This window comes from Pigmentiphaga sp. YJ18 (assembly GCF_038066655.1).
Classification (GTDB): Bacteria; Pseudomonadota; Gammaproteobacteria; order Burkholderiales; family Burkholderiaceae_B; genus Pigmentiphaga.
The window spans coordinates 1,228,931-1,280,624 of sequence record NZ_JBBUKU010000002.1 but is presented as its reverse complement, the minus strand read 5'-3'; the positions used below and the strand labels follow the sequence as shown (position 1 = coordinate 1,280,624).

Below are 51,694 nucleotides of genomic sequence, written 5' to 3'. Positions count from 1 at the left end.
AATCCGGGCGGCAACCCGACGACGATCAGCAACGTGGCGGCGGGCGAGCTGTCGGCCACGAGCACGGACGCGGTCAATGGATCGCAGTTGTACGAGACGAACCAGAATGTGACGCAGCTGGGCAATACGTTCAACAACATCGCGGGTGACACGAGCCAGGCGAACACCGATGCGAACGGCCTGGGCATTCGCTATGCACGGACGAACGAAGCAGGGCTGACGCCCAGCGACTCGTCGGCACAAGGTCAAGGCAGCACGGCGGTGGGTTACAACGCCACGGCGACCGCCGACAGCGCGCTGGCGCTGGGCCGTGAAGCGCAAGCAAGCCACGCAAGCAGCGTGGCCTTGGGCGCGAACTCGGTCGCTGACGGTAGCACGCTGGGCATGGCGGCGTACAACCCGGGCACGGGCACGATTGCCGGAACGGTGCCCGTGGGCGAGGTCAGTGTGGGCAGCGCTGGCAACGAGCGCCGGGTCACGAACGTGGCAGCGGGTGCGCAGGCGAGCGATGCGGTGAACGTGAGCCAGTTGCAGTCGGTGGCCACGAACGTGAACAACCTGGGTGATCGTGCCGTGCAGTACGACGGCAATGTGGGCGATGCGAAGGATACGATCACGCTGGCGGGCACGCCATCGACCGACGGCGGCGTCACGGGCGGTACGCGGATCACCAACGTGTCTCAGGGCGAGCTGTCGGCGACCAGCACGGATGCGGTCAACGGTGCGCAACTGAATCAGACGAATGAAAACGTGGCCCGGAACACGTCCGATATCGCGGGAATCGGCGACACGATCACCACGATCGCGGGTGATACCAGCCAGGCGAACAGGGATGCGAATGGCCTGGGCATCCGTTACGTGCGCACGAACGAAGCTGGGCTGGCGCCCAGCGATTCGTCGGCGCAAGGGCAGGGCAGCACGGCGGTGGGCTACAACGCGACGGCCACGGCCGACAGCGCGCTGGCGCTGGGCCGCGAAGCCCGCGCCAGTCACGCGGGCAGCGTGGCGCTGGGTGCGAATTCGGTCGCTGATGGCAGCACGCTGAGTACGGGTGCGTACAACCCGGGCACGGGCACGATCGCCGGGACGGCGCCGGTGGGCGAGGTCAGTGTGGGCAGCGCCGGCACCGAACGCCGGGTCACGAACGTGGCAGCGGGTGCGGTAGCGACCGATGCGGTGAACGTGAGCCAGTTGCAGTCGGTGGCCACGAACGTGAACAACCTGGGTGACCGTGCCGTGCAGTACGACGGCAACGTGGGCGATGCGAAGGACACGATCACCCTGGCGGGTACGCCATCGACAGACGGTGGGGCCACGGGCGGTACGCGGATCACGAACATGTCGCAAGGCGAGTTGTCCGCGACGAGTACGGATGCGGTAAACGGCTCGCAGCTGTACGAGACGAACCAGAACGTGACGCAACTGGGCGACACGCTGACCAACATTACCGGTGATACGAGCCAGTCGAACACGGATGCGAATGGCCTGGGCATTCGCTATGTACGGACGAACGAAGCAGGGCTGACGCCCAGCGATTCGTCGGCACAAGGTCAAGGCAGCACGGCGGTGGGCTACAACGCGACGGCGACGGCCGACAGCGCGCTGGCGCTGGGCCGCGAAGCGCAGGCAAGCCACGCGGGCAGCGTGGCCTTGGGCGCGAACTCGGTCGCCGACGGTAGCACGCTGGGCATGGCGGCGTACAACCCAAGCGCGGGCACGATTGCTGGCGCAACGCCCGTGGGCGAGGTCAGTGTGGGTAGCACCGGCAACGAGCGCCGGGTCACGAACGTGGCAGCGGGTGCGGTAGCGACCGATGCGGTGAACGTGAGCCAGTTGCAATCTGTGGCCACGAACGTGGACAACCTGGGTGATCGGGCGGTGCAGTACGACGGCAACGTGGGCGATGCGAAGGACACGATCACGCTGGCAGGCACGCCGTCGACCGATGGCGGCGCCACGGGGGGGACGCGGATCACGAACGTGTCGCAAGGCGAGTTGTCGCCCACGAGCACGGATGCGGTCAATGGTGCGCAACTGAATCAGACGAACGAGAACGTGGCGCGGAACACGTCCGACATCGCCGGGATCGGCGATACGATCACCACGATCGCGGGTGATACGAGTCAGGCGAATACCGATGCGAACGGCCTGGGTATCCGCTATGTGCGCACGAACGAGGCGGGCTTGACGCCCAGCGACGCGTCGGCACAAGGCCAGGGCAGCACGGCGGTGGGCTACAACGCGACGGCGACGGCCGACAGCGCGCTGGCGCTGGGCCGTGAAGCGCAGGCAAGCCACGCGGGCAGCGTGGCCTTGGGCGCGAACTCGGTCGCTGACGGCAGCACGTTGGGCGTGGCCGCCTACAACCCGGGTACGGGAACCCTTGCTGGCACGGCCCCCGTGGGCGAGGTCAGCGTGGGCAGTACTGGCAACGAACGCCGGGTCACGAACGTGGCTGCGGGCGCGGCGGCGAGCGATGCGGTGAACGTGAGCCAGTTGCAGTCGGTGGCCACGAACGTGAATAACCTGGGTGACCGTGCGGTGCAGTACGACGGCAACGTGGGCGATGCGAAGGACACGATCACCCTGGCGGGCACACCGTCTACCGATGGTGGCGCCACGGGTGGCACGCGGATCACCAACGTGTCACAAGGGGAGTTGTCGGCCACGAGCACGGACGCGGTCAATGGCGCGCAACTGAATCAGACGAATGAGAACGTGGCCCGGAACACGTCCGATATCGCGGGGATAGGCGACACGATCACCACGATCGCGGGTGATACCAGCCAGGCGAACACGGATGCGAATGGCCTGGGTATCCGTTACGCGCGGACGAACGAAGCAGGGCTGACGCCCAGCGACTCGTCGGCGCAGGGCCAGGGCAGCACGGCGGTGGGCTACAACGCGACGGCGACTGCCGAGAGTGCACTGGCACTGGGTCGTGAAGCCCAGGCGAGCCACGCAGGCAGCGTGGCCTTGGGTGCGAACTCGATCGCTGACGGTAGCACGCTGGGCATGGCAGCGTACAACCCGGGCACGGGCACGATTGCTGGAACGGTGCCCGTGGGCGAGGTCAGTGTCGGCAGTGCCGGAACCGAACGCCGGGTGACGAACGTGGCCGCGGGTGCGCAAGCGAGCGATGCGGTGAACGTCAGCCAGTTGCAGTCGGTGGCCACGAACGTGAACAACCTGGGTGATCGTGCGGTGCAGTACGACGGCAACGTAGGCGATGCGAAGGACACGATCACGTTGGCGGGCACACCGTCGACCGACGGTGGGGCCACGGGCGGTACGCGGATCACCAACGTGTCGCAGGGGGAGTTGTCGGCGACCAGCACGGACGCGGTCAATGGTGCGCAACTGAATCAGACGAACGAGAACGTGACGGCGCTGGATGGCCGGGTGACCACGGTCGAAGGCAATGTGACGCAATTGGGCGACACCCTGACCACGATCGCGGGTGATACGAGCCAGGCGAATACCGACGCCAATGGCCTGGGCATCCGCTATGTGCGCACGAACGAAGCCGGGCTGACGCCCAGCGATTCGTCGGCGCAGGGCCAGGGCAGCACGGCGGTGGGCTACAACGCGACGGCGACTGCCGAGAGTGCACTGGCACTGGGTCGTGAAGCCCAGGCGAGCCACGCAGGCAGCGTGGCCTTGGGTGCGAACTCGGTCGCTGACGGCAGCACGTTGGGCATGGCCGCCTACAACCCAGGCACGGGCGCCCTGGCTGGCACGGCCCCTGTGGGTGAAGTCAGTGTGGGCAGCACGGGCAACGAGCGCCGTATCACCAACGTGGCGGCGGGCGCGACGGACACCGATGCGGTGAACGTGAGCCAGCTCAAGTCCGTTGAGGCCGGTGTCGGCAACGTCAGCGACCGTGCCGTGAAGTACGACGGTAACGTGGGCGATGCGAAAGACACGATCACGTTGGCGGGCACACCGTCGACCGACGGTGGGGCCACGGGCGGTACGCGGATTACCAACGTGTCGCAGGGGGAGTTGTCGGCGACGAGTACGGACGCGGTCAATGGTGCGCAGTTGCATCAGACGAACGAAAACGTGACGGCGCTGGATGGCCGGGTGACCACGGTCGAAGGCAACGTGACGCAGTTGGGCGACACCCTGACCACGATCGCGGGTGATACGAGCCAGGCGAATACCGACGCCAATGGCCTGGGTGTCCGCTATGTGCGCACGAACGACGCCGGGCTGGCGCCCAGCGATTCGTCGGCGCAAGGTCAGGGCAGCACGGCGGTGGGCTACAACGCGACGGCGACGGCCGACAGCGCGCTGGCGCTGGGCCGCGAAGCCCGCGCCAGTCACGCGGGCAGCGTGGCGCTGGGCGCGAACTCGGTCGCTGACGGCAGCACGTTGGGCATGGCCGCCTACAACCCGGGTACGGGAAGGATTGCCGGCACGGCACCTGTGGGTGAAGTGAGCGTGGGCAGCGCGGGCAACGAGCGCCGTATCACCAACGTGGCGGCGGGCGCGACGGACACCGATGCGGTGAACGTGAGCCAGCTCAAGGCGGTCGAGACCAGCGTCGGCAACGTCAGTGACCGTGCCGTGAAGTACGACGGTAACGTGGGCGATGCGAAAGACACGATCACGCTGGCGGGTGCGCCGTCGACCGATGGTGGCGCCACCGGCGGCACGCGGATCACGAACGTGTCGCAGGGCGAGCTGTCGGCCACGAGCACGGACGCGGTCAATGGGGCGCAACTGTACGAGACCAACCGGAACGTGGCGCAGAACGCGTCCGACATCGCGGGGATCGGCGACACGATCACCACGATCGCGGGCGATACGAGCCAGGCGAACACCGATGTGAACGGCCAGGGCATCCGTTACGTGCGTACGAACGAAGCCGGGCTGGCGCCCAGCGATTCGTCGGCGCAGGGCCAGGGCAGTACGGCGGTGGGTTATGACGCAACGGCCACGGGCGACAGTGCCTTGGCGGTCGGGCGCCAGGCGCAGGCCGGCAAGGAGGGAAGCGTGGCGGTGGGCGCCAATGCCGTGGCCGATGGCGTCCGGTCGGTGGCCGTGGGCAATGCGAACACGGTGACGGGAGACGGTGCCCTGGCGATCGGCAATGGCAATACGGTTGCCGCCGCCAACGCCTTCGTGCTGGGGAACAATGTTTCGTTGACGAACACGAACCTGAACGGAGCCGTGGTCCTGGGGAACGGTTCGACCGCGTCGGCCGCCGCGCCGTCCTCCACGGTGACGATCAATGGTGTCACCTATGTGTATGCGGGAGGGGCGCCGGCCGCGGGCGATGTGGTCAGCGTGGGTAGCGGGGAGGCGCCCCGCCAGATCCAGAACGTCGCCGCGGGTCGTGTCACCGCGGACAGCCTGGACGCGATCAATGGTTCGCAACTGTTTGCCACCAACCTCGCGCTCAGCAGCCTGGGCGATACGGTCAACCGGATCACCACGGGTGGATTCGAGAGCAAGTACTACCAGGCCAATGGCGGAGCCAACTCGGAAATGCCGGCGGCGCGGGCCACCGGCACTGGAAGCGCGGCGATGGGGCCGGCGGCCACGGCCACGGGCACCAATTCCGTCGCGGCCGGCAATGGCGCCGAAGCCAGGAAGGACGGGGACGTGGCCTTGGGCGCCGGAGCGGTCGCGGATCGCGGCGCCGAGAGCTACACCGGTCAGTACTCCGGTGCGCAGAACCGGACGGCCGGGACGGTTTCCGTCGGGGCGGCCGGTGCCGAGCGCACCATCAGCAATGTGGCCGATGGGCGTAACGCGACCGATGCGGTCAACCTGCGGCAGCTCGAGGGCGCGGTCAAGGAGGCCAATGCCTATACGGACCAGCGTATTGATGAAGTGGCAGGGACCGTGGTGGAAGTTGGCGAGACGGTCGACCGCTTGGGTGATCGTGTGACCACGGTGGAGGGCGACGTCACCAAGATCAGGCAGGGCGCCGACGGCATGTTCCAGGTCAATCAGGGCAGCACGCCGCCCACGCCGCCGCAGGCTAGTGGCGGTAATTCCGTGGCGGGCGGCAGCGGCGCGGTGGCGTCCGGCCAGAACGCGACGGCTGTCGGCAACAACGCCCGGGCCAGCGGGGAAAACTCGACCGCCGTCGGCAATGGCGCCAACGCTTCCGGCAACAACTCGGTCGCGGTCGGGGCGAATTCCACCACCACGCGCGATGACACGGTCTCCGTGGGAGCGGTAGGCCAGGAGCGCCAGGTCATCAACGTCGCGGCGGGCCGGGAGGGTACCGATGCGGTCAACGTCAATCAGCTGCGCGAGGCCGAAAGAGGAATAAACCAGCAGATGTCCGGCATGCGGCGCGACTTGCAGTATGTCGACGCTCGCCTGAGCGCGGGGGTCGCGGCGGCGATGGCGATGTCTGCGCTGCCTCAGGCTTATAGCCCGGGCAAGAGCATGGTCAGCCTGGGCGGTGCGACCTGGCGCGGCCAGAGCGGCATCGCCATGGGCATCTCCACGGTGTCCGACAACGGCAAGTGGGTGATCAAGGGCCTGGCCAGCAGCACATCGCGCGGCGACTACGGTGCGGCGGTCGGGGTGGGCTTTCAATGGTAGGCCGGCGTGGCATGAAATCAGGGAATCGTGGAGGCTATCGATCGATGAGCAGCAGGATATCGGTGTGTGGGGCGGGATCCGTGGGGGCACTGGGAGCGCTGCTTCTGTCCGCGGTACTGGCCGGATGCGGAAATCTCAGCCAGGTATCGCCGGAGGGGACGACGGAGCAGGCGGTGTTCCCTGAACCGGGGCCGTCCGCGGATACCCGGGGAACCTGGCCCAATATGGACAACTTGCGCATCGTCCGGGCGGGGATGAGCAAATCGCAAATCAATGACTTGCTTGGACCGCCTCATTTCAATGAAGGGATTCTTGGGGTGCGGGAGTGGGATTACCTCTTCCACATGCAGGCGGACGGCGGAGCCATGCAATGCCAATACAAGATTCTTTATGACAAGGATGCCTTGGCGCGCACCTTTCTGTGGAAGCCACAGGAGTGCGCGGACCTTCTGAACAATTCCCCACGTCCGTGAGAGCCGTCCTTTGGAAAGGTCGATGAAAACCGTGATGCGTTCGGGTATCTTGCTGCTATCGGCCGCGATGTTGGCAGCGTGCCAGCAGCCGATGAAAAATCCGCAGGCGGAGGCTGGGCCGCCTGCGTCATCGCCTGGACAACCGCCGGCGGCGAATCCAGCGATGGCCGCCCGGCCCGCGCCGGCACAACCGGGAGCGCAGACGCCGCCTTCGACCCAGGCTGGTCGTCCTGTATCCCAGATCGCTGCGCCCGCGGTGGATTTTCGCCTTGCCCAGGCGCAGCCTGGTACGGGCCTGCAACAATTCAACTTGCAGGGCCGCCTTTTCTATTACCTGCCCGCGCCGGTCCTGACTCGGGCCGATCTGGCCGATGCGATACCGATGAGGTCCGGCCAGGGGCAGCCGTTCCTCAGCCTCCGCTTCACCCCGGCGGGGGCCCAGAAGCTGGCGGAAATCTCGGGCCGAAACGTGGGCAAGTGGTTGATTTTCACAATCAACAATCAATTGGTTGGCGTTCCGCAAATCGTCAACCGTATTGCCGACGGCGTGCTGGATCTCGCGATGAATTCCGAACAGCAGGCGATCAACGTGGCCAATGCCATTGCGGGCAGGCCGCCGGAAGCACCTGCCCCGGCCTCCGCACCGGCACCAGCACCGGCACCCGCGCCGGCGCCAAGACCGCCGGCGCGATGATTGCCGCCGCGTTTGCGGCGCGCGCCGCAGGTTGGCGCAGGCGGGTTGAGAGTCGAGCTTAGTGTTTCCCCTTCAGCAGCAAGGGGACTTCCTTCTTGAGCACCTCCAGGACGGCTCGAATCCTGGGGGCGGTGGGGCGGTGGGCGTGCACGAGGGCGTGGGCGTCGAACGGGGGAACGACGTATTGCGGCAGCAGCTGTATCAGCCTGCCCTGTTTCAAGGCCTGCACGCATGCTGGCTGCTGGACGACGCCGATGCCGCTGCCGGCTTGTATCAGTTCATACATCGGACGCCAATGGCTGGTCGTGCAGGCGGTGTTGATCGTTATCTGCTGAAGTCCTTCCGTGGGGTGCTTCAGCGCAAGCCTGTTGTTGCTGAAGATTCCCTTGACGCGGATGAAGGGATGGTGAGCGAGATGGGCCGGAGTGTCGATGGGGCCATGCGCTTCGATGAAGGACGGCGCGGCGACCAGGACTCGGTTGACTTGCCCGAGCGGGTGGGCCACGAAGCCGCCTTCTCCCAGGGAGCCGAGGCGTATCGAGATGTCGACTCCTTCCGTGACGGGGTCGACGACGGCGTCGTTCAGGACCAGGTCGAGTTGGAGTTGGGGGTGTTTTTGGCGAGCGTGCAGCAGTGCCCGAGGCAGGACGATTTCGCCGAAACATTGGGCCGAGGCAATGCGGACCCTGCCGCGGATGTTGCCGGGTTCCTGGTTCAGGATGGAGGTAATCGTCGCATCAGCAGTAACCAGCAATCGTTTGCTGTGATCGTAGAAGGTGCGGCCTTCTTCCGTACAGACCAGCGTACGGGCGCTGCGCAAGAGCAGCTTGGCGCCGAGGTATTTTTCCAGTTTGTCGATGCGTTCGCTGACCGCAGGTTGCCCCATTTCGAATTCGCGTGCGGCGGCGGAGATGCTTCCGAGTTCTACTACCCGGGTATAGATGCGTGCTGAGGCGAGAAGATCCATCTGTTAGCGAACCTTTTCGAGCCGGCAGGCGCGAACGGTCGCAGGGATTCCAGCCGATCGGAGGCGCTCGTGCGCCGGCACGAGAAAATGCCGCGTGAGGCGGCAGCCATGCGCGGTTCTTGTTCTTATTGAGCCATGGGAAGGGGGTCGGTAGACTCGATTCTTATCATCTGGCTGGGTGAAACGAATGGTACTGGACGAGTTTTCCTCGCATCTACGGTGAAAAACCGATAATTACTATCGGTTTTCCTTGCCGCCGGCTGCACGTGAACTTCCCCCAGCAGCCCGTAGGTGTCCCAAAGAGCCCGCCGGGCATAGGGCTTGCGGCGGCCCAGCCGACCCCCCGGGGAGCCGACGATGACCACGCACGCCCAAGCCGCCTTGTCCGAGGTACTGGTGGTGCCCGACCAGCATCCCTCCACGCTGGACGCCTGCCGGCGCTGCCGGCTGTGGCACGACGCCACGCAGGGCGTGGGCGGGGAAGGTCCGAAGCGGGCGCGCATCATGATGGTGGGCGAGCAGCCCGGCGACAAGGAAGACTTGGCGGGTCGCCCTTTCGTCGGCCCCGCGGGCGCGATGCTGGACGCGGCCTTGGCCGAGGCCGGGGTGGATCGAGACGACGTGTTCGTGACCAATGCGGTCAAGCACTTCAAGTGGTCGCAGCGCGGCAAGCGGCGTATGCACAAGACGCCCGGGCAGCGCGAGATCGAGGCTTGCCGCTACTGGCTCGAGAAGGAATACGAGGCGGTGGATCCACGCGTCGTGGTGGCGCTGGGCGCGACCGCGCTGAAGTCGGTGCTGCACGATTATCGAGCTGGCCTGCGGGACCGGCTGGGTGAGGTACTGACGTGCGCCGGCCGGCTGGTCGTGCCCACCTATCATCCCTCGTATGCGTTGCGGGCGCCCGACCCGGACGCCCGCAAGCAGGCCTACGACACCATCGTGGCCGCGCTCAGGCAGGCGGGCCGGTTGATGCGCGAGGGCCGGGGCCGGTAGCCACCGGCGCGCCGGGTTCAGGACCGCCGGGCATGGGCGACGCCCAGCGCCGCGCCCACCAGCACCACGGCGCAGGCGGCCAGCATGGGCGCGCGGCCCCGCGTCGCCATGTGCGTATAGGCGCTGTGGCGCCGGCCTCGCTGCGGGTAGGCCGGCGTGTCCTCCCGGCCCGGGGACTCCAGCGCATCCTCGCGCGAGCGGGAGGGGATGCCGGTGCGCTGGTGCTTGATCAGCCAGTTCGCCATCCGGTCGGCCAGGCTGGGCATGCGCTGCCCGAACTGTCCGAGCGCCTTGGCGGCGCTGCCCACGTAAAGGTCGCGGCGCGGGTGTTCGGCGGCGTAAAGGATGGCGTGGGCCGCGACCTCGGGCGCGTAGACCGGCGGCGGCAGGCGTGGTTCGACGTCCATGTAGTTGCGCGCATGGGCGGTGAAGCCCGACGCGATGGAGGCGGGCTTGATCAGCGTGACCGAGACGGGCGCGCCTTCGCTTTCCAGTTCCATGCGCAGTGCATCGGTGAAGCCCTTGACCGCATGCTTGGAGGCGGAATAGGCGCCTTGCAGCGGCACCGCCCGATCCGATACCTCGCTGCCCACGTTGATCAGGGCCCCGCCATGTTCGCGCAGGTGGCCGACGGCCACGATGGAGCCGTAGACCACGCCCCAGTAGTTCGTGTCGAAGAGCTTGCGCTGGTCTTCGACCGGTACGTCCTCGATGCGGCCGAAGATCGAGACCCCGGCGTTGTTGATCCAGGTATCCACCGTGCCATGGGCGTCCAGCGCCGCCTGCAGCAGCCGTTCATGGTCTTCGCGCCTGCCCACGTCCATCTGCACGGCAATGGCCTGGCCGCCGTCCGCGCGTAGTTCCTCGGCCAGGGTGTCTAGGCGTTCCTGGTCGCGGCAGGCCAGCACCACGCGGGCGCCGCGCCGGGCGGCTTCGCGGGCCGTGGCCAGGCCTATCCCGCTGCTGGCACCGGTGATGACGATGACCTGGTCGGACAGTTTCTTCAGGCGATATTTCATGGGGACGCTCCTTGCTTGCTCGTCGCTCGGCTTGCGCACGAAGCGTGCCTGCCAGGAGGCGGATATGATGCCTCGCATGCGGCGCGGGCCGCCACGGACAGGAGCATCGTTTCATGGACACACCCCGGCACTTCGGCTTCATCGGACTCGGCAACATGGGCCTGCCCATGGCGCGCCGGCTGCTCGCGGCGGGCCATGCGCTGACGGTGTGGAACCGCAACGCCGGCAGGGCGGCCGAGCTGGTCGCCGCCGGCGCGCGTCTGGCGGGCACGCCCGCCCTGGTGCTGGGGGCGGCGGACGTGGTGGGGATCTGCGTCAAGGACGGGGCGGCGGTCGAGTCGGTGGTATTCGGTCCGGACGGCCTGGCCAGCGCGGGCCCGCAGGGCTCGCGCAAGGTGGTGATCGATTTTTCCACCATCGAGCCCGAGCAGGCGCGCGATCTCGGCCGGCGCCTGCGCGAGCGGACCGGCGCCTCGTGGCTGGACGCACCCGTGTCGGGCGGCGTGCCGGGGGCCGAGGGCGGCACGCTGATCTGTTTCGTTGGCGGCGAGGCCGCGGACCTCGAGGCGGCGGGGCCTTTCCTGGCGCCGCTGACCTCGCGCGTGACCCACATGGGGCCGGCCGGCGCGGGCCAGACCACCAAGATCTGCAACCAGATGATCGTCGCGGTGAATGTGCTGACCATCGCCGAAACCTATGGTCTCGCACGGCGCGCCGGGGTGGACGTGGAACGGCTGGCGCCGGCGCTGGCGGGCGGTTTCGCGGACTCGCAGCCCTTGCAGATATTCGGGCCGGCCATGGCCGCCGGCCGTTTCCAGCCCACGCGCACCGCGGTCGAGCTGATGGCCAAGGACATCGGCATTTCGCAGCGCATGGCGGCCGAGTTCGATGCCCGCACGCCGGTGTCGGCCTTTTGCTCCGGCCTGTACGAACAGGTGCGCGAGCACGAGCCCGAGGTGTTCGCGGGCGACGTGGCGGGACTGGTGCGGCGCTACGAGTGAAGCTGCCGCTGTCATCGAGCCTTCATTGATGTAACGGTGCTAAAGAGCCGTCCGGTCCGGGCCGATAAACGGAATGACGCGCAACGGCGGGGTTCTCGGGAACCCCGCCGTTGCCGTTTATGGCCTAGGGTTTTCATCAGGACGTCATGAAGATACGCAGCAAATTGTTCGCCTTGGGGATCGCCGGCATCGTGGCGATCGCGGTCGTGGCCGGTTGTGCGGTGGCCGGGCTGTTGCGCCTGAGCGCCGCCGTCGACGACTACGCGCAGCGGCGGGTGCCGGCGCTGGTGGCGCTGGGCGCGCTGCGGGAAGGGCAGGTGCAGGTCGCCCGCCACAGCCTGGAACCGCTCCAGTGGGCCGATGAATACTCCATCGAGGCCCGCAACGAATGGGAGCGCATGCTGCAGTCGAAGGGGCGCACCTGGACCGCGATGGAAGCCGCCCGGGCGGCCTTGGCGGACGCGCCCGCCACCGACGGCGAGGCCGAGGCGCTGCGGACCTTCGATACGGCCTTCCATGCTTGGGCAGAAAAGGAAAAACCGCTTACCGATCTGCTCAAGCAACTGGTGGAGGTGGACGGTGAAGAGCGCCAACGCTTCCTGCTGCTGAAATACCTGGCCGCCTATTCCGCGCAGGAGTCCTACTACGTGCAGGCGCAGCAGGCCATGCAGGCGCTGGCCGAGGCCGGCGCGCAGGCCGCGGCCGAGCGGGCGGCCGAGTTGCGGCAGGCAAGCCGCGGCCTGGCGGGCCTGATCGCGGGCGTGGGGCTGGCGGCGATCCTGCTGATGCTGGCGGGCGCCTGGCGCACGGGGCGCGCCATCGTGGGCGCGATCGATGGCATGCGGTCGCGCCTGTCGTCCATCGCCGACGACCTGGACTTCCGCCCCCGCGCGGACGTGGGCGGCAAGGACGAGGTGGCCGACATGGCGCGCGCGCTGGACCGGCTGGTGGCGCGCATGCGCACGTCGCTGGCGACGATGCAGGGCCTGTCGGCCACCATGAACGCCGCTGGCGACGAGGTGTCGGCCGGCGCGGCCGACGTGGCCGGGGGCGCGGCCCGCCAGAACGAGGCCGCCGGCCGCATGGCCACGTCCATGCAGGCGGTGGCCGCCAGCATGGCGCAGGTCGCGCAGTCGGTGGACGAGGCGATCGGCCTGTCGCGCGACGCCTGCGGCCTGGCCCAGCGCGGCGGCGAGCTGATCGGGACGGCGGGTGGGCAGATGGACGCGATCGCCGGCCGGATGGCGGCGGCGTCACGGGCGCTGGAGGCGCTGGGGCGCCATGGCGAATCGATCCGCCACGTGGCCCGGCTGATTTCGGACATCGCCGGGCAGACCAAGCTCTTGTCCCTGAACGCGGCGATCGAGGCGGCCCGGGCGGGCGAGGGGGGCCGAGGGTTCGCCGTCGTGGCCGAGCAGGTCAGGACGCTGGCCGAGAAGAGCGCGGCATCCAGCTTGCAGATCGGCCAGACCGTGGAACGCATCGCCGATGAAACGATGGCTGCCGCCGAACTGATGCGGGAAGTGGTGCAGGCCGTGACGGTGGGGCAGGCCAGCGCCGGCGAAGCGGGCCGTTTCATGGGTGAACTGCATGCGGGGTCCGAGCAGGCGGCGCGGGTGGTGGCCGCCATCGGCCAGGCGCTGCGCGAGCAGGCGTCGCTGAACGACGGCGTGGCCCGCCACGTGGGCGACGTGGCCGGCATGGCCGGGCATTACCGCGAGGCGGCGGGCGCCATGGCGGCCCAGGCCGCCAGCCTGCGTGAAACCGTTCGTACGGTCGACGAAACCGTCAGTTCGTTCAGGGTGTCGTAAGCCTTGCCGCACGCGGTTTTCCCCGGGAGGCAAGGGTGGGGAGGCGTTTCGGTTGACTCAGGGTTTGCGCTATACTTTCGGCCGGACGCGCGTGGGTATGAAACATGCATGTCCGACAGTTACCGCAGTAGCCGGTAAGACAGTTTTGGTTTTGCGCCGACAGTTTTGTGTCGACACGCGCTGGCTTCACAACGCAGCGGTCCGCGCAAAAACATACATCCTTGCATGTAAACACACGCAGGTGGTCTAGAATGGCGCCGGCCCCGGACGGGGCGGCAACGGGCGGCATTCCGGCTTGTCCGCCGCAAGGAAGTCTGGTCCGCATCCTGCCGATTTTGCAAATGACGCCTCGGGCACATTTCATGTCCGTGGCGTGACTCGAACAGGTTACCTGATGAATATCGAGAGTTACCTTCCTGTCCTGCTGTTCATCATCGTGGGCAGCGTCATCGGTTTCGCGCTGATGTTCCTGGGCTCCGTGATCGGCCCGAACCGGCCGGACAGCGAAAAGCTCTCTCCGTACGAATGCGGCTTCGAGGCTTTCGAGGACGCGCGCATCAAGTTCGACGTGCGGTACTACCTCGTCGCCATCCTGTTCATCCTGTTCGATCTCGAGATCGCGTTTCTGTTTCCGTGGGCCATGGCCAACGAGCAGGTAGGCCTGCTGGGCTTCGGGACCGTGGCGGTATTTCTGGCCGTTCTCGTGGTCGGCTTCATCTACGAATGGAAAAAGGGCGCGCTCGACTGGGAGTGATCCCAGCAGCACGCCGAAGGACATCGGGTTTCATTCATGGCTATCGACGGAATTCTCAACGAAGGCTTCATCACCACGACCGCGGACAAGGTCATCAACTGGGCGAAGACGGGGTCGCTGTGGCCCATGACCTTCGGCCTGGCCTGTTGCGCGGTCGAAATGATGCACGCGGGCGCGGCCCGCTACGACCTCGACCGCTTCGGCATCATCTTCCGGCCCAGCCCGCGCCAGTCCGATCTGATGATCGTGGCCGGCACGCTGTGCAACAAGATGGCGCCGGCCCTGCGCAAGGTCTACGACCAGATGCCGGAACCGCGCTGGGTGGTTTCCATGGGCTCGTGCGCCAACGGCGGCGGGTACTATCACTATTCCTATTCGGTGGTGCGCGGCTGCGATCGCATCGTGCCGGTCGACGTCTACGTCCCGGGCTGCCCCCCCACCGCCGAAGCGCTGGTGTACGGCTTGCTGCAATTGCAGAACAAGATCCGTCGCACCAACACCATCGCGCGTTGACGTCGATGCCGGTGCGCGCGCTTTCCACTCCCATCCTTCCGCCCGGACCGGCCCAGGCCCGTCCGGCGTCGTCTTTTGATCCGAGCGCTCATGACCAAGCTTGAAACCCTGCGCCAGAATCTGCTTAGCGCCTTGGGCGAAGATATCCGCCTGACTCTCGCCCTGGGCGAGCTGACGCTCGAGGTGCCGGTGGACCGGTACGTGGAAGTGTGCCGGACGCTGCGCGACGATGCCGGGCTGAGCTTCGAGAGCTGCATCGACCTGTGCGGCGTCGACTACTCCACCTACGGCAACGAGGTGCGCGAGACCGGGCGCTTCGCCGTGGTGCTGCACCTGATCTCGATCGCCCACAACTGGCGCCTGCGCGTGCGCACCTACGCCGCCGACGACGACATGCCGGTCGTGCCGTCCCTGGTGGACGTCTGGTCCGGCGTCAACTGGTACGAGCGCGAGGCCTTCGATTTCTACGGCGTGCTGTTCGAGGGACACCCCGACCTGCGCCGCATCCTGACCGACTACGGCTTCATCGGCCATCCCTTCCGCAAGGACTTCCCGCTGTCGGGCACCGTCGAAATGCGTTTCGACCCCGAGCAGAAGCGGGTCATCTACCAGCCCGTCACCATCGAGCCGCGCGAAGTCACGCCGCGGGTCATCCGCGAAGACGGTTACGGAGCAGGGCGCTAATCATGGCAGAGATCAAGAACTACACCCTCAACTTCGGTCCCCAGCACCCGGCCGCGCACGGCGTGCTGCGCCTGGTGCTGGAACTGGACGGCGAAGTCATCCAGCGCGCCGACCCCCACATCGGGCTGCTGCACCGGGCCACCGAAAAGCTGGCCGAGCACAAGACCTTCCTGCAGGCCTTGCCCTACATGGACCGTCTCGACTACGTGTCCATGATGTGCAACGAGCACGCCTACGTCATGGCGATCGAAAAGCTGCTGGGCGTGGAGGTGCCGCTGCGGGCGCAGTACATCCGGGTGATGTTCGACGAGATCACCCGCGTGCTGAACCACCTGATGTCGCTGGGCTCGCACGCGCTGGACGTGGGCGCGATGGCGGTGTTCCTGTACGCCTTCCGCGAGCGCGAGGACCTGATGGACTGCTACGAGGCGGTCTCGGGCGCCCGCATGCACGCGGCCTACTACCGCCCGGGCGGCGTCTACCGCGACCTGCCCGAGCGCATGCCGCAGTACCGCCCCAGCAAACTGCGCAGCGACAAGGAAATGAAGGCCCTGAACGATGACCGCTCGGGCTCGCTGCTCGACTTCATCGAGTCCTTCACCAATCGCTTCCCCGGCTACATCGACGAATACGAGACCTTGCTGACCGACAACCGGATCTGGAAACAGCGCCTGGTCGACGTCGGCATCGTCAGCCCCGAGCGCGCCAAGGCGCTGGGCTTCACCGGCCCGATGCTGCGCGGTTCGGGCATCGCGTGGGACCTGCGCAAGATGCAGCCCTACGAGGTTTACGACCTGGTCGACTTCGACGTGCCGGTGGGCACGAACGGCGACTGCTACGACCGCTACCTCGTCCGCATCGAGGAAATGCGCCAGAGCAACCGCATCATCAAGCAGTGCGTGGAATGGCTGCGCAACAATCCCGGCCCCGTCATGACGAGCAACCACAAGGTCGCTCCGCCCAGCCGCGCCGAGATGAAGACCAGCATGGAAGAGCTGATCCACCATTTCAAGCTCTTCACCGAAGGTTTCCACGTGCCCCCGGGCGAGGCCTATGCCGCGGTCGAGCACCCCAAGGGCGAATTCGGCATCTACCTGGTGTCGGACGGCGCGAACAAGCCGTACCGCCTGAAGATCCGCGCCCCGGGCTTTGCCCACTTGCAATCGCTGGACGAGATGGCGCGCGGCCACATGATCGCCGACGCCGTCACGATTATCGGCACGCAGGACATCGTGTTCGGCGAGATCGACCGCTGAACCCATGACCGCGTCCCAACCGGATACCACCATGCTGCTTTCCGAACAGGCCCTCAAGAAGATCGACCGCGAAGTCTCCAAGTACCCGGCCGAACAGAAACAGTCCGCCGTGATGGCGGCGCTGGCCATCGCGCAGGACGAGAAGGGCTGGCTGTCGCAAGAGGTGATGGAAGAAGTCGCGAACGTCCTCGGCATGCCTCCCATCGCCGTGCAGGAAGTCGCGACCTTCTACAACATGTACAACCTCAAGCCCATGGGGCGGTACAAGATCTCGGTCTGCACCAACCTGCCCTGTGCCCTGCGCGACGGCGAGAAGGCCGGGCACCACCTGAAGCAGAAGCTGGGTATCGATTATCGGGAAACGACCCCGGACGGTGTGTTCACGCTGGTCGAGGGCGAATGCATGGGAGCCTGCGGCGACGCGCCCGTGCTGCTGGTGAACAACAAGCGTATGTGCATTCAGATGTCCGAGGCCAAGCTCGACGCGCTCGTCGATGAATTGAAGGCCGAGGCGAATGCCGGAGGTGCAAAATGAGCGTGGCCGAACCGGTCATCAGCACGGCGTTCCACAACCGCCACATCGACCCGCAGATCATGGCGGGGCTGGACGGCAGCAACTGGCGCCTGAACGACTACGTCGCGCGCGGCGGCTACGAGGCCCTGCGCAAGATCCTGTCCACCGGCATGACGCCCGAGCAGGTCATCGCCGAGGTCAAGTCCTCGGGACTGCGCGGCCGTGGCGGCGCGGGCTTCCCGACCGGCCTGAAGTGGAGCTTCATGCCGCGCACCTTCCCGGGCCAGAAGTACCTGGTCTGCAACTCCGACGAAGGCGAGCCGGGCACGTTCAAGGATCGCGACATCCTGCGCTACAACCCGCACATCGTGATCGAGGGCATGGCCATCGCCGCCTACGCGATGGGCATTTCCGTGGGCTACAACTACATCCACGGCGAGATCTTCGAGGTGTACGAGCGTTTCGAGGAAGCGCTGGAAGAGGCGCGCGCCGCCGGCTTCCTGGGCAACAACATCCTCGGCTCGAATTTCAGCTTCCAGCTGCACGGCCACCACGGCTACGGCGCCTACATCTGCGGCGAGGAAACCGCGCTGCTCGAATCGCTGGAAGGCAAGAAGGGCCAGCCGCGCTTCAAGCCGCCGTTCCCGGCCAGCTTCGGTCTGTACGGCAAGCCCACCACGATCAACAACACCGAGACCTTCGCCGCGGTGCCCTGGATCATCCGCCACGGCGGCGACGCCTACCTGCAGGTGGGCAAGCCCAACAACGGCGGCACCAAGCTGTACTCGGTCTCGGGCGACGTCGAATACCCCGGCAACTTCGAGGTGCCGATGGGTACGCCGTTCTCCAAGCTGCTGGAGCTGGCCGGCGGCGTGCGGGGCGGCCGCAAGTTGAAGGCGGTGATTCCCGGCGGCTCCAGCGCCCCCGTGGTGCCGGCCCATATCATGATGGACTGCACGATGGACTACGACTCGATCGCCAAGGCCGGGTCGATGCTGGGATCGGGCGCGGTCATCGTGATGGACGAAACGCGCTGCATGGTGAAGTCGCTGCTGCGCCTGTCGTATTTCTATTTCGAGGAAAGCTGCGGCCAGTGCACGCCGTGCCGCGAAGGCACGGGCTGGCTGTACCGCGTGGTCCAACGCATCGAGAGCGGCAAGGGCCGCCCGGAAGACCTGGACCTGCTCGATTCGGTGGCCGGCAACATCATGGGCCGCACGATCTGCGCGCTGGGCGATGCCGCGGCCATGCCGGTGCGGGGCTTCCTGAAGCACTATCGCGACGAATTCATGTACCACATCGAGCACAAGCACTGCCTGGTGCCCGAGTACCTGTAGCCGCCGGCCCGCGCGCAAACAGGCATTTACCGAAACGCACACGCTCCGCCCGATGACGGGGCAAACGGAAATAAGATGGTTGAAATTACGATCGACGGCAAGACAGTGGAGGTGGCCGAGGGCAGCATGATCATGCATGCCGCCCAGAAGGTCGGCCTCTACGTGCCGCATTTCTGCTATCACAAGAAGCTGTCGATCGCGGCCAACTGCCGCATGTGTCTGGTCGACGTCGAGAAGGCCCCCAAGCCGCTGCCCGCCTGTGCCACTCCGGTCAGCAACGGCATGGTGGTCCATACCGCTTCCGAGAAGGCCATCAACGCCCAGAAGGGCGTGATGGAGTTCCTGCTGATCAACCACCCGCTCGATTGCCCGATCTGCGACCAGGGCGGCGAATGCCAGCTGCAAGACCTGGCCGTGGGCTACGGCGGCTCGTCCTCGCGCTACAGCGAGGAAAAGCGCGTCGTGTTCCACAAGAACCTGGGCCCGCTGGTGTCGGCCGAGGAAATGGCCCGCTGCATCCAGTGCACCCGCTGCGTGCGGTTCGGCCAGGAGATCGCCGGCGTGATGGAACTCGGCATGATCAACCGTGGCGAGCATTCCGAGATCACCACTTTCGTGGGCCGTGCGGTCGAGTCCGAGCTGTCGGGCAACATGATCGACATCTGCCCGGTCGGCGCGCTCACGTCCAAGCCGTTCCGCTACAGCGCCCGCACCTGGGAGCTGGCCCGCCGCAAGTCGATCAGCCCGCATGACAGCATCGGCGCCAACCTGATCGTGCAGGTCAAGAACGACCGCGTCATGCGCGTGGTGCCGTTCGAGAACGAAGCCGTCAACGAGTGCTGGATCAGCGACCGCGACCGCTTCTCGTACGAAGGCCTGAACAGCGAGGACCGCCTGGCCGTTCCGATGGTGCGCGGCACCGACGGACTATGGAAGGAAGTCGAGTGGGCCGAGGCGCTGGACGCCGTCGCGGCCGGGCTGCAATCGGTCAAGAACAGCTACGGCGCCGGCCAGATCGGCGCGCTGGCGGCCCAATACGCCACCACCGAGGAATTCGCGCTGCTGGCCCGCCTGGTGCGGGCCCTGGGTTCCGACAACATCGATTTCCGCCTGCGCCAGACCGACGCCGGCTTCGACGCCGCGCGCGGCGGCGCCCCGTGGCTGGGCATGGCCCTGGCCGACGTCGGCGCGCTGGACCGCGTGCTGGTGGTCGGTTCCTTCCTGCGCAAGGACCATCCGCTGCTGGCCCAGCGCCTGCGCCAGGCCGCCAAGGCCGGCACGCAGGTCATCCTGGTCGACGTGGCGGCCGACGATCCGCTGATGCCCGTGGCCGAGCGCGTCACGGTCGCCCCGGCAGCGCTGCCGTCCGTGCTGGCCGAGATCGCCGTGGCGCTGGCCCAGGCCAAGGAAGCGGCCATCGCGCCCGAACTGGCCGGCGTGCAGCCGGGCGAAGCGGCCCGCCGCATCGCCGCGCTGCTGGCTTCCGGCGAAAACACCGCCGTGCTGCTGGGCAACCTGGCGGCGCAGCATCCGCAAGCCTCGACGCTGGCGGCCAACGCGCAACTGATCGCGCAGGCCACCGGCGCCCGCCTGGGCTTCACGACCGAGGGCGGCAACACGGTGGGCGGCTACCTGGCCGAAGCCGTGCCGATGCGCGGCGGCAAGACCGCGGCGCAGATGTTCGCCGAGCCGCTCAAGGCTCACATCGTGGTGCATGCCGAACCGGCGCTGGACGCGGCCGACGGCGTGGCCGCGCTGCGCGCGCTGCGCGCCGCGCAATTCAACGTGGCCCTGACCTCGTACCGCTCCGCCGCCGAGGACTGGGCCCACGTGATGCTGCCCATCGCGCCGTTCACCGAAACCTCGGGTACCTTCGTCAATGCCGAGGGCAGGGCGCAGAGCTTCAAGGGCACGGTCCGTCCGCTGGGCCAGACGCGTCCTGGCTGGAAGGTGCTGCGCGTGCTGGGCAATGCCCTGGAGCTGCCCGGCTTCGACGACGAGACCTCCGAATCCGTGCGCGACGCGGTGCTGGCCGGCGAGATCGCGCCGCGCCTGTCGAACGCCATCGGCGCCAAGCCGGGGGTGGGCAGCGAGGTCCAGGGCCTGCAACGCGTGGCAGACGTACCGCTGTTCTCCAGCGACGCCATCGCGCGCCGCGCGCCGGCGCTGCAGTCGACCTCGGCCGCCGATGCGCCCGAGGCCCGTGTCAACGCCGCGACCGTGGCCGGCCTGGGCCTGGCCGACGGCGACCGCGTGCGCGTGAAGTCGTCGACCGGCTCGATCGAACTCTTCCTTTCCGTGGATGACGCCGTGCCGGCAGGCGCCGTGCGCATCGCCGCCGCCCATGCCTCGACCTTCGCGCTCGGCGGCGCATTCGAACAACTCAGCGTGGAGCGTGCCTGATGCAGTGGATCGACGTCATTCAGGCTCAAGGAACGGAGCTGATCGGCCCGGTAGCCTGGTCGGTGGTGTGGAACATCGTCAAGATCGTTTGCATCGCGGTGCCCATCATCCTGTGCGTGGCTTACCTCACGTACTGGGAACGCAAGATGATCGGCTGGATGCACGTTCGCCTGGGGCCCAACCGCGTGGGCCCGAAGGGCTTGCTGCAGCCGTTCGCCGACGTGCTCAAGCTGCTGACCAAGGAAGTGATCGTTCCCAGCAACGCCAACAAGGTGCTCTACATCGTGGCGCCCGCCGTGGTGCTGATGCCTGCGCTGGCCGCCTGGGCGGTGGTGCCGTTCGGCCCCGAGGTCGTGCTGGCCAACGTCAACGCCGGCCTGCTCTACATCATGGCCATCACTTCGCTGGGCGTCTACGGCGTGATCATCGCCGGCTGGGCCTCGAACTCGAAGTACGCCTTCCTGGGCGCGCTGCGCGCCTCGGCGCAGATGGTGTCCTATGAGCTGGCCATCGGCTTCGTGCTGGTGACGGTGCTGCTGGTGTCCGGCAGCCTGAACATGAGCGAGATCGTCCTGAAGCAGGCCGATGGACGCTTCGCCGGCATGGGGCTGACTTTCCTGTCGTGGAACTGGCTGCCGCTCCTGCCGCTGTTCGTGGTCTACATCATCTCGGCCGTGGCGGAAACCAACCGCCATCCCTTCGACGTGGTCGAGGGCGAGTCCGAGATCGTGGCGGGCCACATGGTGGAATACTCCGGCATGACCTTCGCCCTGTTCTTCCTGGGCGAATACGCCAACATGATCCTGTTGTCCGCGCTGGCCTCGATCATGTTCCTGGGCGGCTGGCTGCCCCCGATCGACGTGGCGCCGCTGACCTGGGTGCCGGGCTGGATCTGGCTGGCGCTCAAGACGTTCTTCGTGGTCTCGTTGTTCATCTGGTTCCGTGCGTCTTTCCCGCGCTATCGCTACGACCAGATCATGCGCCTGGGCTGGAAGGTCTTCATCCCGCTGACGCTGGTCTGGCTGCTGGTGGTGGCGGTCTGGATGCAGACGTCCTGGAACATCTGGAAGTAATGCCCGCCCTGTGCGAGCCCAAGAATAGGCAGGACTGAATCATGCAAGCGATCAAGGAATTCTTCGGCAGCCTGATGCTGACCGAACTCCTCAAGGGATTGCGCCTGACGGGGCGGTACATGTTCGCCCGCAAGATCACGGTGCAGTATCCCGAGGAAAAGACCCCGATGTCCCCGCGCTTCCGGGGCCTGCATGCCTTGCGGCGCTACCCCAACGGGGAAGAGCGCTGCATCGCCTGCAAGCTGTGCGAGGCGGTCTGTCCGGCGGTGGCGATCACGATCGAATCCGAGGTGCGCGAGGACGGCACGCGCCGCACCAACCGCTACGACATCGACCTGACCAAGTGCATCTTCTGCGGCTTCTGCGAGGAAAGCTGCCCGGTGGACTCCATCGTCGAGACGCACATCCACGAATATCACGGCGAGCAGCGGGGCGACCTGTATTTCACCAAGGAAATGCTGCTGGCGGTCGGCGACCGCTATGAAGCCGAGATCGCGCAGAACCGTGCGCAGGACGCGAAATACCGGTAACCGAAACCCAAACCATGACCGCCATACTGTTCTATATATTCGCCGCGATCCTTGTCGTGGCCGCCTGCCGGGTCATCGTCGCGCGCAGCCCCGTTACCGCCGTCATGCACCTGGTGCTGTCGTTCTTCACCGCGTCCATGATCTGGATGCTGTTGAAGGCGGAGTTCCTCGCCATCCTGCTGGTGCTCGTGTACGTGGGCGCGGTGATGGTGCTGTTCCTGTTCGTCGTGATGATGCTGGACATCGACAGCGCCAAGCTGCGCCAGGGCTTCAAGACCTACCTGCCGCTGGGCATCGTGGTGGGCGCCATCATGGTGGGCGAAATGGCCTTCGTGCTGGCCAATGCCTACTGGGATCCCAGCGTGCCGCAGGCACCGGCCGACTTCAACAACACGCGTGCCATCGGCGTGGCGATGTACACCGAATACATCTACGCGGTCGAGATCGCCGCCGTGATCCTGCTGGTGGGCATGGTCGCCGCCATCGCGCTCACGCTGCGCCGCCGCTCCGACGTCAAGGTGACCCGGCCGTCCGAGCAGATCCGCGTGCGCCGCCAGGATCGCGTGCGCCTGGTATCGATTCCGTCGCAAACCGAAAATTCCCAGGAAGGCGAGAGCGCCCCGGCGCCTGCCGCCACCGAACCCAAGGGAAGCCAACCATGACCCTGACCCTAGGCCACTTCCTCGTGCTGGGCGCGATCCTGTTCGCGATCAGCATCGTCGGCATCTTCCTCAACCGCAAGAACATCATCGTGCTGCTGATGGCGATCGAACTGATGCTGCTGGCGGTGAACATGAATTTCGTCGCTTTCTCCAGTTGGATGGGCGATCTGAGCGGGCAGGTGTTCGTGTTCTTCATCCTGACCGTGGCGGCCGCCGAATCCGCCATCGGCCTGGCGATCCTGGTTGTATTGTTCCGCAACCTGAACACGATCAATGTTGATGAACTTGACCGGCTGAAGGGCTGACGGTCCGGGCTACGAGAAAATCAAGACATGTCGGTACCTAAGCTCTATCTCCTTATCGCTTTCGCCCCGCTGGTCGGGTCCGCCATCGCCGGCCTGTTCGGCACCGGCTTCCTCGGACGCTGGGTCGGCCGTGCCGGCGCGCACTGGGTCACGATCCTGGGCGTGCTGGTCTCGGCCATCGGCTCGGCCTTCGTGCTGCAGGACGTCCTGGCGGGCAACACCTTCAACGGCACGCTCTACACCTGGAGCGCGATCGGCGGCATCAAGCTGGAAATCGGCTTCATGATCGACACGCTGTCGGCCATGATGATGGTGGTGGTCACCTCGGTGTCGCTGATGGTGCACATCTACACCATCGGCTACATGAAGGACGATCCCGGCTACCAGCGGTTCTTCGCCTACATCTCGCTGTTCACCTTCTCGATGCTGATGCTGGTCATGTCCAACAACATGCTCCAGCTCTTCTTCGGATGGGAAGCCGTGGGCCTGGTGTCCTATCTGCTGATCGGCTTCTGGTACACCCGTCCCACCGCGATCTTCGCCAACATGAAGGCCTTCCTGGTCAACCGTGTCGGCGACTTCGGCTTCGTGCTGGGCATCGGCCTCCTGTTCGCCTACGCCGGCTCGATGAACTACACCGAGGTGTTCTCGCAGTCGGACAAGCTGGCCGGCCTGACCTTCCCGGGCACCGACTGGATGTTGCTGAGCGTGGCCTGCATCGCGCTGTTCGTGGGCGCGATGGGCAAGTCGGCGCAGTTCCCGCTGCACGTCTGGCTGCCCGACTCGATGGAAGGCCCGACCCCGATCTCCGCGCTGATCCACGCCGCCACCATGGTGACGGCCGGCATCTTCATGGTGGCGCGCTTCTCGCCGCTGTTCGAGCTGTCGCCCACCGCGCTGTCGTTCATCATCGTCATCGGCGCGATCACCGCGCTGTTCATGGGTTTCCTGGGCATCATCCAGAACGACATCAAGCGCGTGGTGGCCTATTCCACGCTGTCGCAGCTGGGCTACATGACCGTCGCGCTGGGCGCCTCGGCCTACTCGGTGGCGATCTTCCACCTGATGACCCACGCCTTCTTCAAGGCGCTGCTGTTCCTGGCGGCGGGCTCGGTCATCATCGGCATGCACCACGACCAGGACATCCGCAATATGGGCGGCCTGCGCAAGTACATGCCCATCACCTGGATCACCTTCCTGCTGGGGTCGCTGGCGCTGATCGGCACGCCGTTCTTCGCCGGGTTCTACTCGAAGGAAAACATCATCGAGGCGGCCAAGCTGTCCCACGTCTGGGGGTCGGGCTTCGCCTACTTCGCGGTGCTGGCCGGCGTGTTCGTGACGGCGTTCTACTCGTTCCGCCTGTACTTCCTGGTCTTCCACGGCAAGGAGCGCTTCGATACCTCGGGCGCGCATGGCCATGGACACGACGACCACGCGCACGATAGCCACGGCCATGACGACCATGGTCACGACGACCACCACCATGGCGGCGTGCCGCACGAGTCGCCCGCCGTGGTGACGGTGCCGCTGGTGCTGCTGGCCATCCCGTCCGTGATCATCGGCGCGATCGCCATCGGCCCCATGCTGTTCGGCGACTTCTTCAAGGGCGTGATCTTCAATTCGCCCGACCGCCCGGTCATGGAGCACCTGGCCGAGGACTTCCACGGCTGGGTCGCCTACGGGCTGCATGCCTTCAGTACCGTGCCGTTCTGGCTGATGCTGGCCGGCGTGGTCCTGGCGTGGTTCTTCTACATGGTCAAACCGGCCATTCCCGCCGCCATCAAGGCTCGCGCAGGCTGGCTGTACAGCCTGCTCGACAACAAGTACTACATGGACAAGATCAACGAAGCCGTGTTCGCGCGCGGTGCCCGCGCGCTGGGCGGCGGCTTCTGGAAGGTGGGCGACAAGTCCCTGATCGACGGCCTCCTGGTCAACGGCAGCGCCCGTCTGGTCGGCTGGTTCGCCGGGGTGGTCCGCCACCTGCAGTCGGGCTACATCTATCACTACGCCTTCGCCATGATCATCGGCATCATGGCCCTGGTGACCTTCTTCGTCCTGCTGAACAATTGATGGCAAGCGATATGGCTCAAACTTCTTTTCCGTGGCTCTCGCTTGCGATCTTCACCCCGATCGTGTTCGGCATCCTGGTGCTGGCGGTGGGGCGTGACAGCAATCCCACCGTCGCCCGCGTGCTGGCGCTGATCGGCGCGATCGCCGGTCTCCTGGTCACGCTGCCGCTGTACACCGGCTTCGACGCCTCGACGGCGCAGATGCAGTTCGTCGAGAAGGCCACCTGGATCGCCGAGTACGGCGTCTCCTACTCCCTGGGCGTGGACGGCATCTCGCTGTGGTTCGTCCTGCTGACGGCCTTCATCACCATCATCGTGGTGCTGGCCGGCTGGGAAGTCATCACCAGCCGCGTCGCCCAGTACATGGGCGCCTTCCTGATCCTGTCGGGCCTGATGATAGGCGTGTTCGCGGCACTGGACGGCCTCCTGTTCTACGTGTTCTTCGAGGCCACGCTGATCCCGATGTACATCATCATCGGCGTGTGGGGCGGTCCCAACCGGGTCTACGCGGCGTTCAAGTTCTTCCTGTACACGCTGCTGGGCTCGCTGCTGACGCTGGTCGCCTTCATCTACCTGTGGCACTCGGCCGGCGGCACGTTCGACATCCTGACCTGGCACAAGCTGCCGCTGGGCCAGACCGAGCAGATCCTGATCTTCCTGGCCTTCCTGATGGCCTTCGCCGTGAAGGTGCCGATGTGGCCGGTCCACACCTGGCTGCCCGACGCCCACGTCGAGGCGCCCACGGGCGGTTCGGTGGTGCTGGCCGCCATCATGCTGAAGCTGGGTGCCTACGGCTTCCTGCGGCTGTCGCTGCCCATCGTGCCCGATGCCGCGCATAGCCTGTCGGGCCTGATGATCGCGCTGTCGCTGATCGCCGTCATCTACATCGGCCTGGTGGCACTGGTGCAGGACGACATGAAGAAGCTGGTCGCGTATTCGTCCGTGGCGCACATGGGCTTCGTGACCCTGGGCTTCTTCATCTTCAACACCGCCGGCGTCGAAGGCGCCATCGTGCAGATGATCTCGCACGGCTTCGTGTCGGGCGCGATGTTCTTCTGCATAGGCGTGCTGTACGACCGCGTGCATTCGCGCCGCATCGCCGACTACGGCGGCGTGGTCAACACCATGCCCAAGTTCGCCACGTTCTTCGTGCTGTTCTCGATGGCCAACAGCGGCCTACCGGCCACCAGCGGTTTCGTGGGCGAGTTCTTCGTGATCATGGGCTCGGTCGAGTACAACTTCTGGATCGGCCTCCTGGCCGCCACCGCGCTGATCCTGGGCGCCGCGTACTCGCTGTGGATGGTCAAGCGCGTCGTGTTCGGCGATATCACCCACCAGCACGTGCGCGAGCTGACCGACGTCAACGCCCGCGAGTTCTTCATCCTGGGCGTGATGGCCATCGCCGTGCTGTACATGGGCGTCTACCCCGCGCCCTTCACCGACGTGATGCACGTCTCGGTCGACGCGCTGCTCAAGCATGTCGCCATTTCGAAACTGTAAGACGCCGGACGTTACGCAATGGAATTCGCCAATCTGAACCTGTCTCTCGTCGCGCCGGAGATCACGCTGCTGGTGCTGACGTCCGCCATCCTGCTGATCGACCTGTTCGTCAAGGATGAAGGCCGCGCGGTGACGCACATCCTGTCGCTGGCCACGCTGGTGGTGCTGACCTGGATGAGCCTGTCGGACCTGGCCTCGGGCGTGCAGGGCGCGGCCTTCGACGGCATGTACGTGACCGACAGCCTGGCCCACGTGCTCAAGGTGTTCTCGTACATCGCGGTGGGCGTGACGCTGATCTACGGCAAGGGCTACGCCAAGGACCGCGGCATGCTGCGCGGCGGCGAGCTGTACGTGCTGTCGCTGCTGGCGCTGCTGGGCCAGATGGTCATGATCTCGGCCGGCAACATGCTGACGATCTACCTTGGCCTGGAGCTGATGTCGCTGTCGTTCTACGCGCTGGTCGCGCTGCGCCGCGAGCACACCGTGTCCACCGAGGCAGCCATGAAGTATTTCGTGCTGGGCGCGCTGGCCTCGGGCCTGCTGCTGTACGGCATGTCCATGATCTATGGCGCCACCGGCACGCTGAACCTGGCCGGCATCGCACGCGCCACCTCCGGTGCCACCGACAACCACATGATCCTGGTCTTCGGGCTGGTGTTCCTGGTCGCGGGCCTGGCGTTCAAGCTCGGCGTCGTGCCGTTCCACATGTGGGTGCCCGACGTCTACCAGGGCGCGCCCACCGCCGTGACGCTGCTGCTGGGCGGCGCGCCCAAGCTGGCCGCCTTCGCCATCGTGCTGCGCCTGCTGGTCGACGGCCTGTTCGGCCTGGCGGCCGACTGGCAGCCCATGCTGGCGATCATGGCCGTGCTGTCGCTGGCCATCGGCAACCTGGCCGCCATCATGCAGTCCAACATCAAGCGCATGCTGGCCTATTCGACCATCTCGCACATGGGCTTCGTGCTGCTGGGCCTGATGTCCGGCGTGGTCGAGGGCAGCGCCTTCAACGCCCAGAACGCCTACACCTCGGCCATGTTCTACGTGGTCGTCTACGTGCTGACCACGCTCAGCTCGTTCGGCGTGCTGATGCTGCTGTCGCGCTCGGGCTTCGAGTGCGAGAACGTCGACGACCTGAAGGGCCTGAACCGCCGCAACCCGTGGTTCGCAGGCGTGATGCTGGTGCAGATGTTCTCGCTTACCGGCATTCCGCCCACGGTCGGCTTCTACGCCAAGCTGGCGGTGCTGCAGTCGCTGATCCAGACCAACCACGTCGTGCTGGCCGTGGTGGCCGTGCTGTTCTCGCTGATCGGCGCTTTCTACTACCTGCGGGTGGTGAAGGTCGTGTACTTCGACGATCCGGTCGACCAGGCCCCGCTGCAAGGCTCGGCGGGCTTTCGTACCGTGCTGTCGGTCAACGGCGTGCTGCTGTTGGTCCTGGGGGTGTTCCCCGCGCCGTTGGTCGCCCTGTGCGCCCAGGCCATCTCCAGCTCGCTCGCGCTCTGAGCTTCTGCCCCGGCGGCGGCGCGGCCGCGCCGCCGCCGTTCCCGACCGGGTTTGTCGTGACAGGAACCCCGCCTTGAAACAGACCCTCGCCATCTACGTCCTGATCCTGCTGGCCCTGGTGACCGCCAACCTGCCGTTCCTGTCGGAACGCGTGTTCGGCGCGGTGGCCTTTCGCCGGGACGGCGCGCCTGCCCGCAAGCCTTTCTGGCTGAGGCTGGTCGAGGTGCTGGTGCTGTATCTGGTGGTCGGCGGCATCGGCCTGGGTTTCGAGGCCAGCCTGGGCAACGTGTTTCCCCAGGGATGGCAGTTCTACGCCATTACCTTGACGCTGTATCTCGTGTTGGCCTACCCGGGTTTCGTGTACCGTTATCTTTTCAAACGGACTGCCCGATGAGCGATGATCGAGCCCTGGAGGAACTGGCGCGCAGTTCGGACCGGCTGCGCGAAGCGCCCCTGACCAGCGAAGCGGTGTTTCGCGGCAAGCTGCTGGACGTGCGCCGCGATACCGTCCGGCTGCCGGGCGGGGCGACCGCCACGCGCGAATACATCATGCATCCGGGCGCGTCCATGATCGTGCCCATGCTGCCGGACGGGCAGGTGGTGCTGGTGCGGCAGTACCGCTACCCCATGCACCGGGCCTTCATCGAATTTCCGGCCGGCAAGATCGATCCCGGCGAGGCCCCGCTGGCCACCGCGCAGCGGGAACTGCTGGAGGAAACGGGCTACCGGGCCAGCAAGTGGACCGAGCTCACCACCATCCACAACGCCATCGCCTATGCCAACGAGCGCATCGTGCTGTTCCTGGCCGAGGGCCTGGAGCGGGGCGAGCAGAAGCTGGACGAGCACGAGTTCCTGGAGGTGTTCACCGCCCCGCTGGAGGATCTGATGGCCTGGATCCGCCAGGGGGAGGTCACCGACGTCAAGACGGTGATCGGCGCGTTCTTCGTTTCTTCTTCTACGCGCTGACGTCCGGATAGAGGCCATGCGCCCGGCCGTACAGGCGGGCCAGGCCGAACAAGGCGTCGATGTTGGGCGTGGGCACGCCCACTTTCTGCCCCAGTTCGCGCACCACGGCCACGATGGCGTCCAGCTCCAGCGGGCGGCCGGCCTGCGCATCCTGCAGCATGGAGCTCTTGAAGGCGCCGAGCTTGCGCGTGACGGCGTGGCGGTCCTCGGCGCTCTGGTCGATGGCGCAGCCCAGTTCGCGCCCGATGCGCGCGGCTTCGTCCATGGCATCGGAGCAGAACCGGCGCACCAGCGGATCGTCCAGGATGCGATCGACCGTGGCGCCGGTGATGGCCGAGACCGGGTTCATGGTCATGTTGCCCCACAGCTTGTACCAGATGTCGTGGCGGATGGCCCGCGACGCCGTGACGTCGAAGCCCGCCTGCGCGAGCAGCGCGGCGATGCGCTCCACCCGCGCCGAAGCGGTGCCGTCCGGTTCGCCGATGATGAGGCCGCCCCCCATGTGGTGCTGGACCAGGCCCGGCTCCGGCGTCGAGGTGCTGGCATGGACGACGCAGCCGACCACGCGCGCGGCGGGGATGCCGCGCGCGATCCGGCCGTCGGGGTCGATGGTCGACAGGGCGGCCTGTTCTGGCTGCAGGATGCCGTGCGCGAACCACCACGGTACACCGTTCATGGCCGGCAGCACGGCGGTGTCCGGACCCAGCAGGGGCGCGAGCCCGTCCGCGACGGCGGCCAGGGCGGGGCCCTTGACGGCGATCACCACCAGGTCCTGCGGGCCCAGGGCTTGCGCCCGGTCGCTGGCCGTGACCGGCGCCTGGACGAGTCCGCCGTCCTGCCGCAGCCGCCAGCCGTGCGATTGCAGCGCCACCAGCGTGGCGCCGCGAGCCAGGGCGCTGACCGAGCAGGCGTCGGTGGCCGCCAGGCGGGCACCGATGAATCCGCCGATGGCGCCGGCGCCCACGATGCAGACCTTCATGCTTGCTTTGCGCGTCATTCCAGCGTGACGTTGGCTTTCCGGATGAGGCCCTGGTAGGTCTTGGACTTGGCCGCGACCTGGCGGCGGATCTCGTCGGGCGACCAGCTGATGGTCTGGAAGGCGAAGGTGTCCAGGCGCTTCTTGATCTCGGGATCGGCCACGACCTTGGCGACGTCGGCGTTGATCTTGTCGCGGATGGCGGCCGGGAGACCCTTGGGCGCCAGCAGCACGACGAAGGAGTTGACGTCCAGGCTGGCGGGCCCGCCGCTTTCGGCCACGGTGGGCACGTCGGGCATCTGCGGAATGCGCTTGGGCGCCGCGACCGCGATGTAGCGCAGCTTGCCGGCCTGGTAGGGGCCCTGGCTGGAGGCGATGGTGGCCATGCTCCAGTTCACTTCCTGGGTGCTGACGGCCGCGTACAACTGCCCGACTTCCTTGTAGGGCACGTGTTGCATGCTGACGCTGGCTTCGCTTTCCAGGGCGATGCCGCCCAGGTGGCCGGGACTGCCTATGCCCCAGGATCCGTAGGTGACCTGGCCGGGCTTGGCCTTGGCGGCGGCGACCAGGTCGGAAACGGATTTCCACGGCGACTGGGCGGAGACGGAAACCAGGAAGGGGGTGATGAACAGGGTGGCGACGGGGTCGAAGACCTTGTCGGGATCGTACTGGCGGCTCTTGTACAGGTGGGGCAGGGCGGCGAGCTGTTCGCTGTCGAGCTGCAGCAGCGAGTAGCCGTCGGGGGCCGCGCGCTTGAAGGAATCGATGGCGATGAAACCGGCGCCGCCGGGCCGGTTCTCGACCACGACGCGCTGGCCCCAGGCCTTGCCCAGGCGATCGGCGACCAGGCGCAGGACGGTGTCGGGGCCGCTGCCGACGGAGAAGGAGGTGACCAGGGTGACGGGTTTGGAGGGGTAGGCGTCGGCGGCGTGGGCCGTGGGCTGGAGCGCTACGCCGGCAAGCGTTGCGGCGGCCGCACATTGTGCGAGGAAGGCGCGGCGCGCGAACGGGGCGCGGAGGCGGTGGGGCATGGTTGGTCTCCTCATGGGTTTCTTGTGCCCGCTAAGAATAGTGCCCGTCCCGCAGCGCGTCAAAATGGCCGTGGGCACGGCGCTTGCCGCGCGTCATCCTGGTTCAACAGGAGGTGCATCATGACGGTGAAGCTGGAAGCGGGGCAGGTGCTGCCCGATTATGTCCTGCCCGACCATACGAAGACGGCCCGCGCGTTGTCGGCGCTGCAGGGGGACGACCCCATGCTGCTGGTGCTGATCCGCGGGTTTTTCTGCCCGAAGGACCGCGAGCAGTTGAAGGCGTTGACGCGGTTCCATCCGCAGTTGGTGGTGGGCAACTGCCGGCTGGTGGTGGTGACCATTGACGACTGGCATACGACCAACAATCTGCGCCAGCAGTTGGGGGCGCACTATCCGTTCTTGTACGACGAGCAGAGGCGGGTGCGGGACGAGCTGGACATCCTGGAGTACACGGACACGCAGCATGAACCGATGATTCCGCATACCCTGCTATTGGCCCCGGGGCTGAAGATACGCAAGGTCTGGAACGGCTATTACTACTGGGGGCGTCCGTCGGTGGCGGAGCTGCATGGGGAGTTGCGGGCGCTGACGCGGGAGATACGGCCGGATTGGGATTTGCGGGATCCGCAGGTGCGGGAGCGTTGGAAGCGGGGGGAGAAGAAGGCTTTCTATCCCTACGGGGTGAAGTCCATGGAGGATGTGTTGCGCGAGATGGCGGGGGCGGTGGATCAGTACGCGGGGGACGCGTCGAAGAAAGGGGCTTGAGACGGCCGCCCCCGCGGCGGGCCGGACACGGCCTGCGGCGGGGGCGGGTGGGCAGCTAGCGGGTTTGCGCCTTTTTCTTCTCGCGGTAGGCGTGCAGCAGCGGTTCGGTGTAGCCGTTGGGCTGGCTGCGGCCTTCGAAGACCAGGGCTGAGGCGGCCTGGAAGGCCAGGGAAGTTTCCTCGTTGCCGGACATGGGTTCGTACAGCGGATCGCTGGCGTTCTGCTGGTCGACCACCTTGGCCATGCGCTTGAGCACGTCGCGGACCTGGGCTTCGTTGGTGATGCCGTGGCGCAGCCAGTTGGCGATGTGCTGGCTGGAGATGCGCAGGGTGGCGCGGTCTTCCATCAGGCCGACGTTGTGGATGTCGGGCACCTTGGAGCAGCCCACGCCCTGGTCGATCCAGCGCACCACGTAGCCCAGGATGCCCTGGGCGTTGTTCTCGAGTTCCTGCTGGATGTCGGCGGGCGACCAGGCGGCGGGGTCGCCGACGGGGACGGTCAGGAGGCCTTGCTGGAGTTCCTGGCTGACCGCGCTCAGCCTGGTCTTTTCCAGTTCCTGCTGGACGGCCTGCACGTCCACCTGGTGGTAATGCATGGCGTGCAGGGTGGCGGCGGTGGGCGAGGGGACCCAGGCGGTGTTGGCGCCGGCCTTGGGGTGGGCGATCTTCTGTTCCAGCATGGCGGCCATCAGGTCGGGCATGGCCCACATGCCCTTGCCGATCTGCGCGCGGCCGCGCAGTCCGGCGTCCAGGCCGATCAGCACGTTGCTGCGTTCGTAGGCGGCGATCCAGGCCGAGGCCTTCATGTCGCCCTTGCGCAGCATGGGGCCGGCCTCCATGGCGGTGTGGATCTCGTCGCCGGTGCGGTCCAGGAAGCCGGTGTTGATGAAGGCCACGCGGGGGCTGGCGGCGGCGATGCAGGCCTTGAGGTTGACGCTGGTGCGGCGCTCCTCGTCCATGATGCCCATCTTCATCGCGTGGCGCGGCAGGCCCAGCAGGTCTTCGACGCGGTCGAACAGTTCGCTGGCGAAGGCCACTTCGGCCGGGCCGTGCATCTTGGGCTTGACGACGTAGAACGAGCCCTTGCGCGAGTTGCGGCGGATTTTCAGGTCGGGCAGCGAGGCCAGCGTGGCGACGACGGCGTCCAGGATGCCTTCCGGGATCTCGTTGCCGTCCTGGTCCAGCACGGCGGGGTTGGTCATCAGGTGGCCGACGTGGCGCACGAACATCAGCGAGCGCCCATGCAGCGTCAGCGACGAGCCGTCGGCGGCGGTGTATTCGCGGTCGGCGTTCAGGCGGCGGGTGAAGGTCTTGCCGTTCTTGGTGACTTCCTCGGTCAGGTCGCCCTTGTTCAGGCCCAGCCAGTTGCGGTAGATCTTGACCTTGTCGTCGGTGTCGACCGCGGCGACGGAGTCTTCGCAGTCCATGATGGTGGTGATGGCCGATTCCAGCACGACGTCCTTGACGCCGGCGGCGTCGGTGGCGCCGATCTGGCTGGCGCGGTCGACCTGGATCTCGAAGTGCAGGCCGTTGCCCTTGAGCAGGACGGCCGAGGGCGCCTGGGCCTGGCCCTGGTGGCCGGCGAACTGTTCGGGCCGGCGCAGGCCGGTTTCGCCCTGCTTGAGCGCCACCACGAGCTTGCCGTCGCGCACCGAGTAGCCGGTGGCGTCGGCATGCGAGCCCTGGGCCAGCGGCGCGGCCTGGTCGAGGAAGGCGCGGGCGCGGGCGATGACGGCCTGGCCGCGCACGGGGTTGTAGCCGGCGCTGCGTTCGGCGCCGCCGGTCTCGGGCAGGGCGTCGGTGCCGTAGAGGGCGTCGTACAGGCTGCCCCAGCGCGCGTTGGCGGCGTTCAGGGCATAGCGCTGGTTGGAGACCGGCACCACGAGCTGCGGACCGGCCTGTTCGGCGATCTCGGTGTCGACGTTGTCGGTGGTGACGCGGACCTGTTCGGGCTGGGGCAGCAGGTAGCCGATGCGTTCCAGGAAGGCGCGGTAGGCCGCCTGGTCGCTGACGGGGCCGGGATGGGCGCGGTGCCAGCCGTCGATCTCGGCCTGCAGGCGGTCGCGCTCGGCCAGCAGCGCGCGGTTCTTGGGCGCGAGGTCGTGCACGATCCGCGAGAAGCCTTGCCAGAAGCGATCGCTGTCGAGGCCGGTGCCGGGAAGGGCTTCCTGTTCGATGAAGCGGTCGAGTTCGTTCGCCACTTGCAGACCGTGGCGATGGGTGCGTTCCGTCATGGGGATTCTCCTGGCTATGCCTGATGGTGCTGGCGGCCCTCGCGGGCCGCGCCAATGGGATGTACCGATGATAAACGTAGGAGCCGGGCCCAGGGCCCTGGAATACCGTGCGCCGGAGTCACAATTGCTTTGCGTGGGAAGAGGGAATACGAGGGAAGGAAGCGCGCGAGGCGAGACAGATGCCGGCCGAGCAGGCATAATTCGATGTAATTGAGATCGATTCTCCTTTGCATTTCCGTCCGAGGTATTACGCCATGTCGCTCCAAAGCGCCTCTTCGCCGTCGCTGGCCCTGCGCCTGAAAACCGAAACCGCTCCCTTGCACGAGAAGCTCGACAAGCTCGTGATGTCGCTCAAGCCGTTCGACACCCGGGAGAACTATGGCCGCTTCGTCGCCGCCCAGTATCTTTTCCAGCGCGACATCGAGTCGCTGTACGACGACCAGGCCTACGCGGCCCGGATTCCGGACCTTGCCACGCGGCCCCGGCTGGCGGCGGCGCACGCCGATCTGCAGGACCTGGGGCAGGCCATTCCCGAGGCCGGCGAAGCGCCGCGGGGGCAGGGCATGGCCCTGCCCGAAGGCCTGGGCTGGCTGTACGTGTCCGAGGGCTCCAAGCTGGGCGCGGCCTTCCTGTTCAAGGAAGCGGGCCAGCGGCTGGGGCTGGACGAGAACTTCGGTGCCCGCAACCTGGCATCGCCTGCCGACGGCCGCGGGGCGGCGTGGAAGCGTTTCGTCCAGGCGCTGGATGGCAGCGGCCTGTCCGCCCAGGAGCAGGACAGGGTGGTGGCCGGGGCCAGCGCCGCCTTCGAGCGCTTCGCCGTGCTGCTGGCGCGCAGCTATGATCTGAAGGGCGAGCCGTCGCTCGCGTGAGGGAATGATGTCGATGTCCACTATGACGGAGCGCCGCCGGGCCTTGCTGGCGGCGCTGCCGGCCGGCCTTCTGCTGGGGGCCCTGGCGCCGGTGGCGCGCGCCGCCCGGCCGCTGGCCCAGGGGCCGCGCGTGGTGTCGGTGGGAGCCGGCGTGACCGAGATCGTCTATGCGCTGGGCGGCCAATCCCAGCTGTTGGCGGTCGATACCAGCAGCCTTTACCCGCCCCAGGCCCTGGCGCTGCCCAAGGTCGGCTACCAGCGCACGCTGTCGGCCGAAGGCGTGCTGTCCCTGGGGCCGCAGGTGCTGCTGGCGGGCCAGGAGGCGGGTCCGCCCGCGGTGCTGCGGCAGATCGAGTCGGCGGGGGTCAAGGTCGTGCACGTCGATGGCGACTACACCTTCGACGGCGTGTTGGGGCGCATCGGTACCGTGGCGGCCGCGCTGGGCCGGCAGGCCGAAGGCCAGGCGCTGGCCGACGGGCTGTCGTCGCGCTGGCAGGCCTTGCAGGCCCGCATCGCGGCGGCGCCGCTGCGCGGGCCGGGCGGCCGGCCACTGCGCGTGGCCTGCGTGATGCGGCATGGCGCCAGCACCATGGCGGCCGGGCGGGATACGGGCGCCGACGCGATGCTCAAGCTGGTCGGCGCGGTCAATGTGTTCGGCGGCGACTTCGCCAACTACAAGCCCTTGTCGGCCGAGTCGCTGGCCAGCGCGGCGCCCGATGCCATCGTCGGCACCTTCGACGGCACGCAGGAGCCGGATGCCCGGGCGCGCCTGCTTGCCACGCCGGGCCTGGCGATGACGCCCGCCGGCCGGAACCAGCGCGCGGTGTTGTTCGACATCGTGCTGCTGCTGGGCTTCGGTCCACGCCTGCCGCAGGCGGTCGAAGACCTGTATGGCGCGCTCGGCGCATGAGGTCGGCGCCGTGACGACTGTTTCCAGCGTGGAGACGGCCACGCCGCCGTCGGGCTGGGCCCGGGTAAGAGCGGGCCGCATGCCGGCCGCCTGGCTGTTCGCGGCCCTGGCCGCGCTGCTGGCGGTGCTGGTGGTGGTGGCCGCCGGCCGCGGCGCCTATCCCATCTCGGCGTCCAACGTGCTGGCCATCCTGCTGCACAAGGCGGGCCTGTCCCAGGGCGGGTTCGAGCCCCAGCAGATGGGCGTGCTGTGGACCATACGCCTGCCGCGCGTGATGCTGGGCGTGGCGGTGGGCGCGCTGCTGGGCATGGCGGGCGCGACGCTGCAAGGCCTGTTCCGCAACCCCTTGGCCGATCCCGGCCTGATCGGGGTGTCCAGCGGGGCGGCGCTCGCGGTCGCGCTGACCATCGTGTTCGGCAACCTGTGGTGGCCGGCGCTGGCCCAGGCCATGGGGCTGGCGCTGCTGCCGGTCGCCGCCTTCGCCGGAGGCGTGCTGACCACCTTGCTGGTCTACCGGATCGGCCGCACCTCGCTGGGCGTGTCGGTGGCCGCCATGCTGCTGGCCGGGATCGCCATGAACGCCATCGCCATGGCGCTTATCGGGCTCGCCAGCTACATGGCGACCGACGAGCAGCTGCGCAATCTGACCTTCTGGAACCTGGGCAGCCTGGCACCCGCCACCTGGCCCATCGTGGGCGTCGTGTCCGTGGTCGGCGCGGTGGCGCTGGCGGGCATGTGGCGCCTGCGCAGCGGGCTCAATGCGATGGCCCTGGGCGAGGCCGAGGCCCGCCACCTGGGCGTGGCGGTGGAAAGCCTGAAGGCGCTGGCGGTGGTGTTCAGCGCGCTGGCGGTGGGCATGGCGGTGGCCTTCTGCGGCATCATCGGCTTCCTGGGCCTGGTCGCGCCGCACTGCATCCGCCTGATGGCGGGGCCGGACGCGCGCATCGTGCTGCCCGGCGCGGCCCTGCTGGGCGCCGCGTTGACGGTGGGGGCCGACCTGACCGCCCGCCTGATCATCGCGCCGGCCGAACTGCCCATAGGCGTGCTGACCGCGCTGATCGGGGCGCCGTTCTTCCTGTTCCTGCTGCTGCGGGCCAAGGGCAGGATGTTCGAAGGATGACGAGCATGCTGGAAGTCCGTTCATTGACGGTCGCGCGCCGCCAGGCCGGCCAGCCGCATCCGCGGGTGGTGTTGGACGGCATCGATTGCGCCGTGGCCGAGGGCGAGGTCGTGATGCTGATCGGCCCCAACGGCGCGGGGAAGTCCACGCTGTTGTCGACCATGGCGGGCGATCTGGGGCCGGCCGCGGGCGAGGTGCTGTTCAAGGGGCGGCCGCTGCGGCAGTGGGCGGCCGGCGAGCTGGCCCGGCAGCGGGCGGTGCTGCCCCAGCGGGCCGGGCTGAGCCTGCCGTTCACCGTGGACGAGGTGGTGCACCTGGGGTGCCTGGCGCGCAGCGAGCCGCGCCGGCAGCTCGAAGGCATCGTCCGGGCGGCGCTGGAAACGGCAGGGGTCACGCATCTGGCCCAGCGCTCCATGCCCGCGCTGTCGGGCGGGGAGCAGGCCCGGGTGCATCTGGCGCGGGTGCTGGCGCAGATCTGGCCCGGCGAAACCGGGTCGGGCGCTGGCCGGCTATTGCTGCTGGACGAACCGTGCGCCAGCCTGGATCCGCATCACCAGCACTCGGTATGCACGGCGATCCGCGATTTCGCGCATCGCACCGGCGCGGCGGTGATCGTGACCATGCACGACATGAACCTGGCGGCCCAGTATGCCGACCGCATCGTGGCGCTGTGGGAAGGGCGGGTGCTGGCGGACGGCGAGCCGCGCGCGGTACTGACGCGCGACTTCGTGCGCCGGTGCTTTGCCGTCGACGCGGCGCACTGGCAGACGGACGAGGACTTCCTGGTGGCGACCCGGCCGCTGCACGGTCCGGCCTGAGGCCGCCGCCCGATCACATCTCGTTGTAGACCGGCCCTTCGCCCCCTTGCGGCGTGACCCAGACGATGTTCTGCGTGGGGTCCTTGATGTCGCAGGTCTTGCAGTGGACGCAGTTCTGGGCGTTGATCTGCAGGCGTTCGGTGCCGGTGTCGTCCTTCACGAACTCGTAGACCCCGGCGGGGCAGTAGCGGCTTTCCGGGCCGGCGTAGCGCGCGAGGTTGACGTCGACCGGAACCGAGGGATCCTTGAGCGTCAGGTGGATGGGCTCGTTTTCCTCGTGGTTGGTGTTCGAGATGAACACCGAGCCGAGCCGGTCGAAGGTCAGCTTGCCGTCGGGCTTGGGGTAGTCGATGCGCGGGCAATCGGCGGCGGGCTTCAGGTAGAGGTGATCGGGCTTGTCGCGGTGCAGCGTCCAGGGGAAATTGCCGCGCAGCAGCCACTGTTCGATGCCGGTCATCAGCGTGCCGACCGTGCGGCCTTTCTTGAACCACTGCTTGAAGTTGCGCGACTTGTTCAGTTCCTCGCGCAGCCAGGAGGCCTCGAAGGCGGCCGGATAGCTGGCCAGTTCGTCGTGGCTGCGGCCTGCCTCGATGGCTTCGAACGCGGCCTCGGCCGCCAGCATGCCGCTCTTGATGGCCGCGTGGCTGCCCTTGATGCGCGAGGCGTTCAGGAAGCCGGCCTCGCAGCCGACCAGCGCGCCGCCCGGGAAGGCCAGGCGGGGCAGGGACAGCAGGCCGCCGGCCGTGATGGAGCGCGAGCCGTAGGCGATGCGCTTGCCGCCCTCGAGGAAGCCCCGGATCGAAGGGTGGGTCTTGAAGCGCTGGAATTCCTCGAAGGGCGACAGCCACGGGTTGCTGTAGTCCAGGCCCACGATCAGGCCGATGGCGACCTTGTTGTCCTCGAGGTGATACAGGAACGAGCCGCCGTAGGTATCGGCGTCCAGCGGCCAGCCGGCGGTGTGGATGACCAGCCCGGGCTGGTGCTTGGCGGGATCGATCTCCCACAGTTCCTTGATGCCGATGCCGTAGCTTTGCGGGTCCTTGCCGGCATCCAGCTTGAGCTTCTCGTTCAACTGGCGGCCCAGGTGGCCGCGCGAGCCTTCGGCGAAGATCGTGTAGCGGGCATGCAGTTCCATGCCCGGCTGGTACTGGTCGGTGGGCTGGCCGTCGCGGCCCACGCCCATGTCGCCGGTGGCCACGCCTTTGACCGAACCGTCCTCGTTGTAGAGGATTTCGGCGGCGGCGAAGCCGGGGAAAAGGTCCACGCCCAGGGCCTCGGCCTGTTCGCCCAGCCAGCGGGCCACCTTGCCCAGGCTGACGACGTAGTTGCCGGCATTGTGGAAACAGGCCGGCAGCAGCCAGCCGGGCGTGGCGCGGGCGCCGGTTTCGGACAGGAACAGGAAGCGGTCTTCGCTGACGGGAGTGTTCAGCGGCGCGCCCTTGGCCTTCCAGTCGGGAATCAGTTCGGTCAGCGCGCGCGGGTCCATGACCGCGCCGGACAGGACGTGGGCGCCGATCTCGCTGCCTTTCTCCAGTATGCAGACTCCGATTTCGCGGCCTTTCTCGGCAGCAAGCTGCTTGAGGCGGATCGCGGTGGACAGGCCGGCGGGCCCGCCTCCGACGATGACCACGTCATATTCCATCGACTCGCGTTCGTTGCCTTGCATGTACAGGGTTCCTCCGGGTGGGGTGGGGGTGCGGAACCGGCGGTGTCGCCGCTAAGCTAAGATAGTTGGAAGTATCATCCCCGATTGTATTTCAAGCGATCACGGCCGTTGGCCACCACGTTAGCGAGGAAGACGATGAACAAGGTCTATGCCAGCGCCCGCGAGGCGCTAGCGGACATCGTGCGGGACGGGCAGACCCTGGCGGTCGGCGGTTTCGGCCTGTGCGGCATACCCGAAGCCCTGATTGCCGCGCTGCGCGATACCGGTGTCAAGAATCTGACCTGCATCAGCAACAACGCGGGCATCGACGGCGCCGGCCTGGGCCTGCTGCTGGAAACGCGGCAGATCCGCAAGATGATCTCTTCGTACGTCGGCGAAAACAAGGAGTTCGAGCGCCAGTACCTGGCGGGCGAGCTGGAAGTGGAGTTTACGCCCCAGGGCACGCTGGCCGAGAAGCTGCGCGCCGGCGGCGCCGGCATCCCGGCCTTCTTCACGGCCACCGGCGTGGGCACCCAGGTGGCCGAGGGCAAGGAAATCCGCGAATTCGACGGCAAGAAATATGTCATGGAGCGCTCGCTGGTGCCCGACGTGGCGCTGGTCAAGGCCCTGGTGGCCGACAAGAGCGGCAACCTGATCTTCAACAAGACCGCCCGCAACTTCAACCCCAACGCCGCGATGGCCGGCAAGGTCACGGTGGCCGAGGTCGAGCGCATCGTCGAGAACGGCGAACTGGATCCGGATCACATCCACCTGCCCGGTATCTATGTGCACCGCCTGGTCCTGAATGCGACCCCGGAAAAGCGCATAGAACAACGGACGGTAAGGTAACCCCCCCTACGCCCTTCGGGCGCCCCCCAGGGGGCGGCGCTGGTGGACCGGCGGAGCCGGATCCACGGCGCCCTGGGTCGACGGATATCAAGGAGAAATGACATGGCATGGACTCGCGATGAGATGGCCGCGCGGGCGGCGCGTGAGTTGCAGGATGGTTTCTACGTGAACCTGGGCATCGGGCTGCCGACGCTGGTGGCCAATCACGTGCCCGAGGGGCTGGAGGTCTGGCTGCAGTCCGAGAACGGGCTGCTGGGCATCGGGCCGTTTCCCACCGAGGACGAGGTCGATCCCGACCTGATCAACGCCGGCAAGCAGACGGTGACCACGCTGCCGGGCTCGTCCATCTTCTCGTCGTCGGATTCCTTCGGCATGATCCGCGGCGGCAAGATCAACCTGGCCATCCTGGGGGCGATGCAGGTGTCCGAGCAGGGCGACCTGGCCAACTGGATGATCCCGGGCAAGATGATCAAGGGCATGGGCGGAGCGATGGACCTCGTAGCCGGTGTCGGGCGGGTGGTGATCCTGATGGAGCACGTGGCCCGCAAGAAGGACGGCACGGTCGACCTGAAGATCCTGCCCGCGTGCACGCTGCCGCTGACGGGCGTGGGCGTGGTGAACCGCATCATCACCGACCTGGCGGTGCTGGACGTCACGCCGCAGGGGCTCAGCCTGGTCGAGCTGGCCCCCGGCGTCACGGCCCAGGAAGTGGTCGAGAAGACCGCGGCCAAGCTGGATACCTCCGCCGTTGCCGCGTCGGTTTGAGTGGGGCGGGGCGGCCCGGCGGGCTGCCCTGGCCGTAGTGATGGCGGTGCTGGCCGTTTCCGCGCACGCCGAGGCCGGCGGGCCCTACATCCCGGCGGCGCTGGCCATTCCGGCCGTCGCCTCGCGGCCCGAGGCCTTCGTTCCGGAGGGGTTCACGCTGGAGCGGGAAGTGCAGGGGGACCTGGGCCAGGACGCGCCGGGCGTGGCGCAGGTCTACCGCAATGCCGAGGGGCGCCGCGCGCTGCTGCTGGGAACGCGAGGTCCCCTGGGCTTCGAGGCCACGGGCTGGGGGTTCGTCCTGCCGTGCGCCACCTGCGGCGTGGACCTGTCAGCCGACCGCAACCTGGATCTGGCCATACGCCAGCAGCGCGTGGTCGTCACGGACCGCAGCGTCTCCAAGGCGGAAGAGATCTCCACCTCGGCCGAACTGACGCTTGCCTACGACCGCGCCACACGCCGCTGGTGGCTGCAATCGCTGCGCCAACTGACCCTGTTCGCCCGCACCGGCCGCGCCGAAGAGTCGCGTGTGGACTACGAAACCGGCGCCACCCGCGACGCCGTCGGCCGCTACGACGGCCAGGTCTTCTTCGCCGAGACCTCCCAGACCGGCACCCTCGAAGGCGACCGCCCCGCCCTGGATACGCTCGTGTTGTATTAGGGGTAGACCCAGGGCGCCGCGGATCCGGCTCCGCCGGTCCGCCAGCGCCGCCCCCTGGGGGGCGCCCGAAGGGCGTAGGGGGGGGCCATGTCTTTTTGTCGCCAAAGGTTACGCGCGCTTGGATCGCGAGCTTTCGCAACTCCCGCTATAATTCCAATTTCCCGCAAGCGCTCGGCAAAAACCGGGCGCCATTGGCAATGACCAAGTACGTATTCGTTACCGGTGGCGTGGTGTCTTCCCTGGGGAAAGGCATTGCCGCCGCGTCTCTGGCCGCTATCCTCGAATCGCGCGGCCTCAAAGTCACCCTCCTCAAGCTCGATCCCTACATCAACGTCGATCCCGGCACGATGAGCCCGTTCCAGCACGGCGAGGTCTTCGTCACCGAAGACGGCGCCGAGACCGACCTGGACCTGGGCCACTACGAGCGCTTCATCTCCGCGCGCATGCGCAAGGTGAACAACTTCACCACCGGCCAGATCTACGAGTCGGTGCTGCGCAAGGAACGGCGGGGCGACTACCTGGGCAAGACCGTGCAGGTCATCCCGCACATCACCAACGAGATCCAGGACTTCATCGCGCGCGGCGCGTCGGCGGCCTGGGATGGCGAGACCGACGTCGCCATCGTCGAGATCGGCGGCACGGTGGGCGACATCGAGTCGCTGCCCTTCCTCGAGGCCGCGCGCCAGATGAGCCTGCGCCTGGGGCGCGGCGGCGCCGCCTTCGTGCACCTGACCCTGGTGCCGTTCATCGCCTCGGCCGGCGAACTCAAGACCAAGCCCACGCAGCACTCGGTGCAGAAGCTGCGCGAGATCGGCATCTACCCGCATGCGCTGCTGTGCCGCGCCGACCGTCCCATCCCGGACGACGAGCGCGCCAAGATCTCGATGTTCTCGAACGTGCCGCTGGACGCGGTCATTTCGGTCTGGGACGTCGATTCCATCTACAAGATTCCCGCCATGCTGCACAAGCAGGGCCTGGACGAGCTCGTCTGCGAAACGCTGGGGCTGCAGCCCCAGCCGGCCGACCTGTCCATGTGGGATCAACTGGTCCATGCCCGCGAGAACCCCGAGGGCGAGGTCCACATCGCGATGGTCGGCAAGTACGTCGACCTGACCGAGTCGTACAAGTCGCTGACCGAAGCGCTGGTGCACGCCGGCATCCACACCCGCTGCAAGGTGGTGGTGGACTACATCGACTCCGAGGAAATCGAGAGCGAAGGCGTGGGCAAGCTGAGCAAGTTCGACGCGATCCTGGTGCCCGGCGGCTTCGGCAAGCGGGGGACCGAAGGCAAGATCCAGGCGATCCGCTATGCCCGCGAGAACGGCGTGCCCTACCTGGGCATCTGCCTGGGCATGCAGCTTGCGGTGATCGAGTTCGCCCGCCACGTGGCCGGCCTGGCCGGCGCCAACAGTACGGAATTCGACCCGGACACGCTGCACCCCGTGGTCGCGCTGATCACCGAGTGGATGGACCGCGAGGGCCGCGTCGAGCGCCGCTCCAACACGTCCGACCTGGGCGGCACCATGCGCAAGGGCGCGCAGCGCTGCCCGGTCAAGGCCGATACGATGGCGCACGACATCTACGGCGACGAGGTGAACGAGCGCCACCGCCATCGCTACGAGGTGAACAACGTGTACGTGCCCAAGCTGGAAGATGCCGGCATGGTCATCAGCGCGCGCACGCCCACCGAGAATCTGCCGGAAATGATGGAATTGCCCAACCACCCGTGGTTCATGGGTGTGCAGTTCCACCCCGAGTTCACGTCCACGCCGCGCGACGGCCATCCGTTGTTCTCGGCCTATATCCGCGCGGCGCGCAAGCACAAGTTGCAGCGCGTGACGGCGGAGCAGGGCTGAGCGCCTGGAGGTCACCATGAGCCAAGACCCGCACGCCTCGACCCGCAGCTATCCCATCTGCGGCTTCGAGATCGGCCTTGCCAGGCCGTTCTTCCTGATCGCCGGACCCTGCGTGATCGAATCGCAGCAGATGGCGATCGACACGGCCGGCGTCCTGAAGGAGCTGACCGGCAAGCTCGGCATCCCCTTCATCTACAAGAGTTCGTTCGACAAGGCCAACCGCAGCTCGAGCCAGTCGTTCCGCGGCATGGGCATGGACTTCGGGCTGAAGGTGTTGTCCGAGGTGAAGGCGCAGGTCGGCGTGCCGGTGCTGACCGACGTGCATGAGACCGAGCAGGCCCGCCCCGTGGCCGACGTGGTGGACATGCTGCAGACGCCGGCCTTCCTGTGCCGCCAGACCGATTTCATCCGTGCCTGCGCGGCCACGCTCAAGCCGGTCAACATCAAGAAGGGCCAGTTCCTGGCGCCGCACGACATGGTCAACGTCGTGGCCAAGGCCCGCGAGGCCGCGGTCGAGGCGGGCGGCGACGGCGGCAACATCCTGGTGTGCGAGCGCGGTGCATCGTTTGGCTACAACAATCTCGTGTCGGACATGCGCTCGCTCGCTATCATGCGCGAAACGGATTGCCCCGTCGTGTTCGACGCCACGCACTCGGTCCAGCTGCCGGGCGGGCAGGGCACCACTTCCGGCGGGCAGCGCGAATTCGTGCCGGTGCTGGCGCGGGCGGCGGTGGCCGTGGGCGTGTCGGGCCTGTTCATGGAAACGCACCCGGATCCGGCCCATGCCAAGTCCGACGGGCCCAACGCCGTGCCGCTGGCGCGCATGGGCGACCTGCTGGCATCGCTGATAGAACTCGACCGCGTGACCAAGCGTCACGGGTTCCTCGAAAACGATTTCCAATAACTTTTCTTGAGACTGGACTCCTATGAGCGCAATCGTAGACATCATCGGGCGCGAGATCATTGATTCCCGCGGCAATCCCACCGTCGAGTGCGACGTGCTGCTGGAATCGGGCGCGATGGGCCGCGCCGCCGTGCCCTCGGGCGCGTCCACCGGCGCGCGCGAAGCCATCGAGCTGCGCGACGGCGACAAGTCGCGCTACCTGGGCAAGGGCGTGCTCAAGGCCGTCGAGAACGTCAACACCGAGATCGCCGAAGCGCTGATGGGCCTGGATGCGCAGGAACAGGCCTTCCTGGACCGTACCCTGATCGAACTGGACGGCACCGAGAACAAGGAGCGCCTGGGCGCCAACGCCATGCTGGCCGTCAGCATGGCCGTGGCCAAGGCCGCCGCCGAGGAATGCAGCCTGCCCCTGTACCGCTATTTCGGCGGCAGCGGCGCGATGAGCATGCCCGTCCCGATGATGAACGTCATCAACGGCGGCGCGCACGCCAACAACAACCTCGACATGCAGGAATTCATGATCCTGCCGGTGGGGGCCAGCAGCTTCCGCGAATCGCTGCGCATGGGCGCCGAAGTCTTCCACGCGCTGAAGAAACTGATTCATGACAAGGGCATGTCCACCGCCGTGGGCGACGAAGGCGGCTTCGCCCCCAACGTCGAGAACCACGAGGCGGCCATCCAGCTCGTGCTGCAGGCCATCGAGAAGGCCGGCTACGAGCCGGGCAGCCAGATCGCCCTGGGCCTGGACTGCGCCAGCTCGGAATTCTTCCGCGACGGCAAGTATCGCCTGGAAGGCGAGGGCGTGACCCTGAGCGCGCAGGAACTGACCCACATGCTGGCCACCTGGTGCGACAAGTATCCGATCATCTCGATCGAGGACGGCATGGCCGAGAACGATTGGGACGGCTGGAAGTACCTGACCGAGCAGCTGGGCAAGAAGGTGCAATTGGTGGGCGACGATCTGTTCGTCACCAACACCAGCATCCTGAAGCGTGGCATCGAGCAGAACATCGCCAACTCGATCCTGATCAAGATCAACCAGATCGGCACGCTGACGGAAACCTTCGCGGCGATCGAGATGGCCAAGCGCGCCGGCTACACGGCCGTGGTGTCGCACCGTTCGGGCGAGACCGAGGACACGACCATCGCCGACATCGCCGTCGCCACCAACGCGCTGCAGATCAAGACCGGTTCGATGTCGCGCTCGGATCGCATGGCCAAGTACAACCAGCTGCTGCGGATCGAGGAAGACCTGGGCGACGTCGCCCACTATCCCGGCCGCGAGGCTTTCTACAACCTGCGCTGATACGCGCGGCCGCGCCGCCCGTGCGGCGCGGTCCACGGAAGAGCCTCCATGCGCCTGCTCACGCTGATAATCGCCTTGCTGCTGGTGATGATCCAGTATCCGCTCTGGCTGGGTAAGGGCGGTTGGCTGCGCACCTGGGAACTCGAGCGCCAGCTCGATGCCCAGCGGCATAGCAATGACGAGCTGCGCACGCGCAACGTCGCGCTGGATGCCGAAGTACGCGACTTGAAGAGCGGGACCGACGCCATCGAGGAGCGGGCCCGCTACGAACTCGGCATGCTGCGCCAGAACGAGGCCTTCGTGCAGATCGTCGACACTCCGCCAGCCGGCACCGTGCCGGCCAGCGCGGCTCAGCCGGCCTCCCGGCCGGCGGCCGCTCCCCGCTCGCGCTGACGCCGGGCCTGGGGACCGAGCAGATCCCGGTTCCTGCCATGCTCGCGCGCCGCCGACTGCATCGGCATGGCGATTTCGCGGCGTATCACCAGCAGGCCCGCCGCGCGAGCCTGTTTCACGTAATCATCGCTTTCCGATGCGCTCGCCAACGACCGCAGCAGGGCGCGCATGCCTGGCAGATAGGGGGCGTGCAGATAGGTCAGCCGCAGCACCAGCGTATTGGCGTCGAACAAGGTCTGGCCCGAGCGTGGACCGATACCGCCGCGGTAGCGTGAAAGGTAGACCGTGTCGTGGTGCAGGCGCTGGTTGTCGTAGTCGAGTTCGCGTGGTCCCGCCGAGCGGCCGGCCGCGAAGTCCTGGAAGCTGGCGGGAGTCGGGCTGAGTTGCTCGAGCCGCGCCATGCGCAGGCCGTGGGTGCGGGCCCAGCTTGCCATGCGCGCCCGCACCGCGGACAACTGCTCGTCCGGGTTCGGCGTGGCGCGGACGCCCAGGGCGGGAGACAGCGCGCGTTCGAAGGCTTGGGCGGTGGCCGCCGGATCGGCTCGCGCCGCGGTTCCGGCGCGAGCGGCCTCGAACAGGGCGTAGCCGACGGCCTGGCGCATCAGCAGCCAGCGGCCCGTTTCGAAGGCGCCCAGGCCCGCCCATAGCAAAGGAAGGGCGATGACCGTGAATTCGGCCATGGCGGCACCGCGCTGGCGAAGAAGAGAGCGCATGGACGGAGAGTGGCTGGAAGAGCCCTCCAGCGTGCCCGCGCGCGGGCGATGCGTCGATTGTGGGAACCACGGCCGCCAGTCAATGAGGCGGCGCCGGTTCCTTAATGCCGCGCTTCGCTCTGGTGCCGCACTTTGGCCGACGCGTTCGCGAACAACTCCGCGCAATCGACCGGGTCGAACTCGAAGCTTTTCACGCAGTAGTCGCAATTGATCTGGACGCGTCCCTGTTCGGCCAGGATGTCGTCGATTTCTTCCCTGCCCAGGCGCAGCAGCACATCGGCCACCTTTTCGCGCGAGCAGGTGCAGCGGTACGACACGGCGGCCGGTTCGAAGGTCCGCAGGGTTTCCTGCCAGTACAGGCGCCGGACCAGCGCGTCGGGCGTCAGCGTGAGCAGTTCCTCGGACTTGATGGTCTCGGCCAGGATCTGGGCGCGTTCCCAGGTGTCGTCCGCGACCGAGGCCGGCGCGGGTTCGGCGGCCGCCTTGCCGCCCTGGCGGGGCAATTGTTGCAGCAGCACGCCGGCGGCGCAGCCGGTGTCGGCGGCCAGCCAGATGCGCGTCTGCAGCTGTTCGGAAGCCAGCATGTAGTGCTCCAGCGCCTGGGCCACCGATTCGCCCTGCAGGGCGACGATGCCCTGGTAGGGCTGCTGGCCGGGCAGGCGCTCCTGCGGATCCAGTACCACCGAGAAGCGGCCGCCGCCGTTGGGGTTCAGCAGGCTTTGGAAGGTGCCGTCGTCGGGCACGGCATGGCCTTCGCGCAGCTTGACGGTCGCCCGCATGCCCAGATCGGCGTGGCATTCCACCACGATCAGGCCGATCGGGCCATCGCCTTGCAATTGCAGCACCACGGTGCCGTTGAACTTGATGTTGGCGGCCAGCAGCGCACTGGCCGCGACGAGTTCGCCGAGCAGCTTCTGGACGGCGGACGGATAGTCGTGCCGCGCCTGGATTTCCTTCCAGGTCTCGCGGATGGACACGACTTCGGCCCGGACCGTCTGGTCCTCGAACAGGTATTTCTTGAGTTGGTCGGACAAGAAGGCTTCCTCGGAAAAAATGGGCGGCTGCAGTGGTCGCCTTGACCGGCCATTCTACAATGCACCCCATGACTGCTGAACTGGAACTGCGGCAGGCCGCCTGCGCGCTGCTGGTCCTGGATGACCCGGCCGGGAAGGCCGCCGGTACCCGCGAACTGGCGGCCACGTCTATATATGTGGACGCCGGCCGCGTCTTGCAAGAGCCCGCGGGAGTGCCGGGCCGGCCGGCCCGGCCGCCGCTGGTGTCGCCGCGCGATGTGCCGGGGCGGGGCGTGGCCTCGGTCGAGGCGCGGGCGGCGCTGCTGCACGCGCTGGCCCATATCGAGTTCAACGCGATCAACCTGGCGCTGGACGCGGTCTGGCGCTTCGCCGGCATGCCCCAGGACTACTACCTGGACTGGCTGAAGGTCGCCGGCGAGGAAGCCCTGCATTTCTCGCTGTTGGCCGAGCATCTGCGCATCCTGGGCCATGCCTACGGCGATTTCCCCGCCCACGACGGGCTGTGGCAAATGGCCGAGCGGACCCGGCTCGATCCGCTGGCCCGGATGGCGCTGGTGCCGCGTACGCTGGAGGCCCGCGGGCTGGACGTCAGTCCTGCGATACGGGCCAAGCTGGCCGGAGCGGGAGACGCGGCGGCGGCCGGCATCCTGGACATCATCCTGCGCGACGAGATCGGCCACGTGGCCATCGGCAACCGCTGGTACCGGTATCTGTGCGAGCGCGAGGGCGTCGATCCCGTGGACCACTACGCGGTGCTGGCCCGGCGCTACGACGCGCCGGGCCAGTTCGGTCCGTTCAATATGCCCGCCCGCCGGGCGGCGGGCTTCACGGAAGCGGAGTTGCGCTCGCTGGAGCTGTCGGCCATTTCCGGCCGCGATCGTCCTCGATCTGCCTGAGCGCCTGGCGCCGGATCTTGCCCGAGGGAGTGAGCGGCAGGGCCTCGACGAATTCGATCTCCTTGGGCGCGCCGTCCTGGCCGAGCTGCGTGCAGGCGTGCGACAGCAGGGCTTCCCGCAGGGCCGCCTCGCGTCCGGCCTTGTCCTGTTCCGGCACGGCCAGGGCGACGACGTAGGCCTTGATGCCGCTGCCGTCCGGCGTCGGCACGACCACCGCCTCGACCACCTCGGGGTGCTGGGTCAGGCAGTCCTCGATGGGGCCGGGCGCCACCAGGCGGCTGCCCAACTGGAACATTTCGTCCAGGCGGCCCACGTACCAGAGGTAGCCGTCGGCATCCTGCCGGGCGAGATCGCCCGTGCGATGCCAGGTCCCGCTGACCGGCCGCCCGGTTTCCTCGCCCCGCCAGTAGCCGGCGAAGAAGGAGGGATCGGGATGGCCATGGATGTCGTAGCGGTTGACGGCGATCTCGCCATGTTCGCCGGTGGCGACCGGCCGGCCCAGGGCATCGACGATGGCGATCTGGTGGCCGGGGTAGGGCCTGCCCAGGCTGCCCGCCCGGGCGGGCCATTTCTGGCTGCTCTGGCCGATGACGGTGCCGATCTCGACCTGGCTGAAGGTCTCGTTGGGTTCGACCCCCAGTGCCGCCTTGCATTGTTCGAACAGCGCCGCGCCCAGCGAGGTGTCGGTGGCGGTGATGGCGCGCAGGGCCAGCCGGTGGCGCTCGGCGGGGCGGGGCACGGCCTTGAGCAGCCGGCGCAGGTCGCGGGTGGTCAGCGCGATGTTGGTGACGCGGTAGCGTTCCAGCAGGGCGAACGTGGCGTCGGGATCGGGCGGCTGGCGCATGCCCACTACCGGTTGGCCGAAATACAGGCCCGGTAGCAGCGCGCCGAACAGGCCGTGGGGGCTGCCCCATTCGGAGGCCGTCCACAGGACGTCGGCGGGCTGGGGGAACCAGTTCTGGGCGGCCACGAAGCCGGGCAGGTTGCCGATCAGGGTGGCGTGGGGCAGGACCACGCCCTTGGGCACGCTGCCCGCGCCCGCCGTATAGAGCAGCAGCGCGGGGTCGGAGGCCGAGGTGGGGTGCATGTCGAAGGCACTTTCCTGGCGGGCGAGCAGCGTGCGCCAGGAAAGGACCCGCTCGTCGTCCAGGTCGATGCCGACCGTCTGGCGCAGCAGGGGACAGTGCTCGGTGGCTGGCAGCAGGGCGGCCGCCGCGGCGCCGTCGACGATGGCGATCCGGGCTTCGCTGTCGCGCAGCCGCTGTTCGTAGGTCTGGGCGTTCAGCGCGACCGACAGCGGGACGGTAATGGCGCCCATCTGGTAGACGGCGATATGGGCGACGACGGCTTCGGGGCGCTGGGGCAGGGCGATGGCGACGCGGTCGCCGCGCTGCACGCCCATGCGGCGCAGGCCATTGGAGAAGCGGTTGGCGTATTCGTGCAGGCGGCCGTAGGTCCAGACTTCGCGCCGTCCTTCGGCATCTTCGGCGTAGATCGCGATGCGGCGGGCATCGGCGCTGGTGACGGTCCAGCGGCGGCAGCAGACATCGGCGATGTTCAGGCGTTGCGGGACCCACCAACGGAACGTGGTGTAGAGTGCCTGGTACTGGTCTTCCATAACCCTCCGCTGGATTCAGGATCTGGTCCGGCCAGGTCGGCGGACGGGGTTTGCTGCGTTATATAGCAATCATTACTGACCTGACCGATAACCGCAATGGCTTTGGTGCCCGCGGTGCCAGGCCAAACGCCTCACGAGCCCCGTCTTTTCGCGGGTTTTCCTCCAATTTCCCCTAATTGTCGATAAATGATCATGTACGAGCCGCTTGTAGCCCCGCGATCGGAGTATCTGGATGTTCGGGGTTTGCGTCACCATTTTCGTCATTGGGGCGACAGCAGCGCGCCGTTGCTGCTGGCGCTCCACGGCTGGATGGATTCGTCGGCCTCGTTCCAGTTCGTGGCGGACCGCCTGGCGGGCGATTTCCATGTCGTGGCGCCTGACTGGCGCGGCTTCGGCAGGACGCAGTGGGGAGGCGGCGATTGCTACGAGGTCGGCGAATACCTGGGTGATCTGGACGCTTTCTGCCGTCATTTGTCGCCTTCTTCTCCCGTCCGGCTGTTGGGGCACAGCATGGGCGGCAACATGGCCATGCTGTACGCCGGCGTGCGCCCCGAACGGGTGGCGGCGGTGGCCAACCTGGAAGGGATGGGGCTGTCGGCGCAGCCGGCCGACGCGGCGCCGGGCCGGCTGCGGCAGTGGATGGACCAGATCGTGGCCGGCGCACGGCTGGGGGACTACGACAGTCCCGAGGCCTATGCGCAGCGCCTGATGCGGGACAATCCCAGACTGGATGCCGCG

Annotated in this window: 45 protein-coding genes (1 of these 45 only partly in view); 36 read left to right on the top strand and 9 right to left on the bottom strand. The window is 67.2% G+C overall.

What is annotated here, in order from left to right:
* The 3 genes from WKR98_RS19780 to WKR98_RS19770 all read left to right on the top strand — a co-directional run.
* The coding region (locus WKR98_RS19780; RefSeq protein ID WP_445936117.1) for a YadA-like family protein at positions 1 to 6,570 on the top strand (6,570 nt) is incomplete at its 5' end.
* Between the two features lie 44 nt (positions 6,571 to 6,614).
* Positions 6,615 to 7,043, top strand: a complete 429-nt coding sequence (locus WKR98_RS19775) for an outer membrane protein assembly factor BamE (RefSeq protein WP_124689034.1) — start codon at positions 6,615 to 6,617, stop codon at positions 7,041 to 7,043.
* A gap of 22 nt (positions 7,044 to 7,065) precedes the next feature.
* A complete protein-coding gene (locus WKR98_RS19770; RefSeq protein WP_341434471.1) occupies positions 7,066 to 7,737 on the top strand; it encodes a SecDF P1 head subdomain-containing protein in 672 nt (223 codons plus the stop codon).
* A 58-nt stretch (positions 7,738 to 7,795) separates the two neighbouring features.
* Here WKR98_RS19770 and WKR98_RS19765 read toward each other — a convergent pair whose 3' ends face one another.
* On the bottom strand, positions 7,796 to 8,704 hold the full coding sequence (locus WKR98_RS19765; protein WP_124689035.1) for a LysR family transcriptional regulator: 909 nt from the start codon (positions 8,702 to 8,704) through the stop codon (positions 7,796 to 7,798).
* Positions 8,705 to 9,061: 357 nt separating this feature from the next.
* Between WKR98_RS19765 and WKR98_RS19760 the strand changes: the two genes are divergently transcribed.
* Complete coding sequence (locus WKR98_RS19760) at positions 9,062 to 9,700, top strand: UdgX family uracil-DNA binding protein (RefSeq protein ID WP_341434470.1); 639 nt, start codon at positions 9,062 to 9,064, stop codon at positions 9,698 to 9,700.
* A gap of 17 nt (positions 9,701 to 9,717) precedes the next feature.
* Here the strand turns inward: WKR98_RS19760 and WKR98_RS19755 are convergent, their stop codons facing one another.
* On the bottom strand, positions 9,718 to 10,719 hold the full coding sequence (locus tag WKR98_RS19755; RefSeq protein WP_341434469.1) for an SDR family oxidoreductase: 1,002 nt from the start codon (positions 10,717 to 10,719) through the stop codon (positions 9,718 to 9,720).
* Between the two features lie 113 nt (positions 10,720 to 10,832).
* Between WKR98_RS19755 and WKR98_RS19750 the strand changes: the two genes are divergently transcribed.
* The 18 genes from WKR98_RS19750 to WKR98_RS19665 all read left to right on the top strand — a co-directional run bounded on the left by WKR98_RS19750 (position 10,833) and on the right by WKR98_RS19665 (position 29,597).
* Positions 10,833 to 11,720 (top strand): NAD(P)-dependent oxidoreductase, encoded by an 888-nt coding sequence (locus tag WKR98_RS19750; protein WP_341434468.1) that lies wholly within the window; start codon positions 10,833 to 10,835, stop codon positions 11,718 to 11,720.
* A gap of 146 nt (positions 11,721 to 11,866) precedes the next feature.
* Complete coding sequence (locus WKR98_RS19745) at positions 11,867 to 13,531, top strand: methyl-accepting chemotaxis protein (RefSeq protein WP_341434467.1); 1,665 nt, start codon at positions 11,867 to 11,869, stop codon at positions 13,529 to 13,531.
* A 394-nt stretch (positions 13,532 to 13,925) separates the two neighbouring features.
* Complete coding sequence (gene ndhC / locus WKR98_RS19740) at positions 13,926 to 14,285, top strand: NADH-quinone oxidoreductase subunit A (RefSeq protein ID WP_124689040.1); 360 nt, start codon at positions 13,926 to 13,928, stop codon at positions 14,283 to 14,285.
* Between the two features lie 36 nt (positions 14,286 to 14,321).
* Positions 14,322 to 14,798 (top strand): NuoB/complex I 20 kDa subunit family protein, encoded by a 477-nt coding sequence (locus WKR98_RS19735; RefSeq protein ID WP_087779235.1) that lies wholly within the window; start codon positions 14,322 to 14,324, stop codon positions 14,796 to 14,798.
* A 90-nt stretch (positions 14,799 to 14,888) separates the two neighbouring features.
* Positions 14,889 to 15,482, top strand: coding sequence for an NADH-quinone oxidoreductase subunit C (locus WKR98_RS19730; protein ID WP_124689041.1), 594 nt, complete (start codon positions 14,889 to 14,891; stop codon positions 15,480 to 15,482).
* Positions 15,483 to 15,484: 2 nt separating this feature from the next.
* Positions 15,485 to 16,738, top strand: a complete 1,254-nt coding sequence (locus tag WKR98_RS19725) for an NADH-quinone oxidoreductase subunit D (RefSeq protein ID WP_124689042.1) — start codon at positions 15,485 to 15,487, stop codon at positions 16,736 to 16,738.
* Positions 16,739 to 16,769: 31 nt separating this feature from the next.
* Positions 16,770 to 17,273, top strand: coding sequence for an NADH-quinone oxidoreductase subunit NuoE (gene nuoE / locus WKR98_RS19720; protein WP_341434466.1), 504 nt, complete (start codon positions 16,770 to 16,772; stop codon positions 17,271 to 17,273).
* Positions 17,270 to 18,589 (top strand): NADH-quinone oxidoreductase subunit NuoF, encoded by a 1,320-nt coding sequence (nuoF, locus tag WKR98_RS19715; RefSeq protein WP_124689044.1) that lies wholly within the window; start codon positions 17,270 to 17,272, stop codon positions 18,587 to 18,589. The genes nuoE and nuoF overlap by 4 nt, the downstream gene beginning before the upstream one ends.
* 75 nt (positions 18,590 to 18,664) lie before the next feature.
* Complete coding sequence (nuoG, locus tag WKR98_RS19710; protein WP_341434465.1) at positions 18,665 to 20,992, top strand: NADH-quinone oxidoreductase subunit NuoG; 2,328 nt, start codon at positions 18,665 to 18,667, stop codon at positions 20,990 to 20,992.
* A complete protein-coding gene (nuoH, locus tag WKR98_RS19705) occupies positions 20,992 to 22,065 on the top strand; it encodes an NADH-quinone oxidoreductase subunit NuoH (protein ID WP_124689046.1) in 1,074 nt (357 codons plus the stop codon). The genes nuoG and nuoH overlap by 1 nt, the downstream gene beginning before the upstream one ends.
* Before the next feature lie 41 nt (positions 22,066 to 22,106).
* On the top strand, positions 22,107 to 22,595 hold the full coding sequence (gene nuoI / locus WKR98_RS19700) for an NADH-quinone oxidoreductase subunit NuoI (protein ID WP_087779241.1): 489 nt from the start codon (positions 22,107 to 22,109) through the stop codon (positions 22,593 to 22,595).
* A 14-nt stretch (positions 22,596 to 22,609) separates the two neighbouring features.
* Positions 22,610 to 23,257: an NADH-quinone oxidoreductase subunit J gene (locus tag WKR98_RS19695; RefSeq protein WP_341434464.1), complete on the top strand. Its 648-nt coding sequence runs from the start codon at positions 22,610 to 22,612 to the stop codon at positions 23,255 to 23,257.
* Positions 23,254 to 23,562 (top strand): NADH-quinone oxidoreductase subunit NuoK, encoded by a 309-nt coding sequence (gene nuoK / locus WKR98_RS19690; RefSeq protein ID WP_087779243.1) that lies wholly within the window; start codon positions 23,254 to 23,256, stop codon positions 23,560 to 23,562. Before WKR98_RS19695 ends, nuoK begins: the two co-directional genes overlap by 4 nt.
* A 27-nt stretch (positions 23,563 to 23,589) precedes the next feature.
* On the top strand, positions 23,590 to 25,632 hold the full coding sequence (gene nuoL, locus WKR98_RS19685; protein WP_341434463.1) for an NADH-quinone oxidoreductase subunit L: 2,043 nt from the start codon (positions 23,590 to 23,592) through the stop codon (positions 25,630 to 25,632).
* A gap of 11 nt (positions 25,633 to 25,643) precedes the next feature.
* Positions 25,644 to 27,131 (top strand): NADH-quinone oxidoreductase subunit M, encoded by a 1,488-nt coding sequence (locus WKR98_RS19680; protein ID WP_192901809.1) that lies wholly within the window; start codon positions 25,644 to 25,646, stop codon positions 27,129 to 27,131.
* A gap of 18 nt (positions 27,132 to 27,149) precedes the next feature.
* Entirely contained in the window at positions 27,150 to 28,631 is a 1,482-nt protein-coding gene (gene nuoN, locus WKR98_RS19675) for an NADH-quinone oxidoreductase subunit NuoN (protein ID WP_124689050.1), read from the top strand.
* Positions 28,632 to 28,704: 73 nt separating this feature from the next.
* Entirely contained in the window at positions 28,705 to 29,025 is a 321-nt protein-coding gene (locus WKR98_RS19670; protein ID WP_124689051.1) for a DUF2818 family protein, read from the top strand.
* On the top strand, positions 29,022 to 29,597 hold the full coding sequence (locus WKR98_RS19665) for an NUDIX domain-containing protein (RefSeq protein ID WP_124689052.1): 576 nt from the start codon (positions 29,022 to 29,024) through the stop codon (positions 29,595 to 29,597). Before WKR98_RS19670 ends, WKR98_RS19665 begins: the two co-directional genes overlap by 4 nt.
* Here WKR98_RS19665 and WKR98_RS19660 read toward each other — a convergent pair.
* Positions 29,587 to 30,576, bottom strand: coding sequence for a 2-dehydropantoate 2-reductase (locus WKR98_RS19660; RefSeq protein ID WP_341434491.1), 990 nt, complete (start codon positions 30,574 to 30,576; stop codon positions 29,587 to 29,589). The two genes, WKR98_RS19665 and WKR98_RS19660, sit on opposite strands and share 11 nt — an antisense overlap.
* 14 nt (positions 30,577 to 30,590) lie before the next feature.
* Positions 30,591 to 31,604, bottom strand: a complete 1,014-nt coding sequence (locus tag WKR98_RS19655; protein ID WP_341434462.1) for a Bug family tripartite tricarboxylate transporter substrate binding protein — start codon at positions 31,602 to 31,604, stop codon at positions 30,591 to 30,593.
* A gap of 120 nt (positions 31,605 to 31,724) precedes the next feature.
* Between WKR98_RS19655 and WKR98_RS19650 the strand changes: the two genes are divergently transcribed.
* On the top strand, positions 31,725 to 32,369 hold the full coding sequence (locus tag WKR98_RS19650; protein WP_124689054.1) for a peroxiredoxin-like family protein: 645 nt from the start codon (positions 31,725 to 31,727) through the stop codon (positions 32,367 to 32,369).
* Between the two features lie 55 nt (positions 32,370 to 32,424).
* On the opposite strand, the gene WKR98_RS19645 is transcribed toward WKR98_RS19650, so the two are convergent.
* Positions 32,425 to 34,602 carry a malate synthase G gene (locus WKR98_RS19645; RefSeq protein WP_341434461.1) on the bottom strand — a complete coding sequence of 726 codons (2,178 nt, stop codon included), beginning with the start codon at positions 34,600 to 34,602 and terminating at the stop codon, positions 32,425 to 32,427.
* 254 nt (positions 34,603 to 34,856) lie between these two features.
* On the opposite strand from WKR98_RS19645, the gene WKR98_RS19640 reads away from it, so the two are divergent.
* From WKR98_RS19640 to WKR98_RS19625, 4 genes are read left to right on the top strand one after another with little or no spacing between them, the layout of a single operon-like run.
* Positions 34,857 to 35,471 carry a biliverdin-producing heme oxygenase gene (locus WKR98_RS19640; RefSeq protein ID WP_124689056.1) on the top strand — a complete coding sequence of 205 codons (615 nt, stop codon included), beginning with the start codon at positions 34,857 to 34,859 and terminating at the stop codon, positions 35,469 to 35,471.
* 13 nt (positions 35,472 to 35,484) lie between these two features.
* Positions 35,485 to 36,381 carry a heme/hemin ABC transporter substrate-binding protein gene (locus WKR98_RS19635; RefSeq protein ID WP_238160363.1) on the top strand — a complete coding sequence of 299 codons (897 nt, stop codon included), beginning with the start codon at positions 35,485 to 35,487 and terminating at the stop codon, positions 36,379 to 36,381.
* Entirely contained in the window at positions 36,362 to 37,501 is a 1,140-nt protein-coding gene (locus tag WKR98_RS19630; RefSeq protein ID WP_445936116.1) for a FecCD family ABC transporter permease, read from the top strand. Before WKR98_RS19635 ends, WKR98_RS19630 begins: the two co-directional genes overlap by 20 nt.
* Positions 37,498 to 38,319: a heme ABC transporter ATP-binding protein gene (locus WKR98_RS19625; RefSeq protein WP_202865611.1), complete on the top strand. Its 822-nt coding sequence runs from the start codon at positions 37,498 to 37,500 to the stop codon at positions 38,317 to 38,319. The genes WKR98_RS19630 and WKR98_RS19625 overlap by 4 nt, the downstream gene beginning before the upstream one ends.
* Before the next feature lie 13 nt (positions 38,320 to 38,332).
* On the opposite strand, the gene WKR98_RS19620 is transcribed toward WKR98_RS19625, so the two are convergent.
* Complete coding sequence (locus tag WKR98_RS19620; RefSeq protein ID WP_341434490.1) at positions 38,333 to 39,961, bottom strand: electron transfer flavoprotein-ubiquinone oxidoreductase; 1,629 nt, start codon at positions 39,959 to 39,961, stop codon at positions 38,333 to 38,335.
* Positions 39,962 to 40,120: 159 nt separating this feature from the next.
* On the opposite strand from WKR98_RS19620, the gene WKR98_RS19615 reads away from it, so the two are divergent.
* The 7 genes from WKR98_RS19615 (at position 40,121) to ftsB (ending at position 46,695) form a co-directional block, all read left to right on the top strand.
* Positions 40,121 to 40,813 carry a CoA transferase subunit A gene (locus tag WKR98_RS19615; RefSeq protein ID WP_124689058.1) on the top strand — a complete coding sequence of 231 codons (693 nt, stop codon included), beginning with the start codon at positions 40,121 to 40,123 and terminating at the stop codon, positions 40,811 to 40,813.
* Positions 40,814 to 40,915: 102 nt separating this feature from the next.
* Entirely contained in the window at positions 40,916 to 41,578 is a 663-nt protein-coding gene (locus WKR98_RS19610) for a 3-oxoacid CoA-transferase subunit B (protein ID WP_124689059.1), read from the top strand.
* On the top strand, positions 41,562 to 42,236 hold the full coding sequence (locus WKR98_RS19605; RefSeq protein ID WP_341434459.1) for a hypothetical protein: 675 nt from the start codon (positions 41,562 to 41,564) through the stop codon (positions 42,234 to 42,236). The genes WKR98_RS19610 and WKR98_RS19605 overlap by 17 nt, the downstream gene beginning before the upstream one ends.
* Positions 42,237 to 42,433: 197 nt before the next feature.
* Complete coding sequence (locus tag WKR98_RS19600) at positions 42,434 to 44,092, top strand: CTP synthase (RefSeq protein WP_124689061.1); 1,659 nt, start codon at positions 42,434 to 42,436, stop codon at positions 44,090 to 44,092.
* Between the two features lie 16 nt (positions 44,093 to 44,108).
* Entirely contained in the window at positions 44,109 to 44,996 is an 888-nt protein-coding gene (gene kdsA, locus WKR98_RS19595; protein ID WP_124689062.1) for a 3-deoxy-8-phosphooctulonate synthase, read from the top strand.
* Positions 44,997 to 45,018: 22 nt separating this feature from the next.
* Positions 45,019 to 46,302, top strand: a complete 1,284-nt coding sequence (eno, locus tag WKR98_RS19590; RefSeq protein WP_124689063.1) for a phosphopyruvate hydratase — start codon at positions 45,019 to 45,021, stop codon at positions 46,300 to 46,302.
* A gap of 48 nt (positions 46,303 to 46,350) precedes the next feature.
* A complete protein-coding gene (gene ftsB / locus WKR98_RS19585; protein ID WP_124689064.1) occupies positions 46,351 to 46,695 on the top strand; it encodes a cell division protein FtsB in 345 nt (114 codons plus the stop codon).
* Here ftsB and WKR98_RS19580 read toward each other — a convergent pair.
* Positions 46,653 to 47,375, bottom strand: a complete 723-nt coding sequence (locus tag WKR98_RS19580; protein ID WP_341434458.1) for a TadE/TadG family type IV pilus assembly protein — start codon at positions 47,373 to 47,375, stop codon at positions 46,653 to 46,655. The genes ftsB and WKR98_RS19580 overlap by 43 nt on opposite strands.
* 134 nt (positions 47,376 to 47,509) lie before the next feature.
* Entirely contained in the window at positions 47,510 to 48,442 is a 933-nt protein-coding gene (gene hslO, locus WKR98_RS19575) for an Hsp33 family molecular chaperone HslO (protein WP_124689066.1), read from the bottom strand.
* Between the two features lie 68 nt (positions 48,443 to 48,510).
* Here hslO and WKR98_RS19570 point away from each other — a divergent pair, with 68 nt between their 5' ends.
* The gene (locus WKR98_RS19570) at positions 48,511 to 49,338 is read left to right on the top strand and encodes a ferritin-like domain-containing protein (protein ID WP_124689067.1); all 828 of its coding nucleotides are present in this window, start codon (positions 48,511 to 48,513) and stop codon (positions 49,336 to 49,338) included.
* Here the strand turns inward: WKR98_RS19570 and WKR98_RS19565 are convergent.
* The gene (locus tag WKR98_RS19565) at positions 49,268 to 50,956 is read right to left on the bottom strand and encodes an acyl-CoA synthetase (RefSeq protein ID WP_341434457.1); all 1,689 of its coding nucleotides are present in this window, start codon (positions 50,954 to 50,956) and stop codon (positions 49,268 to 49,270) included. The two genes, WKR98_RS19570 and WKR98_RS19565, sit on opposite strands and share 71 nt — an antisense overlap.
* Before the next feature lie 285 nt (positions 50,957 to 51,241).
* On the opposite strand from WKR98_RS19565, the gene WKR98_RS19560 reads away from it, so the two are divergent.
* Positions 51,242 to 51,694, top strand: partial view of an alpha/beta fold hydrolase gene (locus WKR98_RS19560; RefSeq protein WP_341434456.1) — the 5' portion only. It continues 363 nt past the right edge of the window; 453 of the gene's 816 nt are visible here — the first part of the coding sequence; its start codon is at positions 51,242 to 51,244; the stop codon falls past the right edge of the window.

Bases quoted from the DNA above. Each gene is read 5' to 3' on its own strand.
- WKR98_RS19775 (WP_124689034.1), top strand. From the start codon at position 6,615: ATGAGCAGCAGGATATCGGTGTGTGGGGCGGGATCCGTGGGGGCACTG.
- WKR98_RS19770 (WP_341434471.1), top strand. From the start codon at position 7,066: ATGAAAACCGTGATGCGTTCGGGTATCTTGCTGCTATCGGCCGCGATG.
- WKR98_RS19765 (WP_124689035.1), bottom strand. From the start codon at position 8,704: ATGGATCTTCTCGCCTCAGCACGCATCTATACCCGGGTAGTAGAACTC.
- WKR98_RS19760 (WP_341434470.1), top strand. From the start codon at position 9,062: ATGACCACGCACGCCCAAGCCGCCTTGTCCGAGGTACTGGTGGTGCCC.
- WKR98_RS19755 (WP_341434469.1), bottom strand. From the start codon at position 10,719: ATGAAATATCGCCTGAAGAAACTGTCCGACCAGGTCATCGTCATCACC.
- WKR98_RS19750 (WP_341434468.1), top strand. From the start codon at position 10,833: ATGGACACACCCCGGCACTTCGGCTTCATCGGACTCGGCAACATGGGC.
- WKR98_RS19745 (WP_341434467.1), top strand. From the start codon at position 11,867: ATGAAGATACGCAGCAAATTGTTCGCCTTGGGGATCGCCGGCATCGTG.
- ndhC (WP_124689040.1), top strand. From the start codon at position 13,926: ATGAATATCGAGAGTTACCTTCCTGTCCTGCTGTTCATCATCGTGGGC.
- WKR98_RS19735 (WP_087779235.1), top strand. From the start codon at position 14,322: ATGGCTATCGACGGAATTCTCAACGAAGGCTTCATCACCACGACCGCG.
- WKR98_RS19730 (WP_124689041.1), top strand. From the start codon at position 14,889: ATGACCAAGCTTGAAACCCTGCGCCAGAATCTGCTTAGCGCCTTGGGC.
- WKR98_RS19725 (WP_124689042.1), top strand. From the start codon at position 15,485: ATGGCAGAGATCAAGAACTACACCCTCAACTTCGGTCCCCAGCACCCG.
- nuoE (WP_341434466.1), top strand. From the start codon at position 16,770: ATGCTGCTTTCCGAACAGGCCCTCAAGAAGATCGACCGCGAAGTCTCC.
- nuoF (WP_124689044.1), top strand. From the start codon at position 17,270: ATGAGCGTGGCCGAACCGGTCATCAGCACGGCGTTCCACAACCGCCAC.
- nuoG (WP_341434465.1), top strand. From the start codon at position 18,665: ATGGTTGAAATTACGATCGACGGCAAGACAGTGGAGGTGGCCGAGGGC.
- nuoH (WP_124689046.1), top strand. From the start codon at position 20,992: ATGCAGTGGATCGACGTCATTCAGGCTCAAGGAACGGAGCTGATCGGC.
- nuoI (WP_087779241.1), top strand. From the start codon at position 22,107: ATGCAAGCGATCAAGGAATTCTTCGGCAGCCTGATGCTGACCGAACTC.
- WKR98_RS19695 (WP_341434464.1), top strand. From the start codon at position 22,610: ATGACCGCCATACTGTTCTATATATTCGCCGCGATCCTTGTCGTGGCC.
- nuoK (WP_087779243.1), top strand. From the start codon at position 23,254: ATGACCCTGACCCTAGGCCACTTCCTCGTGCTGGGCGCGATCCTGTTC.
- nuoL (WP_341434463.1), top strand. From the start codon at position 23,590: ATGTCGGTACCTAAGCTCTATCTCCTTATCGCTTTCGCCCCGCTGGTC.
- WKR98_RS19680 (WP_192901809.1), top strand. From the start codon at position 25,644: ATGGCTCAAACTTCTTTTCCGTGGCTCTCGCTTGCGATCTTCACCCCG.
- nuoN (WP_124689050.1), top strand. From the start codon at position 27,150: ATGGAATTCGCCAATCTGAACCTGTCTCTCGTCGCGCCGGAGATCACG.
- WKR98_RS19665 (WP_124689052.1), top strand. From the start codon at position 29,022: ATGAGCGATGATCGAGCCCTGGAGGAACTGGCGCGCAGTTCGGACCGG.
- WKR98_RS19660 (WP_341434491.1), bottom strand. From the start codon at position 30,576: ATGAAGGTCTGCATCGTGGGCGCCGGCGCCATCGGCGGATTCATCGGT.
- WKR98_RS19655 (WP_341434462.1), bottom strand. From the start codon at position 31,604: ATGCCCCACCGCCTCCGCGCCCCGTTCGCGCGCCGCGCCTTCCTCGCA.
- WKR98_RS19650 (WP_124689054.1), top strand. From the start codon at position 31,725: ATGACGGTGAAGCTGGAAGCGGGGCAGGTGCTGCCCGATTATGTCCTG.
- WKR98_RS19645 (WP_341434461.1), bottom strand. From the start codon at position 34,602: ATGACGGAACGCACCCATCGCCACGGTCTGCAAGTGGCGAACGAACTC.
- WKR98_RS19640 (WP_124689056.1), top strand. From the start codon at position 34,857: ATGTCGCTCCAAAGCGCCTCTTCGCCGTCGCTGGCCCTGCGCCTGAAA.
- WKR98_RS19635 (WP_238160363.1), top strand. From the start codon at position 35,485: ATGTCCACTATGACGGAGCGCCGCCGGGCCTTGCTGGCGGCGCTGCCG.
- WKR98_RS19630 (WP_445936116.1), top strand. From the start codon at position 36,362: ATGGCGCGCTCGGCGCATGAGGTCGGCGCCGTGACGACTGTTTCCAGC.
- WKR98_RS19625 (WP_202865611.1), top strand. From the start codon at position 37,498: ATGACGAGCATGCTGGAAGTCCGTTCATTGACGGTCGCGCGCCGCCAG.
- WKR98_RS19620 (WP_341434490.1), bottom strand. From the start codon at position 39,961: ATGGAATATGACGTGGTCATCGTCGGAGGCGGGCCCGCCGGCCTGTCC.
- WKR98_RS19615 (WP_124689058.1), top strand. From the start codon at position 40,121: ATGAACAAGGTCTATGCCAGCGCCCGCGAGGCGCTAGCGGACATCGTG.
- WKR98_RS19610 (WP_124689059.1), top strand. From the start codon at position 40,916: ATGGCATGGACTCGCGATGAGATGGCCGCGCGGGCGGCGCGTGAGTTG.
- WKR98_RS19600 (WP_124689061.1), top strand. From the start codon at position 42,434: ATGACCAAGTACGTATTCGTTACCGGTGGCGTGGTGTCTTCCCTGGGG.
- kdsA (WP_124689062.1), top strand. From the start codon at position 44,109: ATGAGCCAAGACCCGCACGCCTCGACCCGCAGCTATCCCATCTGCGGC.
- eno (WP_124689063.1), top strand. From the start codon at position 45,019: ATGAGCGCAATCGTAGACATCATCGGGCGCGAGATCATTGATTCCCGC.
- ftsB (WP_124689064.1), top strand. From the start codon at position 46,351: ATGCGCCTGCTCACGCTGATAATCGCCTTGCTGCTGGTGATGATCCAG.
- WKR98_RS19580 (WP_341434458.1), bottom strand. From the start codon at position 47,375: ATGGCCGAATTCACGGTCATCGCCCTTCCTTTGCTATGGGCGGGCCTG.
- WKR98_RS19570 (WP_124689067.1), top strand. From the start codon at position 48,511: ATGACTGCTGAACTGGAACTGCGGCAGGCCGCCTGCGCGCTGCTGGTC.
- WKR98_RS19565 (WP_341434457.1), bottom strand. From the start codon at position 50,956: ATGGAAGACCAGTACCAGGCACTCTACACCACGTTCCGTTGGTGGGTC.